Below are 57671 nucleotides of genomic sequence, written 5' to 3' on the forward strand. Positions count from 1 at the left end.
GCTTTATGATTATGTTCGAGGATAGACTCACTGAATACATGTAACCAAGGCAGTTACACAGAATTATTTACAGGGTCGTGTGATGTTATGGACTCCCTTTCCGGGCGCTGGCGAATCCCCTCATAATTTCCCCAACCCACAAGTGTGCGTAAAGCGTTGACCACTACAAACATCGCCCAGTGATATTGGGACTCTTTAATCTTGTATCGTCGATGGCTCCTTACTGTCCACTTCCCCTTTAGCGAGACAATTCAAAACCAGAGGTTTCCAGTTGCCTTTTGCTCTGGCCTTCACGTATTTCTTCAATGCTTCAGAATGGTAGTCGGTGGTGACTTGGTGGGTTTTGGTATCGGCGCTTGTAGATAACGTGCTCAGCATAGGGACGGGACATAGTGACAAAAAAGGCCGCTCAAAAGCGGCCTCAAATACTTCGGGGAAAACCGAATCACTCTTTCCCGTACACGTTATTTTCTTGCTCACGAACCCGGATGAACGTGGTTCGTTTAGTCAGCTCTTTCAGCTTCGCCGCACCAACGTAGGTGCAGGTTGAGCGCACACCGCCCATGATATCCTGGATAGTGTTTTCAACCGGGCCACGGTAAGGCAATAGGACGGTTTTTCCTTCAGCGGCACGATAGTTGGCAACACCGCCAGAATGCTTGTCCATCGCGCTCTGGCTCGACATCCCGTAAAATTTCATGAATTGCTGGCCGTCTTTTTCAACGATTTCGCCGTTGCTTTCTTCATGGCCGGCCAGCATGCCGCCCAGCATCACGAAATCGGCGCCGCCGCCGAAGGCTTTAGAGACATCACCGGCACAGGTGCAGCCGCCATCGCCAATGATCTGTCCGCCCAGGCCGTGTGCGGCATCTGCACATTCGATAATGGCAGACAGTTGCGGGTAACCCACACCGGTTTTCACGCGAGTGGTGCACACTGAACCCGGGCCGATACCCACTTTGACGATGTCTGCACCCGCCAGAATCAGCTCTTCCACCATATCGCCGGTGACGACGTTACCCGCGCTGATGACTTTATCAGGGAATGCTTTACGGACTTTTTCCACGTACTCGACCAGATGCTCAGAGTAACCGTTTGCGATGTCAATGCAGATAAACATCAGCTCATCGGTCAGCGCCATAATATCTTTGGTTTTCTGAAAATCAGCATCGGACGTACCGGTAGAGACCATGGCATGCTTCAGGACATCAGCACTGTTTTCTTGAATGAAACTAGCCCAGTCCTCAACACTATAGTGTTTGTGAATGGCGGTCATGACATTGTGTTTTGCCAGTGCTTTAGCCATGTCAAAGCTGCCGACTGAGTCCATATTGGCGGCAATAATAGGAACGCCTGACCATTGACGACCGCTATGCTTGAATGTAAAATCGCGGGTTAATTCAACTTGAGATCGGCTTTTCAGGGTTGAACGTTTCGGGCGAAACAGTACATCTTTGAATCCCAGTTTCAGGTCTTGTTCGATACGCATGGAAGTTCCTTCTTTATCTTCTCTGTGATTATCGGATATTGCTCGTCAGTGATGCGCTATTGGCAGATAGCAAATTTCCTGAAGAGCAGGCACAAAAAAACCGGAGCGTTGGCAGACGCTCCGGTTTTCAGCATTATAGGCGCAGTTATTTTTTCTACAAGCCTGAAAAATGCATTTTTTTTATGGTATCCTCCCGAAGATTGCATCCAGACGTTTTACCCCGACTCCTACAATCAGGTGGCGTTTTGGTGAATCCTCAAGCATTCAAATCACTTCATAACCAGACGCGGATGACTTCCTGAATCCGAATGTCAAATTTATTATTTTTTGCTTCCAATCTGTTTCAATCCTTGGATAATCCTATGAGTCTCGCTGGCTAAGTGGATCGATTTACCTTGTTTAACAAAAGAAAAACAAAACAGATATTCCCGCTGGATTTCTACGGTGAAGATGGCAGCTGGCGCTTTATTCTGCGGGCTTACTCGTCTGATGAAGTTCTGGATGCTATGTATTGGCGTGCATATATTTCTTGTCACCGGAAGGAGTTTGATCTGCTTCATCTGGCGATTGACAAGTTTAACTATAAGTATAACTACTCGGCTTCTGACGTCTCGGAGTTGCATTTGGGGGCCGTGGGGTCTGCGATGCGGGTGAATATGATGGGGCCGATTGTGCCGGTCAAGCATTTACTGGCTAACATAGCAGAAAGGCTGGCAAACAAGACGAGCGGCACTGAGAAAACCCAGGCCGCAACGCATGCCGGGCAATTTCAGGCAAAGTCATCTTAAGCGCTGAATTATGGCCCGAATGACGACTGAATATTTAAAAGGAGCGATGGCTCCTTTTTTAATGTCTGATTTAGGTAAAAGCTTGTGGAGACATTATCTTAAGTTCGCTATGTTAGTAAACGAATCTGACAATAATCATGTAGGTGAATGGATGAACTCATGGACGCAGGGCAGATCTCTGGCCGTATCTTTGTTGCTGGCGACTCAGTTTGGGCTGGCCAGCAATGTGCACGCCACCACGGATCTGGCATCCATGTCAGAGTTGGTGGGTAAGTGGCAGTGCCTGCCGGATGAGAAGGCATCAGATAAGGAAGAGAGCTGGGTGAATTATGACTTTCATCATGATGGAAAAGTCAGCTCTAAAGAATGGATTCGCTATCAGGATCAGGGCAAAACTGAGCTGGAATTCAACTTATTTGTCGACTATCACCTTGAGTCGCTGGAAGGTGAATACCGTTTAAAACCTTTATCAATGAAACGGGAAATTCTGTCAGACCCCAATCAGGCCAATCCTTTTGGCTATGATGCGCAGCGCGATCTCATGGGTTACCGCATCTTCTTGCAGCCTGTGATGAAAGGCAAAAACGCAGCACAGTTCGAAATGTGGTATCACATTACCCCGCAGAATCATTTTTCTATGCAGTGTCAACGTCAGGCTGCCTGACGAGCGATCAGTCTTTGCGCAGATTGCTTACGCTTGAAATCGGCGTAGGAAAACGGCTGACGACCCAGTATGTAGACAGGATGAAAGTCATGAGGGTGGCGGCTTGAATAAAGAGCATGCCCTGCCCGGAAACCAGACCGGCGGTTAGGGCCGAATAAGCCAGCAAGAGCGAGAACTCGCTGGCTTGGCTGAGCCGGGCAGACAGCTCCTGAGGCGCTTTTTCCTTTGCCAGTTTCAGTGCAAACATGAAACCTGACGCTTTGACTGCAACCAGCAGCGCCCCGAACAGCCCACCCCACAGCAACACAGTGCCACCTTGTGTGATGTCCATTTTTGCGCCCACCGCGAAGAAGAAAAGAATCAGAAAAAACTCCCTCAAGGGTTTCAGGTGCAGGGAAATGGCTTGCGAAACCCGACTGATAGCAATGGATAGCCCGGCGACGAATGCTCCGATTTCATAGGATAACCCCGCCAGGTGGCCCGTTTCCGCCCACAGCAGGCACCATGCCAGTGCGGTAACAAAGGTGTATTCCTGAATCACATCAAAACGACGAAATAAGGGGAGCACCAGATAGCGGACGCCTAAATAGGCCAGCAGGCAGAGCAATCCTAATTTCAGCAGGATGAGCATAAAGGCGCTGATCATGGCATCTGGTTCACGCACATTCAGAAACAGAATCACAATGATAGCCAGTATGTCTTGTATCAGTAGCACACTGGTCATGACTTCACCCACACGCTGATGGTGAAGGGTGGTGGTCGGGATCAATTTCAACCCGATGACGGTACTTGAAAACATCAGCGCGGCGGCTGCCACAAGTGAATCGCCAAGGGATAGACCGATCAGCAGGCTAAACCCCAATGTGACCAGAAAGAAGAGACAGCAGGTCCCCAGTGTGATCAGGGCGCTTTCTTTAAAGAGATTCAGCAGCTTGAAGGGTTGCAGATTCAGGCCAAGCAGGAACAGTAAGAGGATGACACCGAACTGGCCGAACTGGATGATTCTGTCGTTGTCATTCAGCAAGCCTAGGCCACTCGGGCCAAGGGCAATGCCGGCAACGATGTACGCCAGAATGATGGGCTGGCGGGCGTACAGGAATATTGTGCCGATTAACGCTGAACTGACCACAATGATCCCGAGTTCGAAAATCATGGTTTGCAGTTCATTTAACATACAGCACCCATACGACAGCAATCAGGCTTGTTGATCCCTTAAAAGCATAGATGCTTTAGTGGGACAGGCACTATTGCGACGGGTAAATTGCTTTAGCGAAATGCTTTAGCGGGACAGGCACTATTGTGACTGACTAATCGGATGCCATGCCGTAGAGGGACAGACGCTTATATGTGGCGGGCAAATCCGGCTAGGGTATTCGCCAATCGATCTATTTTGCTATTGGAGAGCTGGCGATAGTCAAAGTAGGGACAGATGACACAACCTGTGCTCGCGGTTAATTGCGAATTCATTATCCAGCCAGATGAGAGGCACCGTCAGTTTCTCCTCGTGAATCAGTTTCTTGGCGTAGGTTCTTCCCATAATGATGTGGTAGCGAGGGGTAGAATCTGGTGCATCAAGAACGGGAGGATTGAATAACAGCGCTGTCTGGCTGGATTGCTGGAGAAGGAAATCATCTCTGTACGACTGCCAGCTCGGGGCGTTCGTTGAATGGGGGAACAACTTGCTGTCGAGGGCATAAATCAGCTTTGCGTATACGTTGAACACTTTTCGCCAACCGTTGCCGCACGCCTGGCCGATAGCCTTTATTTCACCTGAGGCAGCAGGCTGTAATTGATCCAGATATGCCATCCCGGGCACGTCTGGCCGGTTTTCGATATAAGCGGCTAAGGAAAAGTCGGGACATCCCAGCCCGATAAGGTGTTGCGTGCTATCTTCGGCGAAAGTGTTTGTATTTTCAGGCATCTGTGTCGATCTTCTTTGTATGCAGTATGTTGAGTGAATGTAAGCGTGATTTTACTTAAGGTTTACTTGCGGTTGACACTGCTTTACCAAGCTATATGTACGCTGTACATATATGCAGAAAAACAGGTAGTGTTATATGAAAACTCTATGGATTGGTATCTTGTGCTTGTCTCTGATCGCACCAGCAACCAGTTTTGCTCATGGTGGCAGAGATCACGGTGGCAGAGACCATGGTTATGATCATGGTTATAAAAAATATTATAAGCATAAAAATAAGCACAGACACCATCATCATCGTAAACCGGCCAGACATTATCACCATCATGAGGTTGTCGTTATTAAGGAACGCCCTCGCAGGGAGTATCACCGAACCAATTTACCCGAATTGGTGACCTTTGCTGTGGTATCAGGCATTACCTATGCCATTATTGATAACGCATTTTATAAAAAATCTGGTGATAATTACGTTTATACCCCACACCGTCCTTAAGCTGCCACCAGCCTGTTCCGTTTATCCTCCAGATTTACAGACCTTCTGTCAGAAATGGCAGGAGGTTTTTTGTATTCAACGTTTTCATTTCCTCTGCGCATGTACGGAATATCAATATTTCTGGTGGGATACATATCACAAACGGTATTTTATGCTGCCTTTTGATGGGTTCACAGCGGTTCCACAACTTGAGTGTTAAAGCGGTAATCTTTTAAAATCAGATGGTTACGGTTTTATCTAGCAAAGAACACTGCTTTTTCGTGAAGCTAGATTGAAATACTAGATTGTTAGCCCAGTCATATCCACTTCTATGGTTTAGTATTCTTAATTTTAACTGTTATGTGAAGTTTATATCTGCTTGGTATTGGCTTTGTCGAATTTTCATTTACTCTATCTTGTAACTGAATTGTTGATCTCTTGTTTGTGGTTTGCTGCAAACGGGAGAGCGTCCGACACAGTTGCGGACGGCTAGGGATAAGGCGCTGCTAAGAGGAGCTGATGCAATGAATGTTTCACTGGGTCGTACTTTTCAACTCACACAACTAAGCGGACAGGCTATCAATGAGCTTTCCCCTTCGTTCAATCATTTGCCTAAAACCGGGCACGCAGATGGCGAGTACCGTCTTCGCCGTTATTCCATTGTGAAAGCGACCGCCAATGGCGTGCAGCACATGCCGCCCAGGGCCTTTGTGCAATCTGACGACATTAACCACTTTCAGGGCAATGTCAGCCGCAGTTTTGAGCCTTTGGAAGACAAGATACTTTTCAGTGCCGGGATGCATGAAATGTGTGAAGTGTTCAAACGTGCCAATGCCTTATCAGATGATCAGGAAATTGAAATTCATCAGATCCGTATTGCCGCGCTGGAGGGTGAGACTCAGGTAGCGCCAGAAGGGGTTCATCAGGATGGTTTTAATCACATTGCGGTGATTGGGATTGGACGTGAAAACATCGAGGGCGGTGAGTTTCTGGTCTACAAGAATAAAAATCAACTGCCTTTTTTGAGCATGGCGCTCGAGCAGGGTGAAGTCGCTATTCTGGCCGATGATCAGCTCTGGCATAATGCGCGTCCGATTAAGGCTGTGAAGAAAGATCAACAAGGCTACATGGATCTCTTTGTTCTGACAGCCCGGGAGACTCAGTATGCACTTTGATGTATCAAGTGTTCGACAGCAGTTCCCCGCACTGGCTCAACAGATCAATGATGCACCTGTGTATTTCTTTGACGGACCGGGTGGAGCACAAGTACCTGCCAGTGTGTTACAGGCGATAACGGATTATCTTGGCCGTTATAATGCCAATCTTGGCGGTTCGTTTTTCTCCAGTGAGGTGACAGTGTCACTCATGACAAAGGCGCGTGAGTCTGTTCAGGCCTTGCTGAATGCGCCGTCACCCGACAATATTGTATTCGGTCCGAATATGACTTCACTGACTTTTCAGCTCAGCCGTGCCATTTCACGCGACTGGAAGCAAGGTGACGAAGTGATCGTGACGTCTCTGGATCATTATTCGAACGTGTCCAGCTGGCAGCAAGCGGCGGATGACAAAGGGGTACTGGTTCGTCAGGTTCGGGTGAATCAAGCCGACTGCACGTTAGACTACGAGCACTTTGAATCTTTACTGAATCATAAGACGCGGTTGGTGGCCGTCACCTATGCGTCGAATACAACTGGCTCGCTGGTGGACATTGCGCGCATTGTTAAAGCTGCGCACAGTGTTGGCGCGCAAGTCTATGTTGATGCAGTACACTATGCTCCGCACAAGCTGGTAGACGTGCAAGCACTGGGCTGTGATTTTCTGGCGTGTTCAGCTTATAAGTTCTTTGGTCCGCATGTGGGAATTGTTTATGTGGCACCTCAGTGGCTGCAGACGTTGAAGCCATATAAAGTTGAACCTGCGACCGATCTCGGTCCGGGACGTTTTGAAACGGGAACCCAGAACTTTGAGGGGTTGGCCGGTGTCGTGGCTGCCATTGACTATCTGGCACAGTGGGGCGATCCGCAAGACAGCTTACGCGAGCGCCTGACAGCCAGTTACACTCAGTATCAGTCGCATGAAGAATCGCTGAGCCAGTATTTTTTGAACTGGGTCAGGAAATTCAGCAATGTGACTTTGCTGGGTATCGAGGATGATAAACGGCTCGCAGAACGTACCCCGACTTTTGCACTACGTATTGATAATGTACCGCCGTCGGATATAGCCTCCCACCTGGGTCAACAGAATATGTGCGTCTGGAACGGTCACTTTTATGCGTTAGGCTTGTGCCGGCAGTTAGGAGTGCTTGAAAGTGGTGGCGTCGTCCGAATTGGTTTCATGCACTACAATACTCAAGCAGAAATTGATCGACTTTTTGAAGCGTTAACGCCATTTTTGACCCCTGTTTCTGAACAATAAAAAATAATGATTACTGCAATTTGCAGACCCCTGTCACAGGCTTAATCCATTAAGCTGATCGAATGAAAGCCCGCGTTATCTCGCTAATACCGCTCGCTTAACAGCGAGCGGTTCTTTTTCTATAAGGATAACGGGGAGCTTTATATAGCACCTGTCTGGGAATGGGTTTCCGTTTTCTCTTTTTAGGCAAGATTAACCGCTTGCCACTGTCCCTGAGGTTCTGCAGTTTCTTGGGTACCGTGCCTGGAGTCCGTCCAGAACACCATAAAAACTCTTCTTGTATCAGTCTTAACGCATTGATAAAACTGATCCTGAGAGGTTCAACACCATGTTGTTCAGCCATGCGCTTCATTTCTAACCGCACAAGATTATAAGAGATGAATATCCCCCATAACTCCTGATAGATCCCATCTCGTTTTTGGCTTCTCATGACCGCTGTATTGTTGAGCTGACTTTGTTTCAGCTCACCGTAACCTTGCTCGATTTCCCACCGTTCCCAGTACACTTCAAGAATATCTTTTAACGGGTATGTCTGCGGACATTCCATTGAGGTAATAAAGCCTTTTATTTTGCCTTTGGGCTCAGGGATAAGCACAAGGCGGGCTTGCCATGTCTTCTCGAGATGCGGATACTCTTTTTGAGCCTGTGGAGAGACTGGCATTTTGATGAGCTTGTCATAAGGTGTGTATTCTTCAATGACGTTCATAACGGAACTTGCTCTTTATTGGCGTTAACCAATGCGTGTTTCTTCCCGCTCCGCGCCAGGCTTGTAGTAATTCAGCGGAGAAGAACCCACGGTCAAACAGCGTGAGCGTATCATCGGGTGCTGAGCCGACAAGCTGTTGAGCATAAGATATTTCGCTGTTGGTTATTGGACCAAAAGCGACATCCGATACGAGGTGGGTACGCGCTGACATCAGAGTGACTGCCAGTACAGAAGGGAATGTTGCTTTGCCCGTGGCATAACCTAATTGCTGGTTATCCTTTGTCTCCGGAACTTTAAACTGCGTTCCATCAACGCTCATCACTTTCAGGCCACAAACAGGATGAGATGTATCTTCCTTTTCCCATTCAGTCGCAGTGGTATGAAAAAGATGTCGTAATGGCTCTAAGCCAATACGTTGTCTGGCTTTGACAATACTACTGGTCGCCAGAGGTGGGAGCTCCCCTTTAGAATCAGGAAATGCGAGTTCCAGCTTGTCACAAACATCATTGATCGAGCGATTTCGCATGAGCCCGATCCCTAAGACAAGCCATACTGCTTGTTCGGCAGGAAATCTACGCTTGCGAACAGCAGCACGTCCAGTCTCTTTGACGGCTTCAGAAATCCAGTCGGCCGGAATATTTTTCTGGAAGGCGTCGATTGCTTCTGGATAGTTAAACTCTGCAGCTGCTTGTAGTTCACGGGAAAACTCAGACATAAAAAATCGGCCTCAAAAATAGTCTGAGACCGATTATGAAGCCGCCTAAGGATCATTCAAGTCTGCTTAAACGATCGGCGTTAGCGTTATCTCGCGGGCTTTTTGTTGTTGAGTGCATGACACTGGATGACAGAATGATCGATCTTGTCGAAGGGGCTATGGTCTCTCCATCCGTATTGGTCATATACCTGAATCCAGCCTCGTTGCGCGGCAGTTAGCACCTTGCCAAAGTGTGCTTTGCGCTTCTCCACACTATTTGGAAAAGCACGATACTCCATCGTCATCAACGGATTTGCAGCTACCTTGGTAGAGTTGAAGGCGCATTGGGAAAGTATTGCGGAACTGTCCATTTGTGGTGCAAGCTGATGAGCTGGTGCACAATGTTGAGTCAGGTGTCAGTATCCACTACTTATTGATCCTGTACCCAAGTTGCGTATTCCGGTCCATGCTGAACACTCATTCCGGTCCAATGTGAACACCCATTCTGGTTTAACGTGAACACCCATTCCGGACTCAAGATGAACGCTTTTGCTCACCTTTCCGGAATCACTGTTCACGTTCCGCCGGAATCCCTTTCAACGTATTGATCTTCAACTTATTTGGTAACCTGTTTCCTATTTGGAGCAGGACTATGCCAGCAAAGAGGATTGCAATGCGTAAAATTCGAGACGTACTCAGGCTGAAACTGGATGCCAGGTTGTCGATTCGGCAAATCAGCGCGAGCACAAAAGTCAGCGTTGGTGCTATCCAGAAACTGCTCCAGAAAGCGCAAACTCTGAACCTGACTTGGCCGCTTCCCGACTCACTGACAGATGAGCAACTGGCCCAACTATTTTATCCCGCAGCCGATACGCGGGCCTCGTGCCGATATCAGGTTCCCGACTGGCCTGCTGTCCATCAAGAGCTGAAACACAAGGGGATCACCAAGCAACTGCTGTGGGAAGAATATACCCAGCAATACCCCAACCGCTGCTACAGCTACTCACAGTTCTGTGACCGTTACCTTCACTGGAATAAGCAGCAAAGACGCACCATGAGACAGCTGCATAAAGCCGGGGAAAAGTGCTTTATCGACTACTGCGGCCAGACGGTTCCCATTATCTGCCAGAGCACCGGTGAAGTCCGGCATGCCCAGGTGTTCGTAGCGGTTCTCGGTGCATCCAACTATACCTATGCGGAAGCCACAGAGTCCCAGTCATTACCGGACTGGCTGCAAAGCCATGTTCGGGCATTCGAGTTCTTCGGTGGTACACCGGAGATGTTGATCCCCGACAACCTGCGCAGTGGCGTCAGCAAGGCATGTCGTTATGATCCGGAACTCAACCCAAGCTATCAGCAGCTTGCTGAACACTACCAAATCGCCGTCATGCCAGCTCGCCCTTATAAGCCCAAGGATAAAGCCAAGGCTGAAGTGGGTGTGCAAGTCGTCGAACGCTGGATCCTGGCTCGCCTGCGCCACCACAGCTTCTTCTCACTGGCTGAGTTAAACCAGTGCATCATGGCGTTGCTTGAAGAGTTGAACCAGAAGCCGTTCAAACAGTTGCCGGGCAACCGCAAGGAAGCCTTCGAAAAGTTAGACCAGCCAGCACTCAAGCCCTTGCCGTGCATGCCTTACCGCTATGTAGCTATCAAGCAGGTAAAGGTAAATATCGACTATCACATCCAGTATGAACATCACCACTACTCAGTTCCGCATCAGTATGTTGGTGAGAAGTTGGAGCTGCATGCCGGAGACCGGTTAGTCCAGCTCTATTATCGTCAACAGCTCGTCGCCTCCCATCCCCGAAAACGCTATCCCGGGATAACAACCGATGAAAGTCATATACCAAAACGCCATCAGAAGCATCAGCAATGGACGCCCGGTCGCCTCAAACAATGGGCCAGCGCCATCGGGCCAGATAGCCTGCAATGGGTCAGCGAACGTATGGAAGAAAAAGCCCACCCGGAACAAGCCTACCGTCTGTGTCTCGGGCTACTGAATTTAAGCCGGCAGTATCCAGCCCAAAGGCTGAATACCAGCTGTAAACTTGCCAACCAGAAAGGCCTGGTCAAGCTTCGGCAAATCAAGTCAATCCTGGCGAGCAACCGTGATCAGCTCCCCGAGCAGGGAGATGGCAACTCATGCTTGCCCCAAGATCACGAGAATATCCGCGGGCCCCATACCTTCCACTAGGAGAAAGCAATGACACAGCAAACACTCAACCGGTTACGGGAGCTAAAGCTCAGCGGGATGGCCGAAGCACTGGAGCGGCAGCAAGAACAGCCAGGCACTTATGAAGCTCTCGCGTTCACCGAGCGGCTGAGCTTGTTGGTCGAACAAGAGCAGTCAGTTCGGCAGCAACGCCAGCATGAGCGGCTGATCCGGCAAGCCAAGTTCAAACTTAATGCTACTGTTCAGGAGATAGACTACCAGCACCCTCGCAATATCGAACGTTCACGCATCGCTCGGCTAGCGCAACGGGACTGGCTTGACCGAAGGCAGAACCTGTTGATCACCGGACCATGCGGCAGTGGTAAGACTTATCTCGGCTGCGCTCTTGGCCATAACGCCTGCCAGCAAGGGTTCAGCGTTCGTTACTACCGGACTTCAAGGCTGTTGCTGGCCCTGACCCAGTCAAAAGCAGACGGCACCTACCATAAGCTACTGACCCAGCTTGCCAAGGTGCACTTGTTGATCCTGGATGACTGGGGACTTGCACCGTTGAAAGTCGGGCAGCGCAACGACCTGATGGAAATCATGGATGATCGCTATGGTCAGGCTTCAACAGTGTTAATCAGTCAGTTACCGACTGATCAGTGGTACGCACAAATCGGTGACAACACATTGGCAGATGCCATCTTAGATCGCCTGATGCACAATGCTCACAGGCTGCAACTGAAGGGAGAATCAATGCGGAAAAAGTTAGGAACGTTGACGGAAGATGAACACTTAAGCTAAAAACAACTGTCGTGATACGTTGAAAAAGTTAAGTGTTCATGTTCAGCCGGAATAAGTGTTCAACTTCGTCGGAATACGCACAAGTAGGACTTGGGAACAGCAGTGCGGCGCAGGGTGACTGATTCAACTGCCAATTTCAGGTTAAGCCGGGCACATGTTTTTACTCTGGTATTGGCTTTCTGGGAGCGAATTGGCAGGTTTATGGTCTGTGCTGGCGGTATACTGCTTGTGAATAAACACAAATAACAGTGAGAAAGCTATGTTGAAATACATTGTGATTGCCCTGGTGGGCCTGGGGATTTATATCGGAGTGACCTATAAAGATCAGATCGAAGATGCGATGAACGCACGTCCGATGGAGGAGGCGCAGGATCTGTTTGAGGATATGGGTGATCAGGCCGCAGAGGCCAAAGATGCCTTAGACAAGCAGTTGGAGACATTACAAAACTGATTGGTATCGTATGATTTTTTAAGTCATTCATACAACAATGGCGACCTTAGGGTCGCCATTGTTGTTAGTTGCTCATGTCAGGTGCTCAGAAAAAGCGTTAAGCGTTATGCTCAGGCTTTAACTGGATTAGCAGCTTCTTGCGCTTCGGCAGCACGGCATGCAGCCGCAGTGAAGATAACGTCAGTCGAGCTGTTCAGAGCTGTTTCAGCTGAATCCTGAATAACACCGATGATGAAACCGATAGCAACAACCTGCATCGCAACTTCGTTGGATACACCGAACAGGCTGCAAGCCAGTGGGATCAGCAGCAGAGAGCCACCGGCAACACCGGATGCACCACATGCAGACACGGCAGCCACCACGCTCAACAGCAGGGCAGTACCCAGATCAACCTGAATACCCAGCGTATGGACAGCAGCCAGAGTCAGAACAGTGATGGTAATCGCTGCACCTGCCATGTTGATGGTCGCGCCCAGAGGAATCGATACTGAGTATGTATCTTCGTGCAGATCCAGATCTTTACACAGCTGCATGTTCACCGGGATGTTTGCCGCTGAACTACGGGTAAAGAAGGCGGTGATACCACTTTCGCGGATACACTTCAGAACCAGAGGGAATGGGTTCTGTTTAGTTTTGTAGAACACGATAACCGGGTTAACCACAAAGGCAATAATCGCCATTGAACCAAGCAGTACGGCCAGCAGGTGCGCGTAGCTGGACAAAGCAGAGAAGCCAGTCTCAGCGAAGGTTTGTGATACTAAACCGAAGATACCGATAGGTGCCAGACGGATAACAAAACGAACGATCAGTGTGACGCCGTTAGACATGTCGTGGAACACTTGTTTGGTCGCATCGGATGCAGAATGCAGAGCAAAGCCCAGACCCACAGCCCATGCCAGAATACCAATGTAGTTGCCGGTCAGCAGAGCGTTGATTGGGTTATCAACAACTTTGAACAGCAAAGTATTCAGTACTTCTGCAATACCTTCAGGAGCAGCCTGATTTGCAGTACCTGCGTCCAGAGTCAAAGTAGTCGGGAAAAGGAAACTCATGGTAACGGCAGTTAAGGCGGCCATCAGTGTACCGAACAGGTACAGCATAATGACGGGCTTCATGTTGGTATGTGCGCCTTTTTTCTGATTTGCAATCGAAGATGCAACCAGAATGAACACCAGCACAGGAGCTACAGCTTTCAGAGCACTGACGAACAGGCTGCCCAGGAAACCGACTTTCAGTGCGGCATCAGTTGAGACAGCGGCTAGGACGATACCTGCCACGATACCAATAAGGATCTGGATAACCAGACTGCCATTGGCAATTTTAGCTAGGAATGGTTGTGGTTGACTCATACTACATCCTGAATGTTTTGAGTTGGTGTGGAAGCGTTTTATGTTGTTTGCGGGAGGTTTTTTAACAGGATAATCGAACGATTTCCACTACTCTTTTTAGAAACTTTTAGGTTACACATTTTTAACGTTACTGAACGCTGATATTTGTGAGCGGTTTATCACTAACATTTATCTGCTTCTGGCGGTATTAGCCTGCTATTATTCCGCTTTAGGCAGTGTCCATCAAACCTTGCTCTGAGTCTGGATGCAGAACAAATAAAAAATCCTGCCCGAAGGCAGGATTAACTATCACGCAATCTTTCAGTCACGGCTCCTCACAGTCACACAAGGACGGATGAAACTCGCGCTCTGAGAGCAGGCATCTTAACGGGTCAGCTGAGTCATTTTCTGTCTGCCGCCGGTATCTCAGGCACCAGAGGCTCCAGCTCATTGGCCGTTTGCGCCTTTTTGCGGCTTTTCTGCTGGCGTTGCAGCAGAGCCAGCAGATCACTCTTGTCCCACATTTGAGGGGACTCACTGTAATGGGCCGCCATCATGGCGCTAACCGCCTGATCCAGTTGTTGTCGGTGTTTCGCTGGCAGGTGCGATTTATCCCAGGCATTGTAGTAAGTTTGCACCTGCATGGGCTGACATGCTGTCACTGCAGCGATCAGCTTGTCTGTGATGCTGCTATTGGCACTGGCAGAACTGACGGATTCTGTGGTCAGTGGAGGCTGTTTTCGGCTCCGCAGCCACATCATCAGAGTACCAAGCCAGAGAAGGGTGACGGCCAGCGTCAGCCAGGGCCACCAGGCAGAGACGCCCTGAACCTGCTGATTCACGGCAGCAGGATGTGCATTGCTACCCTGCGGATTACTGATCCCGGTCTGTGAGGCACCGTTACTGTGTTCATCCGATGGACGCATGGCGCCGGGAATACTGGCTGTGGCATCTGGCTGAACCTGCAGCACTTTACCTTCAACCTGGCTGATGACTTTTTCCCCTTTATCGGTATTCCACCAGTTAACTGTCAAAGATGGCAGGGTAATCGTTCCGCTCCGGCGGGGTATGATGACCTGTTTCAGCGTCATGACACTGTAATCGTTCTCTTGTTGGTAAACGGGTTTCTCGCTGTATACCCGGACTGAGTCAGGGTAGATCAGGGATAAGTCAGGCAGATTACTTTGTGGTGTGCCTTTCATTTTCAGTGTCAGGGTGCGCGAAACCGGCTCACCCACCTTAATGTGCGGCTCGTCCTTGTTCCATGTCTGTTCCAGTTGAAGATCTGCAGTTGGTAACCACAACCCTTTATAGTCATCAGGCTCAGCAAGGACAGTCAATGGCATAGGTTCGGCCTGAATATTGACGGGGATCCGCATACCAAAACGCCGGCTGCTGTCACTTTTGAAGGCTGTGCCAGTGAGTTTGGCGCCCTGAAGGGTGATATCACCCGGTTTGGTTGCTGTGATTCGGTACTTACGGTTAATGATGGTGTAGCGTCTGCCATTCAGTACGGTATCTGCCTGGTGATCATCACCCACCTGAACCACTTCCAGTCCTTCGCCCTGAGGGGCGATTAAACTGGCTTTTTCCAACTGTTCTCCGAGCTTGATTTGTACCATGTAGCTCTGACTTTCACCGACATAAAGGCGGCTTTTGTCCATACGCCCGTTGACCTCAATTGCAAGATCGGTAGTGGAAGCGGCAGCATCTGAATGCTCACTGACCTGAATCCGGATAGGATCTGACGCGGACGCGCCAATACGAAAGGCCGGAATGGTGAAATCACCTTTCGCTTTGGCAGCGAGCGACACTTGCCACTGGGTTTGTCTCGACACTGAACCGTTAATAAAACGGTTCATGGAGCGGGTACTGGTAGTACCGACAATGAAATCATTGTTGAGTGGCGATAAGTCAAGGGCACTGGCGCTGACATTGTCATCTATGCTGACTGTCAGCTCAAAGATCTCATTCACCCCAACCTGGTTGGATGACACAGTGGCCACAACCTGGGCGGCATACGCCGAATAAGAGAGCAGGCTGCCAATCAGCAGCACGACACTTAGCCAGAGCTTTGTCCGGCAAAATGCGGAAAGAAAAGTAACATACTTAGAATGCATTGTGAGTCCTTGCTTCTGTAACTGTCTGTGGCTACCAACGATTTTCAGGTGCGTCCGGGGCTGGTTTTTCTCTCGCCTGGAGAATGATCTGAGCCCTGAGCAATTCCCGGGTGCTGTCTGGTATCTGCTCCAGTTTTTTTAATGTCGGATGGCTTGCACTCAGGCCACTGGTTTCATCGCCACTGTCTTCATCGCTAACGTCTTCATTATTACCGGCTATTGGCTGCTCGCTTTTCTCAGCGTTTGCATTGGCTTGTTCGCCAGCGGGCTCAATGCGCGACTGAGCTGCATTGCCAGCGGAATTGGCTGGGTTAGGATCTGAACCGGCCTGGACTGGATGTCCCGCTTGTGATGGCTGCTGACTGTCAGCCGAAGGAGGGGATACTTCTCCGGCACTGTCATCATTATGACCCGATGCCTGCTGGCTTTGTTCATCTTGCCGTGATTGCCTTTCTTGCTGCGCATCGCCAGCAGACGCAGAAGCTGTCTGGTCAGACTGACTGGCGTTACCAGACTGGCCGGTTTGACTATTTTGCTGGCTGGATGGCTGCTGCCCTGAAGCAGACTGTACATTGCTATCTCGGGATGAGTTGCCAGCTTGTTGCCCGGACGGCGATCCTTGGCCTTGCTGACCTTGCTGACCTTGCTGACTCTGCTGGTTCGCTTGTTGCTGGCTGAGCTGCTGCTCGACGATATCCAGATTGGTTTTTGCATCTGTGTTATCCGGATCTGCGTTCAGCAAGTCCTGATAGATATCGCGGGCCTTATCCAGCTGGCCAGCTTGTGCGTACGCATTGGCCAGGTTGTAACGAGAGGCCGGGTCAGTTAAACCTGACAGGGATTCGATGGCGCCTTCATAATCGCCCGCCTGATATTTGGCCGCTCCTTGCCAGGCGGGTGACTGGAACAGATCCGCCGCAGCCTGATATTCCTGTTGCTGATAGTGTTGATAAGCGTCTTGATCCTGATTTAGCCAGGGAGACGCAACGCTTTTCTCAACCGGCAGGAAAACGATCAGTAAACAGGAAAATGCGATGCCTTTGCGGCAGGCGGGCAAAAAGAGCAGGATCAGCGGAATCAACAGCCAGAATCCACCATTGAGTTTTTCCTCAATGGTCTTGTCTTGCGCTTGTTCAGACTGCGCTGTGAGATGAGTCGTAGCCTCAATAAGAGCCAGAATATCCTGATCATTACCCCGCCATCTCACCATGATGCCACCATGGCTGGCTGCCAGTGTTTCGAGCCGCCGGGGATGCATTTTGCTCAAAACCGTGTTGCCTTGATTGTCTTGTAACAGCCGGCCGTCCGGCATAGTGACTGGTGCACCTTGCGGGGTAGCGACAGCCAGAATGGACAAGCGGTATTGATTGTCTTGCAGCAACTGGTCAGTTTGCATAGCTTCTTTCTCACTGAGTCCGTCGGTGATCAAGATCAGATCCCCCAGAGGGTGCCCGGCTTGCCTGAGCAGATCGATGGCGGCTTTCACGCCTGCGGCAGCGTTACTACCCTGAATAGGCAAAATAGCAGGTGATAATCCCGGTATCAGGTGAGTCAATGTCGTACTGTCTGCGGTCAGCGGGCTGATGATGTAGCCATCTCCGGCATAGGCTATCAGGCCTGTGGTGCCTTCCTGCCAGTAGGGCAGAAGGTCCATGGCTTTATAGCGGGCCTGAGTCAGACGGTTAGGGGGCAGATCGGTCGCGTACATGGAGTTCGACATATCCATGATAATCACTCTGGCGCCGCTCAGGTTAGAGGCGGGCAACATTTGTTTTTGCCAGCTGGGGCCGGCCATCGCAATCACCGCCAGTATCCATCCGATGCTGAGGAGCAGAAGCGATAGCACGCGGACTCGCTGAGAGGAGGGTTTATTGTCGGGTTGAAGGTGCGCAGCAATCAGCCCGGACTGTGCACGGCGTTGAGCCAGCCAGGGCAAAAGGACAGCTAGTGGAATCAATGCGAGTAACCAAGAGGGATGTAAGAAAGTAAAATCAGCCATATCGCCTCCAACGGATTGCCAGCAGGACGCTGAAGAGCAGTGCCCCTGCCAGCGGGAAACGAAACAGCTCCTCTCTTGGCCGCCAGGTTTGCTGAGCGGTTGATACCGGCTCCAGATCGTTGATTGACTGGTAAATGCTGGCTAATTCCTGCGGATTCCTTGCCCTGAAATACTGACCCTCTGTGAGGGCTGCGATTTGGGTAAGCGCATGCTCGTCCAAATCCTGCGAGGGGTTAACCATACGATCACCAAAGAAACTGCGTTGCACCATTTCATCGGCACCTATGCCGACTGTGTATATTCTGACCTTGTTCTCAGCGGCCAGCTTTGCCGCTTCCATCGGATTGATCACCCCGGAAGTATTGGCTCCGTCACTGAGCAGGATAATCACACGTTGCTCGGCGTCACTGTTGATAAAACTTTTCGCTGCGATGCCCAGCCCTTCACCAATGGCGGTGCTTTGCCCGATCAGTCCGAGCACAGTTCTGGCTAATTGCTGCTTTACCGTGTTCAGATCGAAGGTCAATGGAGTTTGCAGGTAGGCATGATTGGCGAACAGTACCAAACCCAGCCTGTCACCCTGGCGCTTGCCGATGAAGTCGGTTACCACCTGTTTTACCGCAGTAAGGCGATCGACAGTGTTACCCTGACCATCGACCATATCTTCAATTGACATTGAACCGGATAAATCGACAGCCAGTAACATGTCTCTGTGTTCAGGCTGTATCTGAACGGGATCACCAAACCAGACTGGCCTGGCGAGCGCCCCTAGCAAACTGACCCAGCACAGCAGAGCCAGAATGCCTTGCCAGCGTCGAACCGGCTTTTTGACCAGATTTTCCGGCAGTACCGGCAATGTGATGACTGCCACGGGTTGAACCGGCCTGGTAAAGCGGTAGATAAACCAGGGCAGAGGAAGCAATACGAGCGCCCACCACCATACAAATTCAAACATGCCTGTCCCCTTTTGCTGCATCCCCTTTCATCGCTGGGGTATGTTGAGGGAAACGGGGCGGAAGGGCATGCCTTAACCAGATCTCAGCCTGATGCCGGCAGGCACCGCGAATGTCATCTCTGGTTTCTGAGGCATAAAGAGCCTGTGTCCATGCATCATTCAGCGACACAAATCCCCGGTGTTGTTCGGGTAACTGATGATCTAAAAATGCCATCCATTGATGGCCACTCAGCCCCGCCACCTGCTCACGGGGAAAATAGGTAAGTGCGGCCTGTCTGAGCAAGGTGTTCAATTCTGACACCGATTGAGCGTGTTTGAGTTGTCTTAATGCTTGTTTTTTACCAGCCTTTAACCCGCGTCTGGCCTTGAGCTGATTCACGACCAAATACAGCAGGGCAAGCAGGATAATGACAAGCAAAGCACTTGCCCACCATCCCCAGGCCAGAGGCCAGGGATCCGGCAAAGCTGGCAAATGGAGATCGGCCAGCTGCAATGGATGCGTATGTGTTTGTGCCATAAAAGTTACATCTTGTTCTGTACAGAAGGCTCAGACGCCGGGTGAAGCGCTTGAGTGCTCCCGATTTGTTTCAATAACGGAATGCCAGATGAAACAGCATGCAGAGGTATTGCCAGTGATGAAGCCAGCTCTGTCAGGTTCTGCAGGTGACGGGAAAATTGCTGCGCCATTTGCTCCCGGGTTCGCTGGGCCCCAAAATTAATCCAGGCCGACTGCTGGCTGTCAGTGACGAATTCACGGCCGCGAAAACCCGTGTCACCCAGCTCAAGAGGATCAAACAGGTGCACAAACTGCACTCTGTTATGGCTTCTTAACTGACTGAGCCGCTTTTTATCACTGGTCTGTAAAGCATAGAAATCACTCAGAATGACAATTTCACTGCCTTTAGGGCATAGGTGGTGCATGTGGCGCAGCACATCAGAAAATGTCAGCCCGTTATCCTCAGAGGCTTTTGAGTTGCTCTGATGCATGTTGATCATGGCATTGATAACTGCCAGCGGACCTTGCTGACGAGCCGTCGGTTTGCACTCACTTAACCTGTATCCGTTGTACACCAGTGCACCAATGCGATCCTGCTGCTGCACGGCCAGCCAGCTAAGCAGGCTGGCAAAGTGAGCAGCCTGTACCGATTTCAGCAACAGCTGGCTGCCAAAGCGCATACTCTGACTGAAATCAATCAGTAACATCACAGGCTGTTCGCGTTCTTCGCTGAACAATTTGGTATGGGTCTTTCCTGTCCGGGCTGTGACACGCCAGTCTATCGCACGAATGTCATCACCGGCCTGATAGGGGCGCACTTCAGTGAAATTCATGCCCCGGCCTTTTTGCCGGCTTTGATGTTGTCCATTGAGTTGAGACCACACGCTGCGAGCTGGAGGGAGCCACTTAACGGACTGATTTTTGTACTGTAACAGCTCGGCAAGGCACAATTCATACCCGTTACTGTGTGGTGGCAGCAGAGGGGGTGTTTTCGCCGTTGCTTTTATCATGCACTGGTTACCTGCTGAATCAGTGAATGAATGATGCTGTCTGGGGTGATGCCTTCAGCCTGTGCTTCATAGCTGAGCAGTAACCTGTGTCTCAGCACGGGATAAGCCATGCGCTGCACATCGTCCGGCGTAACAAAATCCCGACCATTTAACCAGGCGTATGCCCGTGCGCAGCGGTCAAGCGCCAGCGTTGCCCTTGGACTGACCCCCAATTGCAGCCAGGCTGCCAGTTCATCGCTGTAACGCTTTGGTTCGCGTGTCGCCATGATGAGGCGGATAATATAGTGTTCAATGTCTTCTGCCATATGGATCTGCAGTACTTCCTTGCGGGCACTGAAGATATCAGCCTGACTGATTTGCACGGCTTCAGAAGACTTGGGGATGTTGTCTTCCAGTGCTTCGCCGCGGTTCAGCCGTAAAATAGCAAGCTCACTGTCGGCATTTGGATAATCAACGTTCAGTTGCAGTAAAAAACGGTCCAGCTGGGCTTCGGGTAACGGATAAGTCCCTTCCTGCTCAATGGGGTTTTGTGTCGCCATCACCAGAAATAATGCTGGCAGAGGATAGGTATTCCTGCCTGCGGTGATCTGCTTTTCTGCCATTGCTTCAAGCATCGCGGCCTGAACTTTTGCAGGCGCGCGGTTTATCTCATCGGCCAGTAACAGCGAGTTAAAGATTGGGCCGGACTGGAACACGAATTCGCCGGTTTCGGGGCGGAAAATATCGGTCCCCGTTAAGTCTGCGGGCAGGAGATCCGGCGTGAACTGGATACGGTGAAAATCGCCTTCAATGCATTCGGCAAGAGTTTTGACTGCGCGTGTTTTGGCCAGCCCCGGAGGGCCTTCTACGAGGATATGTCCGTCTGCTAATAGTGCAATGAGTAATTGTTGCACCATTTCGGCCTGGCCAATGACCTGTTGTTGTAAGTATTGATCGAGTTGTTGGAAGGTCTTTGCAAGCATGTGTTTTTATCCCTTGGAGCGACTGTTTGTCCTGCACACTATGAGGCGTGTTGTATACGCCAATAACGTATTAAAAAGAATGACGTTATTGGTATTCGACTTTGTTCCGCCAGTGAAGTTCACAGTAAATATCAAGCAAATGATAAATGTTATTTCACTTTTTTACATTACAAGGTGATTTTTGTCACTAATCTGATAAAAAATGAAAAACAGGGAAAAATAATGAATTACTTAAAACTGTTTATCGTGAGGTCAGATGTGTTTTTTTTGTTGCACTAATGCTGCATTTATTTACCTGCCCATTAAAAATCACGTTCTCAACACTTATTTATGTACCAGCTTAAAACTGGTGCAACCTTGCACTAATAAAGTGCGATGAATCGAATTTTACGGCAAAAGAATTAATCCTGAAGCGTGAAACGGCTTGATTCATAGCATTTTGTAAACTTGGCATTTCTTATGCATTGAAATATTCCGTTAACAAATCGAACTTACTATGTAATCGATTAATTTCAATTGAGTTGATTCCATATAGGGATTTTATGAATAGCATGAATTCCCTGTGTTGATATCTATATGTGCTTATGTTCTTATAATGATTGTGCAATGGAAACTTCACACAAGTGACTTGTGGAGTGGATACGCTGCGTAATCGTGGTGCAGGGAACAAGTCTGGTTCAGATGTACAGCAGTAGGTTCTCTTCAGAAAAAATACAAAATCAACCATCAACGAGATGCGTTTTTTGTATTGGCAACGGATGGAAAGGAGTCTGGTAAATGACAAAGGTAGCATTAGTAACTGGCGCTAAAGGTGGTATTGGTTCTGCAATTACTCAGGGTTTAGTAGATGCAGGTTATCGTGTTATTGCCACATATTTCCCAACAGGTGAAGAGAAAGCCAAAGAGTGGTTTGCTGAAAATAACTACTCCGATTCTCAAGTTCGCTTATTCCCTCTGGATGTTACGGATGCTGCATATTGTGAAGAGGCACTGACTACTCTTTTAAAAGAAGAGGGTAAGATTGATGTGCTGGTTAACAATGCAGGGATTACCCGTGATAGTACGTTTAAGCGTATGACTGTCCAGCAATGGAAAGAGGTGATGTCCACAAATCTGGATAGCCTGTTTAACGTTACTCATCCTTTGTTTGCTTCAATGTGTGATAACGGATTTGGCAGAATCATCAATATTTCCTCTGTTAACGGCCTGAAAGGGCAGTTCGGCCAGGCAAACTATTCGGCGGCTAAGGCTGGCATGATTGGTTTCACCAAAGCACTGGCTGCAGAAGGCGCACGTTACGGTGTTACTGTTAATGCGATTGCACCAGGTTACACGGGTACACCTATGGTTGAAGCAATTAAGCCAGAAGTGCTGGACGCGATTAAAGCTGAAATTCCAATGAAGCGTCTGGCGCAACCCAATGAAGTATCAGCATCAGTGAACTTCCTGGCCAGTGATGCTGCAGCCTATATTACCGGAGAGACCCTCTCGGTAAATGGCGGCTTATACATGCACTAATTTAGTAGTAAGGATACTCGACACATGACCAAAGTTTATATTGTTGCAGCCAAACGTACTCCAATCGGCAGCTTTAATGGCGCACTGAAATCAGTCTCGCCAGCGCAACTCGCTGCTGTTGCTATCAAAGGCGCCATCGCTCAGGCAAATGTTGACCCCGCTAAAATCGACGAATTGATTTTAGGTAACGTAGTGGGTGCAGGCCAGGGCATGGGACCAGGACGACAGGCGGCAATTTTTGCAGGTATTCCTGATCAGGTTCCGGCCTACAGCCTGAACATGGTCTGTGGTAGTGGCATGAAGGCGGTAATGGACGCTGCTGCACACATTAAAGCCGGTGATGCTGAGTTGGTGGTGGCTGCTGGTGCAGAAAACATGTCGCAGATTCCGTTTACCGTACCTGCTTCCATCCGTGATGGACAGAAAATGGGCAATATGCAACTGACTGATTTACTGATTAACGACGGTCTGACCGATGTGTTTAATCAGTATCACATGGGTGTGACGGCTGAAAATGTCGTTGAAAAAGTGGGTCTGACCCGTGAACAACAGGACAACTTTGCGCTGGCAAGCCAGCAAAAAGCAGTCGTTGCTATTGAACAGGGCAAATTTGCAGAAGAAATCGTTTCTGTTGAAGTGAAAGTGCGTCGTGAGACGAAAACGGTTGATACAGATGAGTATCCGAAAGCCGATGCAACATTGGAAGGCTTGCAGAAACTGCGCCCGGCATTCAAACCTGAAGGTTCAGTAACCGCAGGAAATGCATCCGGTCTCAATGATGGTGCGAGTGCAATCATTGTGGCTTCTGCTGCCGCCGTAGAAAAATATGGCTTAACACCGCTGGCAGAAATCGAAAGTTATGCGCAAGCGGGTGTTGCCCCAGAAGTCATGGGTCTTGGCCCTGTACCTGCGGTAATGAAAGCCCTGGAGAAAGCCGATTTAAACATTGATTCAGTGGGTCTGTTTGAGTTTAACGAAGCCTTTGCCGGTCAGGCATTGGGCGTGTTGCATGAGCTGGCTGACAACTTGAATACCAAGGTCGAAGATTTGGCCGAACGTAGCAATGTTAATGGTGGTGCGATTGCCTTGGGTCACCCTCTGGGTGCATCGGGTAACCGTATTATTGTCAGTCTGCTGCACGAGATGCGCCGCCGTGGAACAGAGTATGGCCTTGCCACACTGTGCGTCGGTGGCGGTATGGGTACAGCTATCGTACTGAAAAGTGTCTAAACGACTCGTTAACTAACTGGCGTCAGTATTCACTGGCGCTGAAAATAGCACTTAAATTAAGGAAACATATTATGTATACGGAAATGTTTAAATCTTTCTCTGAGCAAACTGAAAAATCTCTGGCACCTTATGTGAAATTCAACAAGCTGTTCACTAAGAACGTGGAAGAGCTGACTGAGCTTCAACTGGCAGCGGTACGTGCTTACAGCGATTTGGGTCTGTCTCAGCTCAAAGCAATCAGTGAAATCAAGGATCTGCAGTCACTGACTTCTTTCCAAAGCCAACAGCTGGAAAACCTGACTAACCTGTCTAAACAACTGGTTGATGACAGCAACAAGTTTTCAGCACTGGCTCAAGGCTTCAAAACTGAAGTGGAAGAGCTGGTAGCAGAGAATGTAAAGCAAGTTACACCCGCTTAAGTTCTTTTCCTGTCTTAATGCCGTCCCGTCTTGCGGACGGCATTTTTAGTCCAAAAGCAGAGGTCATTGCGATGAACCCGAATTTTTTCACGGACTACTTTGCTAAACTCCAGGAAATGAACCAAGCGTGGTGGAAGGAGTTTGATTCCGGCAAGGCAGCCATTAATACTCCGCTCAATAAAGCGCTGAGTGAGTTGAATCTGGAAGACACAACGGCTTGGCTGGAAAATGCATCTGCGCAGCCTGCTGTTATTGCAAAAATTCAGATGGATTGGTTTGAAAGCCAAATGAAGATTTTGCAAAACGTCACTATGTCTGGTGACAATCAGGATGTTGTTACTCCGGCGCATGATGATAAACGATTTATCGATCCTGCCTGGCAAAACGAAGCTTTTTACAACTGCATCAAGCAATCTTATTTGCTGTTCAGCAATAAGATGAAAGAGACCATTGATTCTATTGAAGGTCTAGACGATAAAGCGAAAGAACGTTTGAACTTCTTTTCGCGTCAGGCTATTAACGCACTATCGCCGACCAACTTTATTACCACCAACCCTGAGCTGGCAAAACTGACGGTTGAAACCAATGGTCAGAATCTGATTAAAGGGATGGAACTGCTGCATGAAGACATGCAGTCCAGTGCGGATGTACTGAAAATTCGCATGACAAATGGCGATGCATTCCAGGTGGGCGATAATATTGCCAACACGCCAGGACAAGTCATTTTCAAAAATGACTTGTTTGAACTTATTCAGTATAAACCGCTGACAGAAACCGTGAATGCGACCCCTGTACTGATTGTTCCGCCGTTTATCAACAAATATTACATCATGGATCTGCGAGAAAAGAACTCTATGGCTCGCTGGCTGGTTGAGCAGGGACATACTGTCTTTATGATTTCATGGCGTAATCCTGATGCGACAATGCAGGATGTGGATTTCGATACCTATGTATTGGAAGGTGCGCTAAAAGCATTGGACGTTGTCGAAAGTGTTAGCGGTGAAAATCAAATTCATACCGTAGGCTATTGTATTGGCGGTACATTGTTGGCGTCAGCGCTAGCGTACAGCTCTGCGAAACGTATGCGTAACCGTGTGAAGTCTGCCACTTTCTTTACCACAATCCTCGATTTCTCTCAGCCGGGTGAAATTGGCGCTTATATCAATGATCCGATCATTTCGGCCATTGAAGCCCAGAATGAGCTGAAAGGCTATATGGACGGTCGCTCACTGAGTGTGACCTTTAGTCTGCTGCGTGAAAACAGCTTGTACTGGAACTATTACGTCAACAATTACCTGAAAGGTAACAGCCCAATTGATTTTGATCTGCTGTTCTGGAATGGTGATAGCACCAATGTGGCCAAAGCGTGTCACAGTACACTGTTACGTCAGTTCTATCTGGAAAATAAACTGATGGATCCTAAAGGGTATAAAGTAGGTGGCGTGTATATTGATTTGTCGAAGATCAAAGTACCGACTTACTTTATCTCTACTCAGGAAGATCATATTGCTCTGTGGCAGGGCACTTATCGCGGCTCGAAAGTACTGAAGGGTGATTCAGTGTTCGTGCTGGGTGAGTCCGGTCATATTGCAGGTATTATTAATCATCCTGACAAAAACAAGTATGGTTTTTATACCAACGATAACGCTGAATCTGATCCCGAAGCCTGGTTAGCGGGGGCGACCCACCACGACGGATCATGGTGGCAACACTGGAATACCTGGTTGAATGGCTTTAATTCTGAAGAGCAGGTATCTGGCCGTGATATCGGTAATGAAAGCTTCCCGCCCATAGGTCCAGCGCCTGGTGATTATGTGAAGCAAACACTGCCGATTGAGTTTTCAAACCCAAATTAATCGTTTGATAACAGTATCGACATTGCAAAAACCAGTGGCATGCCACTGGTTTTTTTATGGTTGAAACGCAAGCGTTGTTTACTCGTCTGAATCATTGGTGTCTGCCCAGGACAGCAGGCTAAAGTGCCTGTCCCAACAATACTCGTCTGCAAGATTCATCTCTCTGTATTTGAACGCTTTATCTCTTAAGAAATACCCTCATTTAAAGCGTCCCTATCTATACTGGTTTTATGACTACCCAAAGAGGTAAGGACGGCATGCATCACGAGCAGCAAACTGCAGGGATAACTGGGTGTGAGGAATGCGGCTTGGTGGTTGCATTGCCTGTGTTAGAACAGGGGCAGCGTGCATGTTGTCCGCGTTGCGGGCATTTGCTGATGAAAACCATCAAACATCCTCAGCAGCGGACATTTGCCTATGGTATCGCTTGCCTGGTAATGCTGGTACTGAGTGTCAGTTTTCCTTTTATGTCCTTCAGTGTGCAAGGTATTCAGCAAGAAATTACCCTGATGCATTCTGCTCAGATGCTCGCTCAGTTCGAGAACAGTTTATTAGGCTTGTTACTGTTAATGACTGTTGTCATTTTACCGGCTTGTTATATCACTTCTGTTTTATACCTCTATTGGGTAAGTACAGAACATGGAAAGATTGATAGCGACAGTGTCAGCCACAGAGTCAAAAGCTTGTGCCGGCTGACTCTTCGTATCGAACCCTGGCTGATGGTGGATGTTTTCCTGATAGGCATTCTGGTCAGCCTGATCAAAATTGCTGCGCTGGCTGATGTCGGACTGGGCATGTCATTCTGGGCATTTTGTCTTTATACCATGCTGGTTGTGAAATGTGTTGCCATGGTTGACAGAACCTGGCTCTGGCTGCAGTTTGCCCCTATGGTGCCATTGCCGGATGTAAAAGCTGGCGACAGCCACCATTCTCATAACCATATCTCCTGCCATACATGCGCGCAGCTAAACCCTATTGCTGATGGGCACCAGCAAAGGTGTATTCGCTGTGGTGGGAAGCTGCACCCTTATCACCCGGCTAAAAACCTGCAATATGCCTGGGCGTTATTACTGGCTTCGGCTGTCTTTTTATTCCCGGCAAATCTGTATCCGATGATGTACACGGTAAGTTTGGGTAAATCAGAAGGCTCAACCATTATTGGTGGGGTTGTGCTGCTCTGGCATCACGGGTCCTATCCCATCGCCATGGTGATCTTTATCGCCAGCGTGGTGATCCCTTTGGCGAAGATCTTTGCTCTTGGATGGCTCTTTTTTGCGGCAGCGCGAAACATTGACGATGAAGAAAGAAAAGCCATACGGCGTTTAAAGCTATACAGGATGGCTGAGTTTATCGGCCGGTGGTCGATGATTGATATTTTTGTTGTGGCGCTTCTTGTTGCTTTGGTGCAGTTACAGAATTTGATGGCGATTTATCCGGGACCGGCAGCGCTGTCTTTTGCCTCGGTTGTCATACTAACCATGTTAGCGGCGATGGTATTTGACCCGCGTGTTTTCTGGCAAAACCTGCTGCCAGGAGAAAAAACAGTTCAGTCCACCAAGCCGGTACAAGGTGCGAATACGACCATTATTCATAAGGAACCCCATTCATGAGCGATCAAACGCCGCCAAAAGCTGAAGTCAGTCAGATTCGACAGCTATCACTGATCTGGCTGGTCCCGATTGTTGCTGTATTGATTGGCTTTTGGATGCTGATACAGTTTCTGGCCAGTAAGGGCCCTGAAGTAACACTTAAGCTCAATACCGCAGAAGGTCTCGAAGTGGGTAAAACTGAAATCAAAGCTTTGAATGTCAAAGTGGGTGTCATTACCAATGTAAAACTCAGTGATGATTACAATTCAATTTTAGCGACCGCCCAGATGGACAAAGACGCCGCCAGAATGTTGAGAACCGACACGCGGTTTTGGGTGGTGAAACCACGTATCGGTAAGGAAGGGATCTCCGGGTTAGAAACCTTATTATCCGGTGCGTATATTGAATTGCAGCCCGGTGTGAAGAGTGATGAACAGCGAACATTTACTGTCCTGGATATTCCTCCGGTAGCACCGTTGGATGCGAAAGGCTTACGTCTGATCCTGACCCATAATGAGGCAGGAAAGCTAAGCGTTGGTGATCCTGTTCTTTACGAAGGGTTTACTGTCGGTCGGGTGGAGCAGGTCAGCTTTGATACTCAGTCTAAAAAAGCGAATTATCAGCTATTTATCTTTGAACCTTATGACGGTCTGATTCGAAAGCGCACCCGATTCTGGTTAACATCCGGTGTGGAGCTGAACATGTCGGCAGAGGGCTTTAATCTCAAAATCGGTTCGGTGGAATCTCTCATCACTGGAGGCGTGAGTTTTAATATTCAGCAAGGCGCCGATCCTGGCGAACTTATCACCAAACAGCTCAGCCGGTTCCGGCTTTACAACAATCAGAATGAAGTGCGGGAGCGTTATTACGATCAGTACCTGGAATATGTGTTGCTGTTCGACGAATCGGTACGTGGTTTGAGTGAAGGGGCGCCAATTGAATATCGCGGAATCCGCATTGGTACTGTGTCTAAAGTGCCCTTACGCTTGCCCAACCAAACTCGCGGCTTTTCCAATCAGCAAATTCCGGTACTTGCCAGATTAGAACTCGCGCGAGTGCAGGAGTATGTAGGGACTGAAAACCTGCAGGCATTACAAGAAGATCTCAGTCATCAGTTTCGGGAAGGCTTACGTGCTTCATTGAAAACCGCTAATTTCTTAACCGGGCAATTAATGGTGGATGTCGAGTTTTACCCGGAAGAGCCGGATCCCAGGCTGCTGACCTACCAGGAATATGATGTTTTTCCCACCAAAGCCGGCGGGTTTGCAGAGATTCAGAAGCAGGTCGCTTTGTTACTCGATAAGCTAAATAACTTACCCGTGGAAAGCACTCTGAAGGGGCTGAATCAGACGCTGGCCGCGACAGAGCGTACTTTGAAAGCCGCCGAGCAGGCTGCAAAAAGTGTGAATGTGTTGCTTGCACAGCAGGATACAAAAGCCATACCAGCGGAACTGCGAAACAGCCTGGCTCAGATTCAGGCGACGTTAAACAGTTACGGTTCTGATGGTGCTACTTACCGGAATCTCGAACAGGTGCTGATACGGTTTGAGCAGGTGATGAAAGAGTTGCAACCGGTACTAAGACAAGTGAACGACAAACCTAACTCGCTGATTTTTTCAGACAGTAAAGGTAAAGATCCGATACCCGCAGCAGGAGTAGAATAATGAAATTTCGTCACTGTTTACTGTCTGCCGTTTGGCTGGCTGGGTTGGTATTGACAGGTTGCAGCAGTCAGCCCGAAGAATCGGACATCACGACGTATTTATTGCCTCAGTCGTCTGAGCAATCGGTGCCGGCGTTAGTCACACAACAGCCAATATTAGTGATATCACCGGTTGAGATGGCGCTGCATTTGACGGGTACAGGGCTAGTTTATCAAACTAGTCACACGGCTGTGGTTCAGGCGCAGCAAAATCTGTGGGCAGAAGATATTACCCGCCAGCTCACGCGGCGCATTAACGGTGATCTGCGTCTGAAGCAGTCACGCTACTGGCCGACAGAGTTATCGGCAGCGATAAAAACGGCCAATGTGCCTAAACTGCAAGTCAGGGTAAACGCCTTTAATGGCCATTTCAGCGGTTCGGCGTATTTCAGTGGTGAATGGATTTTGACAGGACAAAGCGGAGACCTGAAAACTGTGCAGCCATTTAGTTTTCAGGTTCCTTTAAAAGAGCCGGGGTACAGTGCACAGGTGGATGCCTTGTCGGAAGCAGTAAATCGGCTTACCACTCAGATCGCTCAGCGTGTGTCAGCTATGACTTTGTATTCCGGGGAGCGCAGCAGCCTTTAGCGTTGCTGTAATCGGTAATACCCGTTCATCCAGCACTCGGGCAACCCTTCACCTGACGGGAAAGCCAGGTGCTGTTTGTCCATTGAGACAGGATCAGCCAGATCTTCACCGGACTGAAACTGTACAGTGACATGGCGCTTAAAGGGGTTGGTGAGTGAGGCCATGTCTACCACATCAACCAGATCCCCGGTTTTCGCTTCTTTCAAAAACATAGTACCAACCTCCTGCAGTCATCAGGTCATGGAAGGGGTATTCTAATTATGGTCGATTTTATCTCAGGCGTGGAAAAGGACGATTTTTAATGGATCAGTATTATTGGGGCATAGATCTGGGAGGCACAAAAGTGGAGTGCGCGGTGATGGCACGCTCAGAGGATCGCTGCGTACTTCGCGAGCGCATTCCCAGTCAGGCAGAGAAAGGCTATGCACATCTTCTGCAACGAATAAAGTTGCTGGTGGATAGCTGTGCGGAGCAGCTTGGCTGTTACCCGAATGCGATGGGTTTTGGTACGCCGGGTGCGTTGGATCCTGCTACAGGCGTAATGAAAAACTGTAATTCCACGGCGTTAAATGGTCAGCCTCTGGATGCTGACCTGGCTCAGTTATTGAACGTGAAAGTCAGGCTGGCTAACGATGCGAACTGCCTTGTGCTTGCAGAAACACAATTAGGTGTGGTTCAGCAAGTGAGCCCTGATGCTAACGTTGTTTTTGGTATCATCATGGGTACTGGTGTGGGAGCTGGGATTGTCGTTAACGGCAAAGTTATTAATGGCTTGCACGGCATAGCCGGTGAGTGGGGACATAATGTTATCGAGCCAGAAGGGCTAGCCTGTTATTGCGGAAAATACGGCTGCCTCGAAACCGTGATATCCGGGCCAGGTTTGGAGCAGGTTTATCATGCCAGAACCAGCGAGCACTTATCTTTGAGCGAGATTATGCGACGGGCTCAGCAGGGCGATGTTGATGCAAGGTATGTGGAGGAGCGATTAATTCATTATTTTGGCCTTGCAGTTGCACAGGTGATTAATATTCTGGATCCTGATGTGATTATCGTCGGCGGTGGTGTTGGCAATATCGATAAGTTATACGATGAGGGCAGGCAGGCGATAATGCCGCACTTATTTAATTCCGTATTAAAAACCCCTGTTGTGAAACCGATTTTAGGGGACAGCGCAGGTGTTTTTGGTGCTGCAATGTTAGTGAAATAAGCAAAGTGTTTTCTGCCAAGCAGCAAGATAATGGCATGCCTTGGGATATCGTCCTTGCTTCTTGTAAGAGATATCTCACAAGGATGTGGGAGATTACGTTTATTTCATTGCTGTTAATTCTCATGGGAAATAAATTAATCTTTATCATTCAATCTGATAGGTTTAATTACTGCGTTGTTACTTTAATTGACATGCAAAGTGTGATCTCCGTTCGTTGCGCAGAATCCTGAATCGAGTAATCTGTACCGAGTCGGAAGGAACTGACGGAACGGAACAGGAACAGGCCACGGATTTTGGCAGTCTCAGGATGAGACAGGTACATCAGGAAGGTGTATCGACAAGGACTGTGAAGGGAACAATCGGATGGATTCGATTCAGTAGGTAGGATGCTTACTGGTCAGGATGACACAAGGACCACTTCGGGAAGAAGTAAGGGACACCTCCAGGACGGAGAAGAGAGTTGTAACAGGACGTTGCAATGGGTCAGGGTAAGACCAAGTGGAACACCTCCGGGACGGAGTTTTAGGGAAACGCTGAAGGATACAGCAATATCAAGGAATGATGCAGGGAGCACATTAGTAGCTGGATTGCTGCAAGTAAGACCTAAGGGCGCAACGAAAGTTGCGCCCGCTCTTTTTTATAGCCAGAAATTTTTGTATCCCGAAAACTTCCTGTCAACCCGCTACAATCTGTGGTTTCTGCTTCAGACTGACAATCAACATATAAACCGCCGTGCTGGCCAAAGCAACAAAGAAGAAGTTGTTCAGTCCATGCTCTTGTTCCAAAAAGGTACCGGCGACCAACGGACCGGCAACAGAACCGAAGCTGTAGCTGAAGAGCATGATCTGTGTTGCTGAAACTATCACTGATGAATCCAGCTCATCACATGCCAGTGAGATTGCAATCGGGTACAGAGCAAAAGAAGACATACCCAATAGCGCCAAACCCACCACCATAATACTGTAACCGGGAATAAGGCTCATCAGTCCGGTTGCAAAAATACCTAACAGACAGGCCGCTGCCATCAGCAGGGTTTTGCTCATCTTACAGGATAACGCGCTGACAACAGGTTGAATGGCCATGCCACCCAGAACGGTCGAAGCCATTAAGCCACCGATTTGCTCTGCTGTCAGGTTTTGCATCTGCAGCGAAATGGGCAAAAGACCATATACCGAGCTCATGACAATACCTGAGACGAAACAACCCAGTACCGCAGGTTTGCTCAATGCAAAAATCTGGCGGGCAGACAGGCTGATGTGTTGTTCGCAAGCCGGTTGCGACTGCTTGCATGCCAGCGCGGGAATTGCCGCCAGGGCGATCAAACCCAGAATACTGACAAAGGGCAGCAATCCTTCCACACCAATGAAGCCAATGCCAAACTGCCCCAGAGTGCCGCCGCCGTACAAGGCTGTCATGTATAAACCCAGGCGTTTGGCGCGCTCTTTTTTGTTATCGCCAATCAGAAGCCAGGATTCAACGACCACAAAGATGCCTGCCACAGCGATACCGGCCACAAAGCGTGCCATCAGCCAGGTCAGCTGTTCAGGCACTATCGGCATAATGACAATAGTGACTGCCAGCAGTGCCAGAAAACTGATAAAGGCAATTCTGTGCCCGGCACGAGCCACCACTTTTTCGACCAGCAATGCGCCAATCAGCAATCCTAAATAAAACGTACTGGCCAGCCAACTGGCCAGAGAAGCAGGCAAAGCAAAAAAACTTAACGTCAGTGGGATCAGGCTCATTAGATAACCTGATGCAATAGCAAAAATCGCCAGGCCGGCAACCGGTACAAAAATACCGCCGGACTGACGCGTAGCAGTGATATGACTCACTACACTAATCTCCAAATTAAAGGGTGCAGGCCTTGCAGGGGAGCTGTTTGGGTCTACAGCTTTGGGTGGACCTGCGCAAAGACGTTACAGGCGATGCCTGTGTATATGGCGCAGAATATGGACTGAAAAACGATGAAGGTAAAATGAGAAAAAGTAATATCCAGAGCCGGTTTTTCTCACACATATTATATGGAAAAATAGCTATTTAGAGCTGTTAGTGTTTAATAAGGTTAAATTAGTGTTAATTTTAGTTTTGTTTATTATTTTTCAATAGGTTATTGGTATTAAAAATAGAATTTAGCCAATTATTTAGATGTGTAAATATTTGTTGTCTATCAAATAGTTGTGGTTGATTTTTAACCAGGAAAAGGCTGGCAGCATAAAATAATTTCTTTTTTGCCTAATTGTCAGCATTAGTCTCGTGAAAAGAAGCCTGGTAGTTCTTTTTGGTGCAAAGATTCACTTATTCAGTGCAAATTTTTATGGTTGTTTTTGGTTAGTAAGCGGAAGGGATTATAATAATCTATTTAAAATCAATGAATTAAAAAGTTGGCACGATGTATGCTTTCTTATGATCAGGCTGTGGTGGTGAAAACTTGTAATCTTGCAGGTCATTGATTACAAGCGATCTCCATGCCACTGCAGACTACTGAGTGTAGGTACATTTTGTCGATGATTGACTGTGGTGCTGTTCCGCGTAGCGGGGGAACAGCACCTTTTTTTATGCGGCGTTTATCGCTTGTTTCTCAGATAGCGTTTGCGTCTTTCTTCTTTGTTCTTGGCTTTATCGGCCGCTTTACGTTCATTATCCAGAGCGACATCAATCAACTCCTGAGTGATCATTTCAGGCCGTTCCATGGTGATTTGTCCCAGTGTGCCATTGCGCAGCTCATTGATCAGAATCTCGGACGCTTTGTGTAAATCTACTTTGCCGCCTGAACGCAAGCAGCCACGTTTACGGCCAATGGCTTCCATCAGCTCAATTTCAGATTCCGGTAATTCATCTTCCAGCTCGTAACGCTTCTGCAAAAGGCTCGGGTAGGCGTCTTTTAAATATTCCACCGTAAAGAAAGCCACATCAATATAGTCCATGGCGGTATCTTTTACGGCACCGGTAGCGGCCAGACGGAAACCACTGTGCGGGTTTTCTACTTTCGGCCACAAAATACCCGGAGTGTCAGACAGTACAATGCCGTTTTGCAGATTAATGCGCTGTTGCTGACGGGTAACGGCTGGCTGGTTGCCTGTAATGGCAACTGATCGGCCCGCGAGGGTATTGATGATGGTCGATTTGCCGACATTGGGAATACCCATGATCATGGTGCGAATGTTTTTGCCCATTTCTTCACGGTTGGGCGCCAGCTTACGGCACAGCTCCAGAATCTTGTGAACTTCATTCTGGTTTTCTGTGGTGATCGCCATGGCTTTCACATTGTGCTCTTTCTCCAGATGCGCAATCCACAGCTCTGTCATTTCCGGATCGGCAAGATCGCGTTTGTTAAGCACCTTAATAACCGGTTTATCGCCGCGCAAAGATGCAATCAGCGGGTTTTCGCTGCTGAAGGGGATGCGGGCATCAAGCACTTCAATAATGACGTCGACTTTTGGAATGGCTTCTTCAATTTCTTTACGGGCTTTGTGCATATGGCCCGGAAACCATTGGATAGTTGTGCTAGACATTTGAAAAATAAACCTTTTACTTGTAATGGTAGTGCTTTGAGTTTGAAAGCGCTTTTCAATATCGGGTAAGGCACACCTCAAAAAACTGATGTTTCTGATGGTGGTTCACCTGCTCAGAAAACAACCCTCAAAGTCACAATGAATTGCAGTGATCTTAACACTATAACGACTGGACGTGGTAGGTGGATGGCGCGAGTGGTTTGTCTGATGTCAATGATTCAATTGATCTCATGGCTGCGAATCTTTAGTGAATTGAAACGAAACAGCCTTGGGAAATCTTATCGTTCTGTTGAGTTATTGTCGAATAGCTGCCATACCATATTAAGGCTGAATGACAGGCAGTGCGCAATACTGAATGCTACAACTCTGGTTACAATTTAACTCAAACCTGTTCGCGTGTGCCTTCATGCAATAGAAGGGGAGGATGAATGCAACACCATGAATTGCTTATTTTCTTTGCGTTATTACTGTTTGCATTTGGCTTATTTTCAAAGCTGGCGGAACGCAATTGGCTGACCGGTCCCATGGTATTCATGAGTATCGGTATTCTTGCAAGCCCATTGGCATTGAACCTCTTTAGCGTGGCACCAGAGCTGGAAGCGGTCACACTGATTGCTGAACTTGCACTGACAATTGTACTGTTCACTGATGCATCACTCATTGATTTGAAAACGCTTTCGCATTCATCGTCCAGAGTTCCCGCGCGTTTACTTCTGATTGGATTACCTCTGACGATGCTATTTGGCACGGTACTCGGTGTGTGGATGTTTGACGGCAACAATATCTGGGCAATCACACTGATGGCGCTGATTTTGTCACCTACTGATGCGGCTTTGGGACAGGCTGTGGTTAAAAGTAAAGAAGTGCCGAATCACGTCAGACAGTCAATCAGTGTGGAAAGTGGACTCAATGATGGTATCGCGTTACCGCCGATACTGTTTTGTCTGGCTATCCTGAGCGCAGAAGCAAAAGGCGAAGGATCGGAGTGGTTACATTTTCTGTTCATGCAAGTGACTCTGGGTCCTGTTGTGGGTCTGGCCGTCGGTTATCTTGGCGCGAAGCTGATAGAGCATGCAGCTCGTCATGACTGGATGGATGAAGGCTTTTTACGTTTGTCGGCATTACCTATGGCTATTCTGGCGTACGCATTTGCTGAGAGCACCGGTGGGAACGGCTTTATTGCTGCATTTTGCGGGGGAGTCGGGCTGCGTCTTGGCACAATTTCTGTTGAAATCCGGCATCAGATGCAGGAATTTGCAGAAACCGAAGGTTTGCAGCTTGTCCTGGTGATATTTCTGATCTTTGGTTTGGCAATGGTGCCTGATGCCGTTTCTTACTGGGGGTGGACAGAGCTTGTGTATGCACTGGCTAGCCTGACTGTTTTACGCATGCTTCCTGTTGCGGTTTCTCTGCTTGGGGCAAAGCTTGACTGGCCGTCCATCTGGTTTATTGGCTGGTTTGGCCCAAGAGGAATTGCGTCGGTGCTGTATGTGCTAATGGCTCTGGCTGCGATTGGTTTCAACGGGTATGAGCAGATCATGTCAGTGATTGTGTTGACGGTGGCAATCAGCGTTTATGTACACGGACTCAGCGCTGTGCCGCTGAGTAAGCGGTTTGGCAGCAGGCGAAGTTGATTGCTTTCCGATATCGTAAGGTGATCAGCGTTTTCTGTATCGTTAGCACAGGTGTAACTGACGGGGGTCCATCAGATGGAGGGATAGCATGTTGATCAACATTATTCTGGGTATCAGTGTCATGCTTCTCTGCCTGATGTTCCAGAGTTTACTGCTGGTTGTGTCGTTATCTTTTTATGTCAGTCATCATGTCTGGGTAGAGAGCCCGCGGTTGGGGTCGCGTTTGCTCTTGCTGATGAGTGTGATGACGCTTTTGCTCATAGGCAACCTCGTACAGATTGGTGTTTGGGCCTGGCTGTTTTACGGATTAGATGAGTTCACTGATTTTGCAACGGCTTATTATTTTTCTTGTGTGAACTTCGCCACCTTGGGATATGGCGATATTGTGATGTCCGACCGCTGGCGTTTATTAGGGCCGATTGAATCGTTAAACGGGATTGTCATGGTGGGTGTCTCCACCTCGACTCTGTTATGGGCGCTACAGGACACACTGCGAATCATGAATCAGGAAAAGCGAACAGACTGAGTGGACGGTGAAAACTTAGCAGCGTGACCAGAATGCTGAACCAGTTATCGAACTAACCCGTGTTGCCAACATTTTACTTGAGCGCGGTCACACTCGGACTTATAGTGCGGTGTTGATTATTGAGTTGGCATTTTATGTCCTGGCATATTATTCGCGTGTTCTGGTTATCGTTTTTTGCGCTGTTCTTCTCTGCGCAGGCGATGTCGTGTCTGGATGGTCAAGACACTGAAGCGACGGCTAAGCGCTTAGTCGTTGCAGAATCCCGTCTGATCGATGCCATTCTCAGCGAACCGACTTCCCGTCAAAACAAATCCTCTGATTCAGCACCGGCAACTCAATCACAGCATTCTGGCTCTGCGGTCGCCATTCTTCATTCTGTCCGCTGGCACATCTCGCAGCGATACAATGTTCATGACGGTGACTCGGATCGTCTTGATCTGGCTCCGCCTTGGTATCCGGTCAGCGACGCCCGTCTGTTGCAGCGTTTAGCTCAGTCACCCAGATACCTGGCTTATCAGGATTTTCGCCCTTCTTATCGTCTTTCCGGCTGGAAAGAAACCAACGCCATGTATGTGGCACTGAACAGCCATTACTTCAGCTGATAGTCCCTTTCAAATTAGTGACATCGTCACATTTCTTGTTTTTTAACTCGGCACATTGCTGAGGGGATATTGATGAAGAAAAATCATACCAGAGCATCAGTACGGGTGCTGAATCATTACGCTGCCTGGAAATATGTGGTGCTGGCGGTAACCGTTGTGATGCTGACATTCAGTGCCATTCCGACCTGGTACGGCGAGCAGCCGTCTATTCAGATCCAGTCGGCCAGCGCCGGAAGTGAGCTGAATCATGTAGCCAGCGTGAACCGATACCTGAAACAGCAGGGCATTGAGGCACAGGAAATTAAGCAGCAAAACAATCAGATGGTCATCGTTTTTGATAACGAATCTGATCAGTCTAAGGCACGTGAAGCGCTGGATAAGCGGGTGAAAGAAGGTGATAACATCACCTATTCATACGTCTCCGTGGCACCTGAGTGGTTCGGAAAAATGGGCTTCAGCCCGATTCAGCTGGGTCTGGACTTACGCGGTGGCGTGCAGTTCCTGCTTAATGTCGACCTTGATACTGCGTTTCAGGAACAGCGCGCTGCGATAATGGATGATGTGACAGAGATGCTGCGCAGTGAGCATCTGCGCGGGGTACGCATCAAACAGCACGATACGGATGGTTTCAGCGTTGATACCAAAGCAGAGACAACAGACGCCACGGTGCTGAACCAGATCAGCCAGTATGTGAAAAAGCATTATCCGGGTTGGGATGTCAAGCGGGGTTCAGACAGCCTGACCGTAATGCCGACCAAACAAAACAAGCTTGATTTCCAGTCGGCGACGCTGCAGCAGAACCTGAAGATCATGCGTGATCGTATTGAAGAGCTGGGCATTACCGAAGCACTGGTTCAGCGTCAGGGCGAGCACAGTATTCGCATTGAGCTGCCTGGTGTGCAAGACCCGTCACAGGCTAAAAATGTTATTGGTGCCACCGCCAGTCTGGCATTTTATGAAGTGAGATCGGATTTCGAAGCAGGTTCCGGTGATGTGATCAGACTGAAAGATAACAGTGGCCGCACTGTGATTCTGAATAAACGTCCGGTACTGAGCGGCGAACATATTGTGAATGCGCGGGCAGGTATGGATCAGGTAGGGTTCTCGGAAGTGAATATTTCGCTTGATCATGCCGGCGGCAAGATCATGAGCGATTTCTCGGGCAAACATATCGGTAAGCCGATGGCGACCGTCTACCGTGAATACAAAACCAATGCCAGGGGTGATACCGAGCGCAGCGAGCGCGTTATCAGTGTTGCTACCATTCAGTCGCAGTTGGGTAACCAGTTCCGTATTACCGGAGCGGGTTCCCCGGATGAAGCGCAGCAACTTGCTTTGCTGTTACGTGCTGGATCGCTGACGGCGCCGGTGACTATCGTCGAAGAACGCACTATAGGCGCATCGCTGGGTGCGGAAAATATAGAAAACGGCTTTTCCGCACTGGCACTGGGTATGGCGCTGACGCTGACCTTCATGGCCTTGTGGTATCGCCGGCTTGGCTGGGTGGCCAATGTCGCGCTGATGGCAAACATGATGTGTCTGCTGGGCCTCATTGCATTGCTGCCGGGTGCTGTGCTGACTCTGCCGGGGATCGCCGGACTGGTGCTGACGGTGGGTATGGCGGTGGATACTAACGTGCTGATCTTCGAGAGAATCAAAGACAAACTGGCAGAAGGCCGAAGCTTAGCTCAGGCCATAGACCTGGGGTTTAGCAGTGCATTCAGTACGATACTGGATGCCAACATCACGACTATGATTACCGCACTGATTCTGTACTCCATCGGAAACGGGCCTATTCAGGGCTTTGCTTTGACATTAGGGCTGGGACTGCTGACCAGCATGTTTACCGGCGTGTTTGCTTCACGGGCATTGATTAATCTGATTTGGGGCCGCGACAATCGTCGTGATGTGAGGGTGTAAAGATGGCTGGTTATTTGAAATCCCGGATTCGGAATATCCGTTACATCACCAGTATTGTGTCTATCGCGCTGATGGTGATTTCGCTGGCAGCTTTTGCCATCAGAGGTCTGAACATGGGGCTGGATTTTACCGGCGGCATGGTGACCGAGACGGCGATCAGCCGATCGGTCACCAGCCATCAATTGCTGGATGTGCTGAAACCGGCGCTGGGTGATTCTACCTCAGTGACAAAGTCCGGGGCTGACGGGCGCTGGGTAATTCGCTACGCATTGCCAGAACAAGGGGGAGAAGCAGGACAGACAGTCCCCGATGTTGAGCAGTTGCTGCATCAGGTGTCCGGCCAGGTGGAGATCATCAGCAACAGCATGGTGGGATCTCAGGTCGGACAGGATCTGGTTGAGCAGGGAGGATTAGCACTGCTGGTGTGCATCCTGTGTATTTTGGGTTACCTCTGTTTCCGTTTTGAGTGGCGGCTGGCCAGCGGGGCCTTGCTGGCGCTGATGCACGACGTCGTCCTGGTGTTGGGCTTTTTTGCGCTGACCCAGATGGAATTTAACCTCACGGTATTTGCTGCAGTGCTGGCAATTCTGGGTTATTCGCTTAATGATTCGATCATTATTGCAGACCGGATTCGCGAAATGCTGGTGGCGAAACAGCAAACGCCGACGCCGGATATCAATGATCAGGCGGTGATTGCGACGTTTTCACGTACCATGGTGACCTCAGGAACCACGCTGATCACCGTTGCCGCGCTCTGGTTAATGGGCGGGGCACCCTTGGAAGGTTTCGCGACCGCAATGTTTATCGGTATTATTTCCGGTACATGGTCATCGATTTCGATTGGGACTGTTTTGCCTGAATGGTTAAAACTGGAGCCAAAACATTATCTCCCGGCTGAGGTCGATTCGGCGCCTTAGTTTGCTGTTGCTAAGAGAGGTCAGCACACGCTGACCTCTCTTTTTTTGCTTTACTGTTAAAATCTGGTGTGCCCTTGTCATTGCCAGATTTCAACACCTGTCTCAATCTTCCCGAGTCGGTTTATTTCTACAACGCAATGATCTTGTGACAGGTTTTCTCCAGCGCTATTTTGTCATGGCTGATAAGCACTAAAGCACAACCCACCTCCTGAGTCAGTTCCACAATCAGCTGGAGCGTACTGGCCGCCGTAATAGGGTCGAGACGCGATGTCGGCTCATCGGCGATCAGTAGCTTAGGTTTCATCAGCAATGCCCGCAGAATGGCAAAGCGCTGCAGTTCACCACCAGAGACCTGAGTTGCTTTACGGCTCAGCAGATCGTCTGAAAGTGCCAGTCGCTGCATCAGCGGCTGAATATTGCGGGTATCCAATTGATGGTGAAGGCACAAATCATTGAGCAGAGTTTGCAGCGTGGCGCTTTTGGCAAGCGCGCTGGGGGGATCCTGATACAATTTCAGTGCATCACCTGTTCTGAGCTGCTGTTTATTGATAATGCGCCCCGTCGAGGGGCTCTGTAAACCCAGTATCAGATCCGCGAGTGTTGATTTACCACAACCACTGTCGCCGCTGATGCCGAGAATCTCACCTTCTGCCAGGGTAAAACTCAGATCGCGGAACAGGGTTTTATCACCAAATTGCATGGTAAGCGATTCGGCTTCTATCAGCGGTTGGTCTGTGTCCGGCAGTCTTGCCTGCGGCCAGAAACGGGGATCGGCGGCAATCAATGCTTTGGCGTACGCCGATTCCGGCTGCTGCAGGAGGCGTTCTGCCGGACCGCGCTCCTGAATCACACCTTTTCTCATCACTATGATTTCCCCACCTAAGCGCTGGGCGACTTCAATATCGTGGGTAATGGTCAGAACGGCGCCTCGTTGTTTGTGGCTGACGAGTTGCCCGATGATCTGATCTTTGCGGCTGGCATCCAGCCCTTTGGTTGGCTCATCGGCGATCAGCAGCTCACCGCCTGCCTGCGTTGCACACAGGTACGCCACCCGTTGCGCCATGCCCCCGGAGAGCTGGTGCGGGTACTTCGCCATGTCCTGATCCAGCTCCACGCTGGTGAACGCGCGCTCGGTCTGTGATTGTGCCTGCGCTGGGTCATTATTGACTATCTCATGCACTTCACGGACCTGTTCACCCACGGCCATCAGCGGGCTCAGTGCATACCAGGGCTCTTGCGGCAGTACCGAGAGTTTTTTTCCCCAAAGCTTCTGCCGCTCGGACAGACTCAAATTCTGCTGGGCCTGTCCGAACAGACTGATACGCCCTTGCATCGACAGTGTGCCGGGCAGGGTGCCGATAATGGCATTGGCTAACAGGCTTTTTCCTGAGCCGGTTTCACCGAGGATAGTGACGGCTTCACCTTGTCGCAATGCGAAGGAAAGCGGATTGACCAGCATTTGCTGCTGTGCCTGTACCGAGAGGTGTTCGACATTTAATAGTATGCTCATGACTGCTTACCTTGTGCCAGCAGGTGGAAACTCATCACCAATAAAAAGACCACCGCGATGGGCTGCATCAGCACCCAGGGGGCCTGCTGGTAATAGCGGAACAATTCCACCATCATCAGGCCCAGCTCGGCTTCGGGCGGCTTGAGTCCGACATAGAGAAAACCGATGGAGGCCAGTGCCAGAATGGCATTGCCGGCGCCAAAACAACCCAGAGTGAACAGATCTGTTTTCAGCTCTGGCCAGAGATGGCGCTTGAACTGGTACCACACGCCGAAACCATAAAGGCGGGATGCTTCGATCTCCGCAGAGCGCAGCAGCACCAGTGTACGGCTGCGAACGACCCGGAAATATTCAACCCAAAGCATCAGTGAAATCGCCAGATACAGGATCATAAAGGAGCCCGGCACCATAGCGCCAAACAGCAGCACCAGAATCAAACCCGGCAACGACAGCAAGATGTTCACCAGCCAGGACAGGGTTTTATCCCACCAGCCGCCTTTCCATGCTGCGATGATGCCAGTCAGCAGGCCGAGCGCCGCAGAAGTCGCCACACTTACCAGTGCCATCAGCAAAGATGTTGTGATGGCGCTGCCAAGGCGGGCAAAGTTACTGCGCCCGTAATGGTCGCGGCCCAGCGGTTCCTGCCAGCTCGGCGCAGCAAAAACCTGAGACAGCGATTGCTGCGCCGGATCGCCACGGAAAACCAGTGTTTCGATTGCGGTGAACAGTATCAGTGCGGCAAGTACAGAGAGACCCAGCCACTGACTGCGGGATAGCGATGTGAATACTGTCATGCCATCACCTGCTGCTTAGCCAGCCGCTGGCGCGGATCAAGCAGGTACTGTGAGATATCTACCAGTGTATTGATGGCAACAAACAGCAGGCCCATCAGCAGGGCGGCACCCTGGATCACAGGAATATCGCGACGAAAAATCGCGTGAGATAAAGCATGGCCGATACCGGGCCAGGAGAACAGCGATTCAATCATCACAATACCTTCCACCAGGCTGACAGCCTGAATGCCAACGAAAGCCATTACAGGCAGCGCAATATTCAGCTGACCGTGGCGGGTAAAAGCCTGTTCGTGGCTCAGCCCTTTCAGTCTGGCAAACTGAAAGTAGGGAGCGTTCAGCACCTGATGTGTTGAGTTGCGGATCATGCGGCTCGACATGGCCGCCATACTGAGTGCCAGTGCAAGTGCGGGCAACACCAGATATTCCGGACTGCCGAAACCAGCCACAGGGAACAGGTTGAAATGTAAGGCGAATACCAGAACGAGCAGCAGGCCAATCAGAAATACCGGCTGGGCTTTAATGATAATGGCGCTGAACAGTGCAACATGGTCGCTCCACTGATTGACGCGGCGCCCGCAATACAGACCGACCGGAATCGCAATGAGCAGCGACAAACCAGTGGCTGCTGCCGCCAGCAGTAATGAGTGACCTAACTGATGAGACAGCGCCTGTACCACAGGTTCGCCGCTAACCAGAGAGTTACCCAGGTTAAAGTGCAGCAGATCCCACAGCCAGTTGAAATATAACTCAATGCCGGAGCGATCCAGCCCCAGCTCAGTCTGAACGGCTTGTGCTGCTTCGGCATCGACGTAGTCGTAGCCATAGCGTCCTGCTGCAATACGATAAGCGATGTCACCCGGAATCAGACGCATAAGCACAAAGGTCAGTGTGCCGACAGACCAGGCGACAAACAGTGCCTGGCAGACACGAGAAAACAGAATCTTAATCATTGAACTGCATCTCCGACACCCGGTAATTGATTTCAAACGGGTCGAATGAGAAGTCACTGATCTTGTCGTTTACCGCAACAATCTGACGGTAATAGGTTACCGGAATCAGCGGCATTTCATCGGCCAGTAAGCCGGCAGCCTGCCGGGCCAGCTGGCGATATTTAACTGAATCTGGCTCAGCAGCCAGCTGCGCAAGCAGGTGACTGAAGGTTGGCGAAGACCAGTGCATCGGTCCCCAGTCTGAGCCTTTTTCAGTGGCGAAGTCATTCATCAGCAGAGGCAATGGGTCTGCCAGGGTACCGAAGTTACGTGCGATCAATGCCATTTCCAGACTGTTATCATTATGCTTGGCCGGGATCGCGCTGGAGTTATCAATAGAAATCTGAACATCAATACCCAGCTCACGCCATTGTGCCTGGAGCGCGGTACTGATCAATGGCAGTTCCGGGCGGTCGGAGTATGTGACAAGCTGAATACGGAAAACCTTGCCGTCTCTTTCCAGCAGACCTTGATCGTTGGCATGCCAGCCTTGTTCCGCGAGCAGGTCTCTGGCCCGTTCAAGGTTGCGCTTAGCCGTGGCTTGCTGATCGATATGCCAGGCCCCTAATGCCGGAGAAAATAGCTGATAGGCTTCCGAGCCCGGTAAACGCAGCACCGATTGCGCAATCCCTTCCCGGTCCAGCGCCAGACTCAATGCCTGACGCACCGATTTGTGGTTGAGAAACGGATGTGCATTGTTGAGTTTTACCAGCACAGTACGCGGCATGGACTCCACATGCAGCTGCAGATTGTTGGCGGCTTTCAGACTCTCAATACTGATAGGGTCCAGCGTGTAAACCAGATCCATCTGACCACTTTGCGCCAATAATGCCCGGCTTTCAGGGCGGTGGCCTGCCAAATACTCAACGGTTTCAATGTGTGCTTTTTGGCCCCAGTAGTCGGAAAAGCGGCTGGCCTTAGCTTTGTGTGGCGGCTGCAGCTCTTCGATTTGATACGGACCTGTGCCCTGAAGTGCCACTATCTTACCGCTATCGCTGAAAGAACCGGGGATCACGATAGCGGTAGAGTAGTGCGCCAGAACAGAAGGCAGAGCGCGGAATGGGCGGTCCAGCGTGATTATCACCTGGTTATCTCTGGCCTGAATCGACTGTATAGGCACCTGGCGAATAACACCCGGCTTACGAAGCGCCTGATTGAGTGACTGAGCTGCAGCTTCGGCCGTCAGCAGGCCGCCATTGTGGAATTTGACTTCAGGTCGGATGCTGAATATCCAGTTCAGGCCGTCTGCACTTTGCTGCCAGCTGTCTGCCAGCAGCGGATAGAGTTCTGCCTGTCCATTGATGCCGACAAGTGATTCCACCACTTGCAGGCGGGAAAACAGATATCCGTCTTTCGACATATCCTGGCTGTTAAATTCAAACGGGCCGGAAATGGCCAGAGTCTGGTGGGCCGGCGAAGATGGTTTCCAAAATATGAGGATGCCAGCCGCCACCACTAAGGTGAGCAATAAGATTTTTTTCATGTTCCTTCAAATTGTTTTGTTATAACATAACAATATTGCAGCATGAGAAAGGTTTTCATGTCCAGCAGAATTTTTATGGAGCATAAGAAAAGTGAATGATCTCGAAGACTAATGGCTGAAAACAGGTAATGCAGGCATGTATATCTGAAGCGGCTTCTCGTGTTCGTGGTAAGCGAAAAAATGCTAACAACTCATAGTCTGTTCAAGCTGCATTCAACTTTGTTGTGCGAGGCTGAGTGTTCGGATGCAGGTATTGTCCTGTTTCCTGTACCTGATAATGAGGTGACAGATGAAAAATATCCTTACTGGTGTGATCGCACTGGTTCTAGGTTTCTTTGCGCTGACCTTTGCGGCAGTCATGGGACTGACGATGGCATTGATTGCATTTATTGCTCAGCCATTCCTCAAGCGCAAGCTAGCGAAAGAATTTGCCACTTTCAACGCGGCGCAAGCTGATAATACGTCGCCAAAAGGGCGCGTTATTGAAGGTGAGTACGAGCCGGTTCAAAGCCGATAAGTTTCACACATGCCAGACATCGAACGCCAGCACACAGTGCTGGCGTTCGCTATTTCAGTGGTTGTGGTTTTAACTGCTGAGACGACACCTTGCGGCTTTTCTGCTTATTTTGTGACTTGGTTTCTCAGGCAATCAAGAAAATCATCCAGATGCCCTTCCTCCAGATAGAATCGATAGTGCTTGTTGGCACTACGAAACTCAAAGCGACCTTCATCTTCTGCGATTAGCCTGACTAATAGGTCAAAAGCTTGTCGCGGGCTAGTGCTGCCTAATCTGACCAAATGGGAAATACTGTAACTGCGGGAAGAGTCTGACAGGTTCAGATTGCCGTAATACTTTTTCCAGTCTGCGGTAAAAATCTCAACTGGCTGACCGGTACGAAAATAACTGAAGTTTTCGAAGCCAAGCGGATAAGAGATATCAGCTTTCAGGGCGACATACCGCCGGTTAAAGCCATTATCCGCGACGAGCGCAATCTGAAAATCAGGTTCAATATTGTTGTACTGATTCTTGGCCAGATGGTAAAGGTCTAGCCGGCAGGAACGGCTATCCAGTTTTGTGGTGCTGGTCGGCAGAGGTTTTGGTGGAGCACTGGCAGCAGAGTACGCTATGAACAGTATGAAAAACAATTGGATACGACCATACATCACTTGATTTTCCAGTTCATCGAGACAGGCATTACCCAGTTCAACTCGAGATCTTATTGAATTGTTCGTTACTAATAGCATAGCGACTGGGTGACTATCAGTGTGACCGGGATGCGGGCTAAACCATTGATCCGGCAATTAAGTGATGCGGAATCTCATAAGTGAGTAATTCAGGCTTGGTATATCTTCGCTTTGACCATATGGCGGTACTGAGACGGGCTCAGCGTAAACTGTTGCTGGAAACGGGTACTGAAATGATGGGCGTCACGGTAACCGACCTGTTCTGCGACATCCTGAACAGATAACCCAAAGTCCCGCAACAGGATTTGTGCCGCTTCCATACGCAAAGACTGCAAATATTCATGCGGAGTCTGGCCGACCTGGGTTTTGAACCGGCGTTGAAAAGTCCGTAATGGCAAGCCGCACTGTTCTGCAACGTCTTTTGCTGTGATGGGGCGGGATAAGTTGCGTTTGAGCCAGTCCTGCGCCAATGCGATGGACTCATCAAACTGAACTTCTCCGCCTATCTGATAGAAGGGTTGCTGATCAGACTGAGAAATTTCATGCCCGAAATGCGTTTCGACTGTTTTCGCCACGCTTTGGCCAAAATGCTCACGTATCAGGTACAGGATCAGCTCTGATTGCGAGTTGATACTGACGGTACAGTACAAACCATTCGCAACAGTAATGGACGCCTGGCGGTTCAGAACAACTGCCGGGTAGCGTGCGGCAAACTTATCGTAATAGTACCAATGCGTGGTTGCTACTTGCTGATCGAGCAGTCCGGTTTCGGCCAGCCAGCAGACGCCTGTACCTGTGGCGATAATTTTGGCGCCCTGCTGATATTGGTGAGTCAGCCATGACACCAGTTCCGGGCATTGCTTCAGCGCGGAGATCGGGTTGCCCCAGATGGGCGGCAAAATCACAAAATCGAATTGTCCTGATTCTTTCAGGGTCAGATCCGGTTGTAACCGCAGGCCGGATTTGACCGCTGGCGGTGAAAGACTCTCTGCAACAACCGAAATTGAAACGGGTTTTGACCTCTGATCCTGTTTTGGCCTCAGGCTGGCAGCACTGCTCAGCATCTCTGCAGCAAGAGAAATACCTGTGATTAACGCACGCGGATAAAGGACAAAGGCAATCTTCATAGTCAGCACTCTGTTTTAAACGTAATGGAGACAGAAACGGGGTGATTTTTTCTGAACCTGAGCTGAAGCTGGTTACTCATGCCGACACAAATTCGTCTTCTTGATCTGGTTTGGCGTTTATGTCAGTAATTATGGCGTAAAAGCCAGGTGAAATACCAGTGGAACTTGGTAATCTGATAGACAAATAAATCATGAAGCAAGAAGCATACAATGAAATTACCTCTGATTGTCGGAATGGGCGGTATCAATGCCGCAGGTCGTAGTTCAGGTTTTCACAGCTATAAACGTATGCTGGCAGACATGCTGCCGGCCAGCGATATGCATTCAACCTGGCAAGATCTGGCGCACCGAATGGGCCTGGCAGACGGTGACGTCACTGACACTGTGATTGAGGCGATCAAGGACGGCACCTTAATCCGCCGTATTGAAACCTTCGATCCTGATCGCGTACTGCAGCAATATAAAACAGCGATTTCAGGCGGTAATGAACAGATCTGTTTCACATTGCGTAAATCAAAGCTGCCTGCGCATGTGCCGGAGAACTGGCGCCTGGAAGAAGAGGGCAGCAAAGTCCATATCACAGTAACCGGTGAGCTGGATGCACTGCTGGCTGATTATGTCACTTTTCCTGTCAGCAGTGGCGGCAACATTCCCCGTGGCTTTGAACCGGGTAAGTTATATAACTCACGGTTTCATCCGCGCGGACTGCAACTGACCATTTATGGCGCCTCAGATGCGCTCAATTCCCTGGGTGTTGACTGGTCGGAAATACTGACCCATATCCGCCCTGACGAGGTTGCCGTGTATGCCGGTAGTGCGCTGGCGCAGATTGATGATCAATCCATAGCCGGTATGGTTGCCGCACCGCTTACCGGCGGCCGGGTCAGCTCGAAAATGATGGCTTTATCGCTGGCTGAAATGCCGGCCGATTTCATCAACGGCTATGTGATTAACAGCGTAGGGACAACGGGCACCAACATGGGGGCCTGTGCAACCTTCCTGTACAATTTGCGTCAAGGCATGCAAGACATTCAAAGTGGTGCGGCCAAAGTGGCGATTGTCGGAAACGCTGAAGCGCCTGTGGTCTCTGAAATCATGGAAGGTTTTCGTGTGATGGGTGCGTTAGCTGAAGATGCACAAATCTGCGCGCTGGATGACAGTGACACCGTAGATAACCGCCGTGCATGTCGTCCGTTTTCTGATAATGCCGGATTTACCATGGCAGAATCAGCCCAGTTTGTCGTGCTGATGGAAGAAGAGCTGGCCTTGAAGCTGGGGGCAAATATCTATGGTTCTGCTGCCGATGTATTTATCAATGCTGACGGCAATAAGAAATCTATCTCGGCACCGGGGGTAGGCAACTATGTCACTGTTGCGAAGGCTGCGGCACTGGCGCAGGCCATTCTTGGCCCGGACGGTGTGAAGAAAACCTTTGTCCAGGCCCATGGTACGGGCACACCGCAAAACCGAGTTACGGAAAGCCACATACTCAACGAGGTGGCAAAGACCTTTGGCATTGAAAACTGGCCGGTGACGGCGATTAAATCTTATGTTGGTCATTCTATGAGTGCGGCAGCCGGCGATCAGCTGATGGCTTCTCTGGGGGTCTGGCAGTACGGCTGGATTCCGGGGATTAAAACGATTGATCATATTGCCGATGATGTGCATCAGTCCAATCTGAATATTTTGATGGATCATTACTTTGCCGGCACAGCGGGTGATGATATGCAGGGCGTGATCATTAATGCCAAAGGCTTTGGTGGCAACAATGCATCAGCGCTGGTGCTATCGCCACAGAAAACCCTGGCGATGCTGCAAAAGAAATACGGGCAGCTTGCTATCGCTGAATATCTTGCACGTAATGTTAAGGTGCGTGGTGTTACCGCGGCGCATGATCAGCAGGCTTGTCAGGGACAGGAAGAAATCCGCTATGACTTTGGTGAGTCTGTGATGGATGAAACCTCGGTGACAATGACACAGGACAGCCTGACTCTGTCGGCCTTTGATGAAGCCATTGCATTGCCAACGGCAAATCCGTACGCCGATTACGAATAACTGTTTTGTTGTCTTCAACAAAACAACGGGCAGCTTAAAGCTGCCCGTTGTTTTTATTGCACTGGCAAACGATCACTTGTTGCCGTGGTGACGGTTGCGGTGTTTATTCTTCCCACTGGATAAGCTGATCTTTTGGCCACTGACAGCCGGTATCGTGATACTGTTTTTCCAGCACATGACGTTTAATTTTCAGTGTAGGGGTCAGAATACCGTTCTCAATACTCCAGGGTTCTTTGATCATCAGAACACCTTTTATCTTGGCGTGTGATTCCAGTTCTTTATTGATGGTGTCGATTGCCCGGCTCACTTTTTTCGCATATCTGTCCCGGTCAAAATTAGGGTAAGCATGCGCTACCGCCAGCAGTATGGGGGCGGGCATACCTGAACCCACCACACACATCATTTCAATGCCACAAAGTTCAAAGAGGCGTTTTTCAATCGGAACCGGTGAAACGAATTTACCTTTCGCTGTTTTGAAGTTGTCTTTTTTCCGGCCCTGAATTGTCAAAAAGCCTTCTTCATCCAGACTGCCCAGATCGCCGGTATGCAGCCAGCCTTCATCATTGAAGCTTTCTTTGGTTGCGATGTCGTTTTTGTAGTAACCAGAAAACAGGCCTTTGCTACGCACCAGAATTTCATCATCTTCGGCGATCTTGATGTCCACACCCGGCCCCGCACTGCCTACCGTGCCGATCTTGTCGCTACGAAACGGCAGGTTGAGTGTGCCATAGGCATAGTTTTCCGTCATACCCCAGGCTTCGGTGATATTGAGTCCGATACTCTCATACCAGCGCAACAGGGCCGGTGAAACCGGTGCTGAACCGCAGCCTAATACGCGCGCTTCATTCAGGCCCAGTCCATCAGCCAGTTTGCGTTTGATAAGACCGGACACAAAGGGGATTTTCAGCAAAATGTTCAGTTTTGTCTGCGGCAGTTTTTCCAGAATTCGTTGCTGGAACACAGTCCAGAGGCGGGGAACTGAAATAAATAATGTCGGGCGGTGCATTTTCACATCGTCAATGAAAGTATCTAGTGATTCAGGAAAAGCAACCTGCACACCTGCCATCATTGATGTGCCCAGGATATAGACACGCTCGGTGATGTGAGCCAGGGGAAGGTAGGAGAACAGACGTTCATTGTCGACGATGCCGATATGCTCAATGAGGTTCTGCGCCGAAAAAGCAAAGCCACCGTAAGAGAGAATGGCCCCTTTGGGTAACCCTGATGTGCCGGATGTATACACCAGCGACATCACGTCGTTGTCCTGATGGGAAGGGCGCTCTTCACTCGGGTTGTGCGAGTCAATTAACTCATTGAATGAGTGCTTACACTCTGGGGTGTTCGGGTACGGGAAGCTGACAGTGATGATGTCTTCCAGATTGTTACAGACGGTATTGATCGCGCGGTTATCATCCAGCTTACCAATGAAAATCAGCTTGGCTTCACTGTGAGCCAGACAGTGCTCTATGGTGTCTGCACCTGCCGTAGGAAAGACAGGCACGCTGATGTAACTGCCGAGCATCATAGCCAGATCGCAGATATACCATTCAGCGCAGTTTTTCGATATCAAGCCTAGCTTGTCCCCTGGCATGAGGCCTTGCGCACGTAATGCGCTGACAAGGCGTAGTGCCTTATCTACGACCTCGGCATAGGTAAAGTCGGTAAACTGCCGGTTGATGATCTGGCGGAGAAAAATGTCATCCGGGCGTTCTTCTGCCCATTTCAACATGCGTTCATGAGGTAATGCTTGCGTCATGAGCGAATCCCTTAATGTGTTTGGCTGTAAAGGCAAAGTCATTGTAATGTTCCATTCCGTGGTTGTTATTATCTTGTTAAATAATTAAATGCGGCTTTAGGTGGAGCGTCAAGATATTACTGTATTGAATTTGCGGTAAAAATCTAACTCAGTGATCAAAAATAACGGTTTAAGTCATTGAGAAAGCAGGAAGAGATACTGACTAGCTGTACACCTGCAGCAGCTCTGTGAATTGTCAGAGCTGCGATGCAGTATGCATGTGTTTTTGTTACTGAATGTAAACAGTAACCTGAATGAAGGATTTCAGTTACTGTGCTTGTGGTGTGACAGGTGCCTGATACGCTTTGGTTCCCCAGAGTGGCACTGTAGACAGGCTGTGCTTATAGCTGCCTGATGTTTCTTTGGTGGAATAAGACAGATACATCAGTGTCTGGCTGTCGTGGTCAAACACCCGGCGAATTTTCATGGTTTTGAAAAAGACACTTTTCGACTTCTTGAAAACCACATCACCCGATTTCGATTTATCAATCGCGGCGATCATTTCCGGGGTAATTTCACCGGTTTGCCGGCAGGAAATGGATGAATCACTGGGATCTGAAAAATCCAGATCCGCTTCAATACTGGCAATGTGGCAGGTGACGCCTGGTATCAGCGGATCACTGAGCACATTCAGTTTGATGTCTTTAGTGGTAAATACGCCCAGACTGACGTCACCGACTTCGTTGTCTGAACAGCCTGCCAGTAAGGATGCTCCTGCGATCATGGCAGAAAAGAGCAGAGCGCGCTTCATTCAAAGTCTCCATTGTTCTGTAAGAATAGTGAGTGGAACGGTGTCGGATAATAATCACGCTCTCGCGGATTGTGCGTACATTTAGCGTTTTCTACTGCTTTTCATGGCTGCATGCCGTTCCAGGTACCAAGATAGCAATCCGCCCAGCATGACTCCAGAAAGATTTGCCACGGCATCGGAAAAAGAGCTCTGGCGCCCAAGATGAAGAACGCCCTGGAAAACTTCGAGCAGACTGCCAAAAATCATCAGTCCGATCAGCAGGGTAAGGTAGAAACGGTATTGCTGGCTGACACAAAGTGCCAGCATGGCAAAAAGCATATAAGTCAGTACATGAAGCAGTTTATCCAGGCCGGATATGCCGTAAGTATCTAAGTCGGCCAGTGATCCTTTCTCTGCGGCTGGCATTAAGGTCAGCCCTGCGATAGAAGCAGCATACAAACTGAATAGCAGCCATATCCATATCAGTAATTGCCGCTCTTTCAATGAAACATACAGTGAGATCGGTTCAGCATGTTTTCTCATGGTTTATAGCGTGAGCTTAACAGCTGATTCAGGTGCCGAACGGGAATGGCATAAGTGATGGCACTCGGCTGACTCAGTGCGTTTTCTTTGCTGGTTTGCACTAAGACCTTATTGATGACAGCGATGACTTCACCTGTGTCCTGATGGTAGACCGGACTGCCGCTGTTGCCGGGATAGGCTGTGGCATCAAACTGATAGACAACATAAGGGTTTTTCAGGTATTTGAGGCGTGCAACTGAAAGCTCTTTTGCTGTACGGGCCGGTACTGCAATCGGCGTAATGCTGGATACCATGCCTCTGTGTGTCACCGGGTACAGGCCGAGCACTGCACCTATAGGGAAGCCAGTGAAGCTGTATATTTCACCTTCACGCACCGGCCGCGGAGAGAGACGCAAGCTTGGTAAGGGGCTGCCAGTGATTTTCAGTAATGCCAGATCGTGCTCACTGTCACGTGCAACGACTGTTGCGGTGCGGACATCCGGTGAAGTGCCTGTCCCGACAAAGACAACAAAGCCGGTGTTTGTATCCACTTCGATGGAAGTGGGGACAACGTGATTATTGGTGGCAATCAGTGTGCCATCGCCGACGACAAAGCCAGTCCCGATTAAATTAGCCCGTGGTGTCGCCAGTTTGTTGTAAGTGCCGACTCCGACAACTGAAGGTTTAATTTTCGCAATAACATCTGGCAATGCGGCTTGTGTGTTCGCGGTTACAAGCAGCATGCTGCCGAGGCAGAGCAGAGTTCGTACGATGAGCAGAGTGACTCGACGGGTACAGAAAAGCATGATTTTTTGTCCTTTGACGCTGGCAGAAAATAGGGTGAACCTATCGCCCCGCACTGCGGGGCGTTGAGTTTACAGCCGGATTTGTTCTTCCAGTTTGCTCTTTAGCATCAGCAGCTTAGGATCGGAAGTCGTCACGCCAATTAAAACTTCTCGCGCATTTTCCTTCATATTGTTTGCCAGCAGACTTTCTGCATAATGAAGGGCGATCTCAGGGTTAGTCTGTGCCTGCTTGTAGGCTTTTTCCAGCATTGGCAGTGCATTGGCGGCCTGTCCTGATTTCAGCAGACAATAACCGTAGGTATCCTGAATCTGTGGGTGCTCCTGAGCCAACCCTAAAGCTTTCGAAGCGCTGTCGCAGGCTTGCGGATACTTTTCCTGAGATAAATACAGCCAGGCAAGATTATTTAAAGCCACGACATTATCTGGCTGTTGCTCCAGAATGCGCCGGTACTGCGCGATAGCCTGTTCAGGTTGTTGCTCAAATTGCAGTTGGGCCAGTGTCAGGCGCAAGGGCGCGGCTTTATCACCGTATTCTTTGATGACCCCCTGCAAAAATGCAATGGCTTCCTCAGCTTGCTGGTTTAATGAATAAGCAGTGGCCACATCGTTGGCGCTGGCGATCCCCGGTGAGGCAGCATAGCGTTGCCGTTGCCATTCAACAGCTCGGGTATAGTCTTTGCGCTGCAGGTAATTCAGGGCTTGTAATCGCATGAAGTACGCTTGTGTCTTTACGTTGTCCGGCAGGGCATCCAACGTGGACTGGCTGGCGCTGGCATTATCCAGTTTCAGCTGTAACCCGGCTTTCATCAGCGAAAATACCGCCGTGTTCTGAAATAACTGCTCGGCCTTTTCGGCCAGTTGCAGGCTATCTCTCATTTTGTTGTTCAATTCTTTAATCTGGATATTGCGCATATACGCTGGCTGGCTGAGTACATCTTGCTCAAGCCATTTGGTGTAAGCCGGTTCGGCCTGACGGTAGTCGCGCTGACTGAAATAGATATCACCCAGCAGTCGCCAGCTTTGGGCGGTTTGCTGCTGGGGTGTCAGACTAGTCATGAGGCTGAGTGCCTGGTCCGGGTTTTTTTGCAGCATATAACCGCGAGCCAGATCCAATTTCAGTGCGGTATTATCCGGGTGTGCTTCGACCTGAGAAGCAACCAGAGATACAGCCTGGTCAAGTTGCCCACTGAGCTGACCATATTTGTACAGTGTCCGGGTGGTCAGATTCTTTCCCGGGTAATGGGAATAAGCGGTGCGCGCATAACCGAAAGCGGCGTCCATATCATTTTTGCTGGCGGCAATCTGGCCAAGCCCCAAAGTGGCTTGTAAGTTCTTGGCGTCTTTTACCAGTACCTGCTGATAGATTGCCTGCGCCTGATCGGGCTTTTTCTCAATTTGCAGCACCAGGGCATTGAGCATCTGGGCAGTCTGATCGTTTGGATTGCGTTCAAGCCAGGCAGTGACAAGTTGTTTGACCTCGTTGGCCCGGCCTTGTTTTAAGTAATAATAGGCAAGACCCAAATTCGCTTCTGCGAGGGACGGGTCGGTATCGAGAATGCGCTGGAGAGTGTCGACCCCCGTCGTATCATTACTGGCTAACTGAAGCAATCCTAAGCGAAGCTGCTTGCTGGTGGTTGGGTTATGATTGGCTTTTTCTGCCAGAGACATAGCGGCATCATTACGGCCGATTTTGGCGAGTTCCAGGCTCATATCTGAGATAAAGTCGCTGCTCGCTTTGTCTGTGGCATCGAATTGATTCATGGTTTGCATGGCACCTTCAATGTCACCCAGCTTAAGCTGGCTGGAGGCATACAGGCGTTGGATCATATGGTTTTGCGAGACAAAAGGCGCGACTTTTTCAAATCGCTCACTGGCCTGTTCATAATTTCCCTGGTTATAGGCAACGACACCCGAAATCAGGTAAGTGGGCAGATTTCTGGAACCGTTTCGGATGGCTAAATCGGCGTGGACTTTTGCTTCACTCTGTTTCTCTTCGGCGTAAAGAATGGTGGCTTTCAGTTCATTGCTCAGTACGTGACCGCTTAATACCGTCAGCAGATTATCGACATACTTTTCTGCTTCCTGGTACTGCTCTGTTTTCACCAGCGCCTGTGCCAGATACAGGGTGTTTTGTAAGGCTTTCGGGGCGGTGTCTACAGCTTTGCGATAGCTCTCTGCTGCGGCTTTGTTATGACCCATACTGGTTTCAATATGGCCTTTCAGCAGCCAGGCATCACTGCTGGCGGGATACACTCGTACTATATTGCTGACCTGGCTCAGTGCAGTATCATTGAGTTCTCTGGTGGCATCTAAGCTGGCTCTGGCAAGGCGCGTGTAGAGCGTGATCTGTCCGGTTTTTTCGGCTCGCTGAAAGGCTTGTTCAGCGCCATCGGGATCGTTATCGAGCAACAAAGCCAGTGATTCTATCGCGTAAATGTCTGCCAGTGCTTCAGCTTGCTGGCTGCGGGGCCGTTTGGCCAGGTCAATGATATCCGTTGTTTTTTTCTGGGCCAGATAGGCCTGGGCAAGCAGTGGTTCAATCGCGTCCTGCTCGTCGGCGCTTCTGAGTGCTTTATACAATTCTTTTTCAGCACTGGCATAATCGCCCTGGTCCAGGTAAATCTTACCCAGCATCAGCCGGGCCTGATTGGCATCAGGATGTTGCTGTATGGCATTTTTCAGCTCAATAACTGCAGCATTGATTTGATTGCTGCTTAGATAGCTATCGGCTTTGGCCATGTACTCATCGACAGACTGTTCACCACAGGCTGTGAGTGTGACAGCGACAACACCAGCGAGTGCCAGCACATGAAAGGTGGTGCGAGGTAAAAAAGCCATAATCATCCCTGTCAGAATTTTCAGATGGACTTTTTTTAGGATAGTCACATTTTTGACACTGCGGCCAATCGCTTTGACATAAAACGTCTGTTTGTACTCACTGTGCTGATAAAAATAGCCATTAAAGTACCTGAAAAGTGCGTTGCCCTTTGCTCTGCTATGCTTGATGCGAACGGATAAATTACGGCGCAGGGTAGAAAAATGGAAAGCAAAAACAGTTCGATACAGTGCGAATGGATTGTTAACCCCGATCATAAGTGGTTAGCAGGACACTGGTGTGCGCTTGAGGAGCAGGCTGAACCGAACCTGTTTTTGTCCTGGCTCTGGATAGGGACATGGCTGGATTGTTTTGTGGACAACTGTTGTGTTGTTCTTGCCCGGCAAGAGGACAAAATTGTCGGCCTGGGCATTATCGTGATTAAAGAGAAAAAGATTGCTGGTTTGTCCTATGGCAGACAGTTTTGCCTTCACCGGACAGGTATTCCTTCACAGGATCAAATCTGGATTGAATATAACGATTTTCTGATGGACAAGACGCTGGCCAATACCGTTCGTCCATTAATGACAGCCTGTGTGATGTCGCAAATGAACGGGACAGATCTCTTTGAGATTGGCGCCAGTCTGGACGTGGATTTTGTCAGTAACGGACCACAGTCTGTGGCGGCGCATTGTGGTAGCGAAAGGGCAGATAAGCAGGCCGTTTTATCCGGGCTGGCACTTGCAGAAAAACAGGCATTTGCAGAACAAGAGGTGGTGTGGGAGTCGGTCGGCTTTGCGCTGGATTTTGGCCCGCTGAAGGACAAGCAGCAGACGCTTGATAGCTTTCTGTCGCGAAATGCCAGGTATCAGATAAAGCGCAGCCTGAATAAGTACAATGCGCTGGGCGAAGTGAAAATCACCACGGCTTCTTCTGTCACTCAGGGACTTGAGCTTTTCAATCATGCGGCTGAATATCATCTCAGTCGTTGGGGCAGCAAATCAGAACAAAGTGGTTTTGCAAATCCTGGTTTTCTGCATTTTCACCATGAGCTGATTCGCCGCGGGCTGCCTCAGGGGCGGATTGCCATTCACCACCTGCAGGCCGGGGAAGACGATCTGGGGGTGATTTATAATTTTCACCATGCCAACTGGGTACTGTTCTATTTAAGTGCGCTGAATTATGGCTCGGGCGATAATCACCTGAAACCC

The 57671-nt window shown here is 49.5% G+C and carries 50 protein-coding genes (1 of these 50 running past the window's edge); 24 read left to right on the forward strand and 26 right to left on the reverse strand.

All coding sequences use genetic code 11. The features are described from left to right. Positions 1–445: 445 nt before the first annotated feature. Complete coding sequence (locus Q4491_RS08325; protein ID WP_303456353.1) at positions 446–1489, reverse strand: GMP reductase; 1044 nt, start codon at positions 1487–1489, stop codon at positions 446–448. A 395-nt stretch (positions 1490–1884) separates the two neighbouring features. Between Q4491_RS08325 and Q4491_RS08330 the strand changes: the two genes are divergently transcribed. Further along, complete coding sequence (locus Q4491_RS08330) at positions 1885–2277, forward strand: hypothetical protein (protein WP_303456356.1); 393 nt, start codon at positions 1885–1887, stop codon at positions 2275–2277. A gap of 151 nt (positions 2278–2428) precedes the next feature. Next, on the forward strand, positions 2429–2941 hold the full coding sequence (locus Q4491_RS08335; protein ID WP_052729952.1) for a hypothetical protein: 513 nt from the start codon (positions 2429–2431) through the stop codon (positions 2939–2941). 7 nt (positions 2942–2948) lie between these two features. Here Q4491_RS08335 and Q4491_RS08340 read toward each other — a convergent pair whose 3' ends face one another. Both Q4491_RS08340 and Q4491_RS08345 read right to left on the reverse strand, forming a co-directional pair. Continuing rightward, positions 2949–4115 carry a cation:proton antiporter gene (locus Q4491_RS08340; RefSeq protein WP_303456363.1) on the reverse strand — a complete coding sequence of 389 codons (1167 nt, stop codon included), beginning with the start codon at positions 4113–4115 and terminating at the stop codon, positions 2949–2951. Positions 4116–4355: 240 nt separating this feature from the next. Continuing rightward, on the reverse strand, positions 4356–4862 hold the full coding sequence (locus Q4491_RS08345; protein ID WP_303456366.1) for a hypothetical protein: 507 nt from the start codon (positions 4860–4862) through the stop codon (positions 4356–4358). Positions 4863–4998: 136 nt separating this feature from the next. Here Q4491_RS08345 and Q4491_RS08350 point away from each other — a divergent pair, with 136 nt between their 5' ends. The 3 genes from Q4491_RS08350 (at position 4999) to Q4491_RS08360 (ending at position 7746) form a co-directional block, all read left to right on the forward strand. Continuing rightward, a complete protein-coding gene (locus Q4491_RS08350) occupies positions 4999–5352 on the forward strand; it encodes a hypothetical protein (RefSeq protein ID WP_303456369.1) in 354 nt (117 codons plus the stop codon). 503 nt (positions 5353–5855) lie between these two features. Then, positions 5856–6506, forward strand: a complete 651-nt coding sequence (locus tag Q4491_RS08355; protein ID WP_192017720.1) for a 2OG-Fe dioxygenase family protein — start codon at positions 5856–5858, stop codon at positions 6504–6506. After that, on the forward strand, positions 6496–7746 hold the full coding sequence (locus Q4491_RS08360) for a cysteine desulfurase-like protein (RefSeq protein ID WP_303456376.1): 1251 nt from the start codon (positions 6496–6498) through the stop codon (positions 7744–7746). The genes Q4491_RS08355 and Q4491_RS08360 overlap by 11 nt, the downstream gene beginning before the upstream one ends. 97 nt (positions 7747–7843) lie before the next feature. On the opposite strand, the gene Q4491_RS08365 is transcribed toward Q4491_RS08360, so the two are convergent. Together Q4491_RS08365 and Q4491_RS08370 are read right to left on the reverse strand one after the other, a co-directional pair. After that, on the reverse strand, positions 7844–8452 hold the full coding sequence (locus tag Q4491_RS08365) for a transposase (protein ID WP_303456379.1): 609 nt from the start codon (positions 8450–8452) through the stop codon (positions 7844–7846). After that, complete coding sequence (locus Q4491_RS08370; protein WP_303456382.1) at positions 8439–9167, reverse strand: IS4 family transposase; 729 nt, start codon at positions 9165–9167, stop codon at positions 8439–8441. Before Q4491_RS08370 ends, Q4491_RS08365 begins: the two co-directional genes overlap by 14 nt. 631 nt (positions 9168–9798) lie before the next feature. On the opposite strand from Q4491_RS08370, the gene istA reads away from it, so the two are divergent. From istA to Q4491_RS08385, 3 genes are all read left to right on the forward strand, one after another. Next, on the forward strand, positions 9799–11340 hold the full coding sequence (gene istA, locus Q4491_RS08375; RefSeq protein ID WP_303456385.1) for an IS21 family transposase: 1542 nt from the start codon (positions 9799–9801) through the stop codon (positions 11338–11340). A 9-nt stretch (positions 11341–11349) separates the two neighbouring features. After that, entirely contained in the window at positions 11350–12105 is a 756-nt protein-coding gene (gene istB, locus Q4491_RS08380) for an IS21-like element helper ATPase IstB (RefSeq protein WP_303456388.1), read from the forward strand. Between the two features lie 259 nt (positions 12106–12364). After that, on the forward strand, positions 12365–12556 hold the full coding sequence (locus tag Q4491_RS08385; RefSeq protein ID WP_192016823.1) for a YtxH domain-containing protein: 192 nt from the start codon (positions 12365–12367) through the stop codon (positions 12554–12556). Positions 12557–12666: 110 nt separating this feature from the next. Here the strand turns inward: Q4491_RS08385 and sstT are convergent, their stop codons facing one another. The 7 genes from sstT to Q4491_RS08420 all read right to left on the reverse strand — a co-directional run bounded on the left by sstT (position 12667) and on the right by Q4491_RS08420 (position 21426). Beyond that, positions 12667–13905, reverse strand: coding sequence for a serine/threonine transporter SstT (sstT, locus tag Q4491_RS08390; RefSeq protein WP_237795372.1), 1239 nt, complete (start codon positions 13903–13905; stop codon positions 12667–12669). A gap of 380 nt (positions 13906–14285) precedes the next feature. Then, positions 14286–16004 carry a BatD family protein gene (locus tag Q4491_RS08395; RefSeq protein ID WP_303456396.1) on the reverse strand — a complete coding sequence of 573 codons (1719 nt, stop codon included), beginning with the start codon at positions 16002–16004 and terminating at the stop codon, positions 14286–14288. 31 nt (positions 16005–16035) lie between these two features. Further along, positions 16036–18003 (reverse strand): VWA domain-containing protein, encoded by a 1968-nt coding sequence (locus Q4491_RS08400; RefSeq protein ID WP_303456399.1) that lies wholly within the window; start codon positions 18001–18003, stop codon positions 16036–16038. Beyond that, positions 17996–18958 carry a VWA domain-containing protein gene (locus Q4491_RS08405; protein WP_303456401.1) on the reverse strand — a complete coding sequence of 321 codons (963 nt, stop codon included), beginning with the start codon at positions 18956–18958 and terminating at the stop codon, positions 17996–17998. The genes Q4491_RS08400 and Q4491_RS08405 overlap by 8 nt, the downstream gene beginning before the upstream one ends. Next, the gene (locus Q4491_RS08410) at positions 18951–19475 is read right to left on the reverse strand and encodes a DUF4381 domain-containing protein (protein WP_303456404.1); all 525 of its coding nucleotides are present in this window, start codon (positions 19473–19475) and stop codon (positions 18951–18953) included. Before Q4491_RS08410 ends, Q4491_RS08405 begins: the two co-directional genes overlap by 8 nt. A 5-nt stretch (positions 19476–19480) precedes the next feature. Further along, positions 19481–20464: a DUF58 domain-containing protein gene (locus Q4491_RS08415; protein WP_218385349.1), complete on the reverse strand. Its 984-nt coding sequence runs from the start codon at positions 20462–20464 to the stop codon at positions 19481–19483. Continuing rightward, positions 20461–21426 (reverse strand): MoxR family ATPase, encoded by a 966-nt coding sequence (locus tag Q4491_RS08420; RefSeq protein WP_303456411.1) that lies wholly within the window; start codon positions 21424–21426, stop codon positions 20461–20463. Before Q4491_RS08420 ends, Q4491_RS08415 begins: the two co-directional genes overlap by 4 nt. Before the next feature lie 777 nt (positions 21427–22203). Here Q4491_RS08420 and Q4491_RS08425 point away from each other — a divergent pair. The 7 genes from Q4491_RS08425 (at position 22204) to Q4491_RS08455 (ending at position 30328) form a co-directional block, all read left to right on the forward strand. Next, positions 22204–22944, forward strand: coding sequence for an SDR family oxidoreductase (locus tag Q4491_RS08425; RefSeq protein ID WP_192016831.1), 741 nt, complete (start codon positions 22204–22206; stop codon positions 22942–22944). Between the two features lie 24 nt (positions 22945–22968). Further along, entirely contained in the window at positions 22969–24174 is a 1206-nt protein-coding gene (locus Q4491_RS08430) for an acetyl-CoA C-acetyltransferase (RefSeq protein ID WP_303456415.1), read from the forward strand. 71 nt (positions 24175–24245) lie between these two features. Further along, complete coding sequence (locus tag Q4491_RS08435; RefSeq protein WP_046220227.1) at positions 24246–24593, forward strand: phasin family protein; 348 nt, start codon at positions 24246–24248, stop codon at positions 24591–24593. Between the two features lie 71 nt (positions 24594–24664). Then, positions 24665–26449, forward strand: a complete 1785-nt coding sequence (gene phaC, locus Q4491_RS08440; RefSeq protein WP_192016833.1) for a class I poly(R)-hydroxyalkanoic acid synthase — start codon at positions 24665–24667, stop codon at positions 26447–26449. A gap of 257 nt (positions 26450–26706) precedes the next feature. After that, positions 26707–28059: a paraquat-inducible protein A gene (locus tag Q4491_RS08445; RefSeq protein ID WP_303456669.1), complete on the forward strand. Its 1353-nt coding sequence runs from the start codon at positions 26707–26709 to the stop codon at positions 28057–28059. Continuing rightward, positions 28056–29702: an intermembrane transport protein PqiB gene (gene pqiB, locus Q4491_RS08450; protein ID WP_192016834.1), complete on the forward strand. Its 1647-nt coding sequence runs from the start codon at positions 28056–28058 to the stop codon at positions 29700–29702. The genes Q4491_RS08445 and pqiB overlap by 4 nt, the downstream gene beginning before the upstream one ends. After that, positions 29702–30328: a membrane integrity-associated transporter subunit PqiC gene (locus Q4491_RS08455; protein ID WP_218385360.1), complete on the forward strand. Its 627-nt coding sequence runs from the start codon at positions 29702–29704 to the stop codon at positions 30326–30328. The genes pqiB and Q4491_RS08455 overlap by 1 nt, the downstream gene beginning before the upstream one ends. On the opposite strand, the gene Q4491_RS08460 is transcribed toward Q4491_RS08455, so the two are convergent. Further along, on the reverse strand, positions 30325–30540 hold the full coding sequence (locus Q4491_RS08460) for an acetyltransferase (protein ID WP_120512904.1): 216 nt from the start codon (positions 30538–30540) through the stop codon (positions 30325–30327). The two genes, Q4491_RS08455 and Q4491_RS08460, sit on opposite strands and share 4 nt — an antisense overlap. A gap of 89 nt (positions 30541–30629) precedes the next feature. Between Q4491_RS08460 and Q4491_RS08465 the strand changes: the two genes are divergently transcribed. Continuing rightward, on the forward strand, positions 30630–31535 hold the full coding sequence (locus tag Q4491_RS08465; RefSeq protein WP_303456431.1) for an ROK family protein: 906 nt from the start codon (positions 30630–30632) through the stop codon (positions 31533–31535). Between the two features lie 674 nt (positions 31536–32209). Here the strand turns inward: Q4491_RS08465 and Q4491_RS08470 are convergent. After that, positions 32210–33370: an MFS transporter gene (locus Q4491_RS08470; RefSeq protein ID WP_192016837.1), complete on the reverse strand. Its 1161-nt coding sequence runs from the start codon at positions 33368–33370 to the stop codon at positions 32210–32212. 732 nt (positions 33371–34102) lie between these two features. Continuing rightward, entirely contained in the window at positions 34103–35050 is a 948-nt protein-coding gene (gene ylqF, locus Q4491_RS08475) for a ribosome biogenesis GTPase YlqF (RefSeq protein ID WP_036758562.1), read from the reverse strand. Positions 35051–35478: 428 nt separating this feature from the next. Here ylqF and Q4491_RS08480 point away from each other — a divergent pair, with 428 nt between their 5' ends. The 5 genes from Q4491_RS08480 (at position 35479) to secF (ending at position 40649) form a co-directional block, all read left to right on the forward strand. Further along, complete coding sequence (locus tag Q4491_RS08480) at positions 35479–36684, forward strand: sodium:proton antiporter (protein ID WP_192016839.1); 1206 nt, start codon at positions 35479–35481, stop codon at positions 36682–36684. Positions 36685–36772: 88 nt separating this feature from the next. Continuing rightward, a complete protein-coding gene (locus Q4491_RS08485; RefSeq protein ID WP_192016840.1) occupies positions 36773–37210 on the forward strand; it encodes a potassium channel family protein in 438 nt (145 codons plus the stop codon). A 134-nt stretch (positions 37211–37344) separates the two neighbouring features. Beyond that, positions 37345–37812 (forward strand): hypothetical protein, encoded by a 468-nt coding sequence (locus Q4491_RS08490; protein ID WP_303456443.1) that lies wholly within the window; start codon positions 37345–37347, stop codon positions 37810–37812. A gap of 72 nt (positions 37813–37884) precedes the next feature. Next, complete coding sequence (gene secD, locus Q4491_RS08495; RefSeq protein WP_303456446.1) at positions 37885–39732, forward strand: protein translocase subunit SecD; 1848 nt, start codon at positions 37885–37887, stop codon at positions 39730–39732. Between the two features lie 2 nt (positions 39733–39734). Beyond that, the gene (gene secF, locus Q4491_RS08500) at positions 39735–40649 is read left to right on the forward strand and encodes a protein translocase subunit SecF (RefSeq protein ID WP_192016843.1); all 915 of its coding nucleotides are present in this window, start codon (positions 39735–39737) and stop codon (positions 40647–40649) included. A 127-nt stretch (positions 40650–40776) separates the two neighbouring features. Here the strand turns inward: secF and Q4491_RS08505 are convergent, their stop codons facing one another. The 4 genes from Q4491_RS08505 to Q4491_RS08520 are packed head-to-tail and all read right to left on the reverse strand — an operon-like array spanning position 40777 to position 45425. Beyond that, positions 40777–42159 carry an ABC transporter ATP-binding protein gene (locus tag Q4491_RS08505; protein ID WP_303456449.1) on the reverse strand — a complete coding sequence of 461 codons (1383 nt, stop codon included), beginning with the start codon at positions 42157–42159 and terminating at the stop codon, positions 40777–40779. Continuing rightward, positions 42156–42953, reverse strand: a complete 798-nt coding sequence (locus Q4491_RS08510; protein WP_192016845.1) for an ABC transporter permease — start codon at positions 42951–42953, stop codon at positions 42156–42158. The genes Q4491_RS08505 and Q4491_RS08510 overlap by 4 nt, the downstream gene beginning before the upstream one ends. After that, entirely contained in the window at positions 42950–43903 is a 954-nt protein-coding gene (locus tag Q4491_RS08515) for an ABC transporter permease (RefSeq protein ID WP_192016846.1), read from the reverse strand. The genes Q4491_RS08510 and Q4491_RS08515 overlap by 4 nt, the downstream gene beginning before the upstream one ends. Further along, on the reverse strand, positions 43896–45425 hold the full coding sequence (locus Q4491_RS08520) for an ABC transporter substrate-binding protein (RefSeq protein ID WP_303456454.1): 1530 nt from the start codon (positions 45423–45425) through the stop codon (positions 43896–43898). Before Q4491_RS08520 ends, Q4491_RS08515 begins: the two co-directional genes overlap by 8 nt. A 289-nt stretch (positions 45426–45714) precedes the next feature. Here Q4491_RS08520 and Q4491_RS08525 point away from each other — a divergent pair, with 289 nt between their 5' ends. Further along, a complete protein-coding gene (locus Q4491_RS08525) occupies positions 45715–45942 on the forward strand; it encodes a hypothetical protein (protein WP_303456458.1) in 228 nt (75 codons plus the stop codon). Positions 45943–46046: 104 nt separating this feature from the next. On the opposite strand, the gene Q4491_RS08530 is transcribed toward Q4491_RS08525, so the two are convergent. Both Q4491_RS08530 and Q4491_RS08535 read right to left on the reverse strand, forming a co-directional pair. Continuing rightward, a complete protein-coding gene (locus tag Q4491_RS08530; protein WP_303456461.1) occupies positions 46047–46589 on the reverse strand; it encodes a hypothetical protein in 543 nt (180 codons plus the stop codon). Between the two features lie 170 nt (positions 46590–46759). Beyond that, positions 46760–47737 carry a GlxA family transcriptional regulator gene (locus tag Q4491_RS08535; RefSeq protein WP_192016850.1) on the reverse strand — a complete coding sequence of 326 codons (978 nt, stop codon included), beginning with the start codon at positions 47735–47737 and terminating at the stop codon, positions 46760–46762. A gap of 210 nt (positions 47738–47947) precedes the next feature. On the opposite strand from Q4491_RS08535, the gene Q4491_RS08540 reads away from it, so the two are divergent. Beyond that, positions 47948–49792, forward strand: coding sequence for a beta-ketoacyl synthase (locus Q4491_RS08540; protein WP_303456464.1), 1845 nt, complete (start codon positions 47948–47950; stop codon positions 49790–49792). Between the two features lie 103 nt (positions 49793–49895). On the opposite strand, the gene Q4491_RS08545 is transcribed toward Q4491_RS08540, so the two are convergent. The 5 genes from Q4491_RS08545 to prsT all read right to left on the reverse strand — a co-directional run bounded on the left by Q4491_RS08545 (position 49896) and on the right by prsT (position 56483). After that, positions 49896–51548, reverse strand: coding sequence for an AMP-binding protein (locus Q4491_RS08545; protein ID WP_303456469.1), 1653 nt, complete (start codon positions 51546–51548; stop codon positions 49896–49898). Between the two features lie 307 nt (positions 51549–51855). Continuing rightward, the gene (locus tag Q4491_RS08550) at positions 51856–52338 is read right to left on the reverse strand and encodes a CreA family protein (RefSeq protein WP_120512930.1); all 483 of its coding nucleotides are present in this window, start codon (positions 52336–52338) and stop codon (positions 51856–51858) included. A gap of 81 nt (positions 52339–52419) precedes the next feature. Then, a complete protein-coding gene (locus Q4491_RS08555; RefSeq protein WP_192016853.1) occupies positions 52420–52860 on the reverse strand; it encodes a hypothetical protein in 441 nt (146 codons plus the stop codon). Next, positions 52857–53645, reverse strand: coding sequence for a serine protease (locus Q4491_RS08560; protein ID WP_303456473.1), 789 nt, complete (start codon positions 53643–53645; stop codon positions 52857–52859). Before Q4491_RS08560 ends, Q4491_RS08555 begins: the two co-directional genes overlap by 4 nt. Positions 53646–53714: 69 nt before the next feature. Further along, positions 53715–56483 (reverse strand): XrtA/PEP-CTERM system TPR-repeat protein PrsT, encoded by a 2769-nt coding sequence (gene prsT / locus Q4491_RS08565; protein WP_303456476.1) that lies wholly within the window; start codon positions 56481–56483, stop codon positions 53715–53717. A gap of 201 nt (positions 56484–56684) precedes the next feature. Here prsT and Q4491_RS08570 point away from each other — a divergent pair, with 201 nt between their 5' ends. Further along, positions 56685–57671 carry the 5' portion of a GNAT family N-acetyltransferase gene (locus tag Q4491_RS08570; protein WP_303456479.1) on the forward strand. It continues 225 nt past the right edge of the window, so the window shows 987 of its 1212 coding nt (coding positions 1–987); the start codon lies at positions 56685–56687; its stop codon lies beyond the right edge, outside the window.

It is taken from the genome of Photobacterium sp. 2_MG-2023 (assembly GCF_030547675.1).
Lineage (GTDB): Bacteria > Pseudomonadota > Gammaproteobacteria > Enterobacterales > Vibrionaceae > Photobacterium > Photobacterium arenosum.

Excerpts from the sequence above, each read along its gene's own strand:
- istB (WP_303456388.1), top strand. The coding sequence starts at position 11,350 with ATGACACAGCAAACACTCAACCGGTTACGGGAGCTAAAGCTCAGCGGG.
- Q4491_RS08545 (WP_303456469.1), bottom strand. The coding sequence starts at position 51,548 with ATGACGCAAGCATTACCTCATGAACGCATGTTGAAATGGGCAGAAGAA.
- Q4491_RS08400 (WP_303456399.1), bottom strand. The coding sequence starts at position 18,003 with ATGGCTGATTTTACTTTCTTACATCCCTCTTGGTTACTCGCATTGATT.
- Q4491_RS08410 (WP_303456404.1), bottom strand. The coding sequence starts at position 19,475 with ATGGCACAAACACATACGCATCCATTGCAGCTGGCCGATCTCCATTTG.
- Q4491_RS08530 (WP_303456461.1), bottom strand. The coding sequence starts at position 46,589 with ATGTATGGTCGTATCCAATTGTTTTTCATACTGTTCATAGCGTACTCT.
- Q4491_RS08455 (WP_218385360.1), top strand. The coding sequence starts at position 29,702 with ATGAAATTTCGTCACTGTTTACTGTCTGCCGTTTGGCTGGCTGGGTTG.
- Q4491_RS08425 (WP_192016831.1), top strand. The coding sequence starts at position 22,204 with ATGACAAAGGTAGCATTAGTAACTGGCGCTAAAGGTGGTATTGGTTCT.
- Q4491_RS08485 (WP_192016840.1), top strand. The coding sequence starts at position 36,773 with ATGTTGATCAACATTATTCTGGGTATCAGTGTCATGCTTCTCTGCCTG.
- Q4491_RS08490 (WP_303456443.1), top strand. The coding sequence starts at position 37,345 with ATGTCCTGGCATATTATTCGCGTGTTCTGGTTATCGTTTTTTGCGCTG.
- Q4491_RS08365 (WP_303456379.1), bottom strand. The coding sequence starts at position 8,452 with ATGAACGTCATTGAAGAATACACACCTTATGACAAGCTCATCAAAATG.
- Q4491_RS08325 (WP_303456353.1), bottom strand. The coding sequence starts at position 1,489 with ATGCGTATCGAACAAGACCTGAAACTGGGATTCAAAGATGTACTGTTT.
- Q4491_RS08555 (WP_192016853.1), bottom strand. The coding sequence starts at position 52,860 with ATGAGAAAACATGCTGAACCGATCTCACTGTATGTTTCATTGAAAGAG.
- Q4491_RS08515 (WP_192016846.1), bottom strand. The coding sequence starts at position 43,903 with ATGATTAAGATTCTGTTTTCTCGTGTCTGCCAGGCACTGTTTGTCGCC.
- Q4491_RS08355 (WP_192017720.1), top strand. The coding sequence starts at position 5,856 with ATGAATGTTTCACTGGGTCGTACTTTTCAACTCACACAACTAAGCGGA.
- secF (WP_192016843.1), top strand. The coding sequence starts at position 39,735 with ATGGCTGGTTATTTGAAATCCCGGATTCGGAATATCCGTTACATCACC.
- Q4491_RS08535 (WP_192016850.1), bottom strand. The coding sequence starts at position 47,737 with ATGAAGATTGCCTTTGTCCTTTATCCGCGTGCGTTAATCACAGGTATT.
- Q4491_RS08465 (WP_303456431.1), top strand. The coding sequence starts at position 30,630 with ATGGATCAGTATTATTGGGGCATAGATCTGGGAGGCACAAAAGTGGAG.
- Q4491_RS08385 (WP_192016823.1), top strand. The coding sequence starts at position 12,365 with ATGTTGAAATACATTGTGATTGCCCTGGTGGGCCTGGGGATTTATATC.
- secD (WP_303456446.1), top strand. The coding sequence starts at position 37,885 with ATGAAGAAAAATCATACCAGAGCATCAGTACGGGTGCTGAATCATTAC.
- Q4491_RS08445 (WP_303456669.1), top strand. The coding sequence starts at position 26,707 with ATGCATCACGAGCAGCAAACTGCAGGGATAACTGGGTGTGAGGAATGC.
- Q4491_RS08550 (WP_120512930.1), bottom strand. The coding sequence starts at position 52,338 with ATGAAGCGCGCTCTGCTCTTTTCTGCCATGATCGCAGGAGCATCCTTA.
- Q4491_RS08360 (WP_303456376.1), top strand. The coding sequence starts at position 6,496 with ATGCACTTTGATGTATCAAGTGTTCGACAGCAGTTCCCCGCACTGGCT.
- Q4491_RS08480 (WP_192016839.1), top strand. The coding sequence starts at position 35,479 with ATGCAACACCATGAATTGCTTATTTTCTTTGCGTTATTACTGTTTGCA.
- Q4491_RS08350 (WP_303456369.1), top strand. The coding sequence starts at position 4,999 with ATGAAAACTCTATGGATTGGTATCTTGTGCTTGTCTCTGATCGCACCA.
- Q4491_RS08395 (WP_303456396.1), bottom strand. The coding sequence starts at position 16,004 with ATGCATTCTAAGTATGTTACTTTTCTTTCCGCATTTTGCCGGACAAAG.
- Q4491_RS08460 (WP_120512904.1), bottom strand. The coding sequence starts at position 30,540 with ATGTTTTTGAAAGAAGCGAAAACCGGGGATCTGGTTGATGTGGTAGAC.
- Q4491_RS08520 (WP_303456454.1), bottom strand. The coding sequence starts at position 45,425 with ATGAAAAAAATCTTATTGCTCACCTTAGTGGTGGCGGCTGGCATCCTC.
- istA (WP_303456385.1), top strand. The coding sequence starts at position 9,799 with ATGCCAGCAAAGAGGATTGCAATGCGTAAAATTCGAGACGTACTCAGG.
- Q4491_RS08525 (WP_303456458.1), top strand. The coding sequence starts at position 45,715 with ATGAAAAATATCCTTACTGGTGTGATCGCACTGGTTCTAGGTTTCTTT.
- ylqF (WP_036758562.1), bottom strand. The coding sequence starts at position 35,050 with ATGTCTAGCACAACTATCCAATGGTTTCCGGGCCATATGCACAAAGCC.
- phaC (WP_192016833.1), top strand. The coding sequence starts at position 24,665 with ATGAACCCGAATTTTTTCACGGACTACTTTGCTAAACTCCAGGAAATG.
- Q4491_RS08510 (WP_192016845.1), bottom strand. The coding sequence starts at position 42,953 with ATGACAGTATTCACATCGCTATCCCGCAGTCAGTGGCTGGGTCTCTCT.
- Q4491_RS08340 (WP_303456363.1), bottom strand. The coding sequence starts at position 4,115 with ATGTTAAATGAACTGCAAACCATGATTTTCGAACTCGGGATCATTGTG.
- Q4491_RS08560 (WP_303456473.1), bottom strand. The coding sequence starts at position 53,645 with ATGCTTTTCTGTACCCGTCGAGTCACTCTGCTCATCGTACGAACTCTG.
- Q4491_RS08430 (WP_303456415.1), top strand. The coding sequence starts at position 22,969 with ATGACCAAAGTTTATATTGTTGCAGCCAAACGTACTCCAATCGGCAGC.
- Q4491_RS08335 (WP_052729952.1), top strand. The coding sequence starts at position 2,429 with ATGAACTCATGGACGCAGGGCAGATCTCTGGCCGTATCTTTGTTGCTG.
- sstT (WP_237795372.1), bottom strand. The coding sequence starts at position 13,905 with ATGAGTCAACCACAACCATTCCTAGCTAAAATTGCCAATGGCAGTCTG.
- Q4491_RS08345 (WP_303456366.1), bottom strand. The coding sequence starts at position 4,862 with ATGCCTGAAAATACAAACACTTTCGCCGAAGATAGCACGCAACACCTT.
- prsT (WP_303456476.1), bottom strand. The coding sequence starts at position 56,483 with ATGGCTTTTTTACCTCGCACCACCTTTCATGTGCTGGCACTCGCTGGT.
- Q4491_RS08435 (WP_046220227.1), top strand. The coding sequence starts at position 24,246 with ATGTATACGGAAATGTTTAAATCTTTCTCTGAGCAAACTGAAAAATCT.
- Q4491_RS08370 (WP_303456382.1), bottom strand. The coding sequence starts at position 9,167 with ATGTCTGAGTTTTCCCGTGAACTACAAGCAGCTGCAGAGTTTAACTAT.
- Q4491_RS08540 (WP_303456464.1), top strand. The coding sequence starts at position 47,948 with ATGAAATTACCTCTGATTGTCGGAATGGGCGGTATCAATGCCGCAGGT.
- Q4491_RS08415 (WP_218385349.1), bottom strand. The coding sequence starts at position 20,464 with ATGATAAAAGCAACGGCGAAAACACCCCCTCTGCTGCCACCACACAGT.
- Q4491_RS08405 (WP_303456401.1), bottom strand. The coding sequence starts at position 18,958 with ATGTTTGAATTTGTATGGTGGTGGGCGCTCGTATTGCTTCCTCTGCCC.
- Q4491_RS08420 (WP_303456411.1), bottom strand. The coding sequence starts at position 21,426 with ATGCTTGCAAAGACCTTCCAACAACTCGATCAATACTTACAACAACAG.
- pqiB (WP_192016834.1), top strand. The coding sequence starts at position 28,056 with ATGAGCGATCAAACGCCGCCAAAAGCTGAAGTCAGTCAGATTCGACAG.
- Q4491_RS08505 (WP_303456449.1), bottom strand. The coding sequence starts at position 42,159 with ATGAGCATACTATTAAATGTCGAACACCTCTCGGTACAGGCACAGCAG.